Below are 57671 nucleotides of genomic sequence, written 5' to 3'. Positions count from 1 at the left end.
TGGGGGCGGAGGCGTTGCTGGGGAAGCGGTGATCGCCCCCGCCGCCCCTTCCCGTCCCGTCCCCGGGGGCTGCGCCCCCGGACCCCCCTTTCGGCCCTGGACGGGCCTCGTCCTCAAACGCCGGACGGGCTGGAGTGACCGTCGGACGGGCTGAGGGGCGTGCGGGTGCGTCAGTCCGTCACCCTCAGGAGGAGGACCGATCTCGCCGGGACCGTCACCGTCGTGCCTGCTCGGAGGGTGGGTGGGGTGGCGGGGGGTGATTCCTGGGAGGTGTCGACGATCACCTCGTAGTGGTCGGCCCAGGGGGGGCCGGGGAGGGCGAAGTCGACGGGGCGGTCGCCCGCGTGGAGGACGGCGAGGAAGCTGTCGTCGGTGATGGGGGCGCCGTGGTCGTCGCGGCCGGGGATGTCGCGGCCGGAGAGGTACATGCCGAGGGTGGCGGCGGGGGCGTACCAGTCGTGTTCGGTCATCTCGGTGCCGCGCGCGGTGAACCAGGCGAGGTCGCGCAGGCCGTCGGCGGAGTGGGGGCGGCCGGAGAAGAAGGCGCGGCGGCGCAGGACGGGGTGCTGGTGGCGGAGGTGGACGAGGCGGGCGGTGAGGTCGGTGAGGGCGCGCCAGCCGGGGTCGTCGAGGAGGCTCCAGTCGAGCCAGCTGATCTCGTTGTCCTGGCAGTAGGCGTTGTTGTTGCCGCCCTGGGTGCGGCCGAGTTCGTCGCCGGCGACGAGCATGGGCACGCCGGTGGAGAGGAGGAGGGTGGTCATGAGGTTGCGGAGCTGGCGGCGGCGCAGGGCGAGGACGCGCGGGTCGTCGGTCTCGCCCTCGGTGCCGCCGTTCCAGGCGCGGTTGTCGTCCGTGCCGTCCCGGTTGCCCTCGCCATTGGCCTCGTTGTGCTTGCGTTCGTAGGAGACGAGGTCGCGCAGGGTGAAGCCGTCGTGGGCGGTGACGAAGTTGACGGAGGCGTACGGGCGGCGGCCACCCCAGGCGTAGAGGTCGCTGGAGCCGGAGAGGCGGTAGCCCATCTCGCGGACGTCGGGCAGCGCGTGCCGCCAGAAGTCGCGGACGGTGTCGCGGTAGCGGTCGTTCCACTCGGTCCACAGGGGTGGGAAGGCGCCGACCTGGTAGCCGCCGGAGCCGACGTCCCAGGGTTCCGCGATGAGCTTGACACGGCGCAGCACCGGGTCCTGGGCGATGACCGCGAGGAACGGGGAGAGCATGTCGACGTCGTGCATCGAGCGGGCCAGGGCGGCGGCGAGGTCGAAGCGGAAGCCGTCGACGCCCATCTCGGTGACCCAGTAGCGGAGGGAGTCGGTGATGAGGCGCAGCACGTGCGGCTGGACGACGTGCAGGGTGTTGCCGCAGCCGGTGTAGTCGGCGTAGCGGCGCGGGTCGGACTGGAGGCGGTAGTAGCCGCGGTTGTCGACGCCCTTGAGGGAGAGGGTGGGGCCGTACTCGCCCGCCTCGGCGGTGTGGTTGTAGACGACGTCGAGGATGACCTCGATCCCGGCGGCGTGCAGGGCGCGCACCATGCGTTTGAACTCGCCGACCTGGCCGCCCGCGGTCCCGGCGGAGGCGTATCCGGCGTGCGGGGCGAAGTAGCCGATGGAGTTGTAGCCCCAGTAGTTCTTCAGGCCGCGGCGCAGCAGGTGGTCCTCATGGGCGAACTGGTGCACGGGGAGGAGTTCGACGGCCGTGACGCCGAGCCTCACCAGGTGGGCGACGGCGGCCGGGTGGGCGAGGCCCGCGTAGGTGCCGCGCAGCTCCGGCGGGACGTCGGGGTGGCGCATGGTGAAGCCGCGGACGTGCAGCTCGTACAGAACGGTGTCGGCCCAGGGCGTCTTGGGGCGGCGGTCGTCGGACCAGTCGTCGTCGTCATGGACGACGACGCCCTTGGGGACGTGCGGGGCGGAGTCACGGTCGTCGCGGACGGTGTCGGCGACCTGCTGCTGGGGCCAGTCGCGGACGTGCCCGTACACCTCGGGCGGCAGGGTGAAGTCGCCGTCGACGGCGCGGGCGTAGGGGTCGAGGAGGAGTTTCGCCGGGTTCCAGCGGGCGCCGGTCCACGGGTCCCAGCGGCCGTGCACCCGGTAGCCGTAGCGCTGGCCGGGCATCACGCCGGGCACGAAGCCGTGCCAGATCTCATGGGTCAGTTCGGTCAGCCGGGCCCGTGTCTCGCGGCCCCGCTCGTCGAAGAGGCACAGGTCGACGGCCTCGGCGCCGCCCGCCCACAGGGCGAAGTTGGTGCCGGCCACCCCGTCGGGGCCGACCCGGAAGCGGGCGCCGAGCGGGGTGGACGCGCCCGGCCACACGGGTACGCCCGGTGTCCTCGGCCGCACCCCGGTCACGGCGTCGGACGCGGCGGCGCGCGCGTCGGCGACCGCCTCCTGCTCGGCTGCGCTGGACACCGTTCAGCCTCCCGCGGCTCATGGCACGACGCGGTCCAGGGGCGCGCGGGGTCCCGTCCGCGGCGCACTTCGGCGTCGTCCTCCCCCCTGTTCTGCCCAGAGCGCGGCTCGCACTCACGTTTCCCCGGGGCGGGCATGGTCGTTGGGCAGCGCGTGAGGCACGTAACTGGGCGCGCGCGGCGCGCGGGGGTCGCACTGACCGCCGTACTGACATGGGCCGGACTGCTGGCGGGGGCGGTCGGCTGCTCCGGGGCAGGCGGGGGCGGGCTGGACCGGGTGCTGGGGAAACCGGCCGCCGTCGAGGACGCCATCCGGGTGAGTCCGGGGGACGGTGTCCGGGAGGTGCGGGCGGACGAGCCGCTGCTGGTGCGGGTGCCGGACGGGCGGCTGGAGTCGGTGAAGGTGGTCGCCTCGCGCGACGCGCAGGAGACCGAGGTGCCGGGCCGGATCTCCGCCGACGGCCGCAGCTGGCGCCCCGAGGGCGCGCGGCTCGCACTCGCCGCCCGCTACAGCGTGGACGCCGTCGCGGTGGACGGCGACGGCCGCCGCTCGGCGCGGCACACCACCTTCACGACGCATGTCCCCGCCGAGCGGTTCATCGGCTACGTCAGCCCGGAGAACCGGGCGACCGTCGGCACCGGGATGATCGTCTCCCTGGAGTTCAACCGGGAGATCACGAACCGGGCCGCCGTCGAGCGGGCGGTGCGGGTGAGCGCCGAACCGGCGGTGGAGATCCGCCCGCACTGGTTCGGCTCCTCCCGCCTCGACTTCCGGCCGAAGGAGTACTGGCGGCCCGGCACCCGGGTCACGGTGTCGCTGGCGCTGCGGGACGTCGAGGGGGCGCCCGGCGTGTTCGGGCTCCAGCAGAGGACGTACTCCTTCGGCATCGGGCGCCACCAGACCTCGCTGGTCGACGCCGCCGCGCACACCATGGAGGTGCGCCGCGAGGGCGAACTGCTGGCGACCGTGCCGGTGACGGCGGGGGCGCCGAAGACGACGACGTACAACGGGAAGATGGTGGTGACCGAGATGCTGGAGCTGACCCGCATGAACGGCGCCACGGTCGGCTTCAAGAAGAAGAACGGCAAGGGCGAGTACGACATCCCGGACGTGCCGCACGCCATGCGGCTGACCTCGTCCGGCACCTTCCTGCACGGCAACTACTGGGCCGACCCCGAGGCGTTCGGGCGGCTCAACCTCAGCCACGGCTGCGTCGGCCTGCGCGACGTCAAGGGCGGCGGCGCGGACACGCCCGCCGGATGGTTCTTCGACCGCAGTCTCGTGGGCGACGTCGTCGAGGTCGTGCGGAGCAAGGACAGGACGGTCGCGGCGGACAACGGGCTCGGTGGCTGGAACATGGGGTGGAAGGAGTGGACCGCGGGCAGCGCGGTGACGTGATCCCCGCGTCCTTTCGCGGTCGGCACGAGGTGATCCCCTCGTGTCCTCCCCCGGTCGGTATTGGGACGGAACGGTGACGAACCGGTGTCTCAGATGGCGCTGACCATATGGTTAATATGCGCGCAGCGTGGGGGAAGCGCCTGCGTGCGGGCCGCTGCGGCCCGGGGGAGGGGAGAACGAACGTGGACGTGCGACCGATATCGGGGGCGTCGGTTGGCGGGCGCTCACGCGGCCGGAACCAGCGGTTGGCACTCGTGACCGGAGTGCTGCTGCTGGCCGTGACGGCGTGCGGCGGAGGCGACGACTCCGGCGCGGGCAAGAACAACGACAAGAAGGCTCCGGCCTCCGCGGCGGCGGAGCGGGGCGGGCAGTCGGAGGCGGTTGTCTCGATCGCGCCGAAGGACGGCGCGAAGGCCGTCGACACCAGCGGCGCGCTGAAGGTGAGCGCCGCCAAGGGCAAGCTGACCGAGGTCGTCGTGAAGGACACCGACGGCCGCGCGATCGACGGGAAGATATCCGCCGACGGCAGCGGCTGGACGCCCGCGACCCACCTGTCGGCGGCCACCAGGTACCAGGTGCACGCGGTCGCCAAGGACTCGGCGGGGCGCACGGCGGCCGAGGACGCGAGCTTCACCACGCTGACCCCGGAGAACACCTTCGTCGGCAACTTCACGCCCGAGGACGGCAGCAAGGTCGGCGTGGGCATGCCGTTCTCGGTCCGCTTCACCCGGGGCATCACGCACCCGGCGGACGTGGAGAAGGCCATCAGAATCAAGACCGAGCCGCCGGTCGACGTGCAGGGCCACTGGTTCGGCAACGACCGCCTCGACTTCCGGCCCGAGCAGTACTGGAAGGCCGGCACCAAGGTCACCGTGAAGCTCGACCTCGACGGCGTCGAGGGCCGCGACGGCGTCTACGGCAAGCAGACCAAGACGGTCTCCTTCACCATCGGCCGCAACCAGGTCTCCGTCGTGGACGTCAAGAAGCTCACGATGAAGGTCATGCGCGAGGGCAAGGTCGTCAAGACCATCCCGGTCACCACCGGCAAGCCCGGCATGGAGACCTGGAACGGCCAGATGGTCATCAGCGAGAAGCTCACCGTCACCCGCATGAACGGCGAGACGGTCGGCTACGGCGGCGAGTACGACATCAAGGACGTCCCGCACGCCATGCGCCTGACCACCACCGGCACCTTCATCCACGGCAACTACTGGGGCGGCGGCGCCTTCGGCAACTACAACGCCAGCCACGGCTGCATCGGCCTGCGGGACGTGCGCGGCGGCTACGACAAGGGCGTGCCGGCCGCCTGGTTCTTCAACCAGTCGATGATCGGTGACGTCGTCGTCGTGAAGAACTCCAACGACCGCACGGTCTCCCCCGACAACGGCTACAACGGGTGGAACATGCCGTGGGCCGAGTGGACCAAGTGACCGTCTGAGCGTCCGGCGCGCCCGGACCTGCGTGGCCCGCGGGCCCGGTGCTGTGACCCACGGCACCGGGCCCGCGGGCGTTAGTGCCCGTTAACCTGCTGGCATGACGGTGAATCTCGAAGTCTCCGAGGGCGTCGGCGTCCTGCGCCTGGACCGCCCGCCGATGAACGCGCTGGACGTCGCCACCCAGGACCGGCTCAAGGACCTGGCCGAGGAGGCCGCCCGCCGCGACGACGTACGGGCCGTCGTCCTGTACGGCGGGGAGAAGGTGTTCGCGGCGGGCGCGGACATCAAGGAGATGCAGGACATGGACCACACCGCGATGGTCCTGCGCGCCCGCGCCCTCCAGGACTCCTTCACGGCCGTGGCCCGCATCCCCAAGCCGGTGGTGGCCGCCGTGACCGGGTACGCGCTCGGCGGCGGCTGCGAACTGGCGCTCTGCGCCGACTACCGGATCGCCGGGGAGAACGCCAAGCTGGGCCAGCCGGAGATCCTCCTCGGCGTCATCCCCGGCGCGGGCGGCACCCAGCGCCTCGCCCGGCTGATCGGCCCCTCCCGCGCCAAGGACCTCATCTTCACCGGCCGCATGGTCAGGGCCGACGAGGCGCTGACGCTGGGCCTGGTCGACCGGGTGGTCCCGGCGGCCGAGGTGTACGAGCAGGCGTACGCGTGGGCGGCGACGCTGGCCCAGGGACCGGCGATCGCGCTGCGCGCCGCGAAGGAGTCGATCGACACCGGGCTGGAGACCGACCTCGACACCGGGCTCGCCCTCGAACGGAACTGGTTCGCCGGACTGTTCGCCACCGCCGACCGCGAGACCGGCATGCGCAGCTTCGTCGAGGAGGGGCCGGGCAAGGCCACGTTCCAGTGAGAAGGGCGGCCTCCGGCCGCGTGACGCGGGTCTCCCCGAATCGCCGCGAAAACGCTTGCTATTGACGGAGAGTCTGATTCGGGTCACTCGGCGGGGTGGGCTGTGGGAGCCTGTAGGCGACCTTGAGCCCACCTTGCCGAGGAGCCTGTCGATTGCCACTGAACGAGTCGTCGTCGCAGGTGAAGAAAGGGTTACCGAGCCCTGACCTGCCCCTGGCACATGCCATCGGAACCGCGCCGGAGGCGGGCGCGCGGGAGCGGTCGGCGGAAGCGTCACGGGGGGCGCATTCGGGCGGAACGGCCCCGGCGCCCGATCCGGACGGCCATCATGGGGGCATGGCGGGGCTGGAGGGTACGCAGCAGCCGCGGGAACAGCGCCGTCCGGCCGCGGCACGCTGGTCTCCCGGGGTCGAGGACGAACGGGCGCTGAAGGCACTGGAGCTGTACGGCGACCCGGCGAAGGCCGAGGTCCTGCTGCCGTCCCTGCCCGAGTCCGCCGCCACCGCCCGCCGCCTCGCCCAGGTCGTCGTCCTGCGGCAGTGGCAGCTCACGCCGAAGGTGACCGAGGACGCGGTGCTCCTCGTCTCCGAACTCGTCGGCAACGCCGTACGCCACACCGGGGCCCGGGTCTTCGGACTGCGGATGAAGCGCCGCCGCGGCTGGCTGCGGATCGAGGTCCGTGACCCCTCGCGGGGGCTGCCCTGTCTGATGCCGGTCCAGGAACTGGACGTCAGCGGCCGGGGGCTGTTCCTCGTCGACAAGCTCGCCGACCGCTGGGGCGTGGACCTCTTACCCCGCGGCAAGACCACCTGGTTCGAGATGCGCGTCGCCGACCGGGCGTGAGGAACCCCGCCCCCGTCGAACGGCCCGCGGGACACCGGCACCTCCCGCAGAACCCCGGAATCCGCAGGTAGTAGGACTTTCGACCGAGCGCGGTCACGCCGAAACTCGGTGGGCGATGTCAGTGCCGGTCCGTAGGCTCCCCTGTGATGCCCACGAACTCCGCTCCCGCCCCTGCGACCCCCGAGGACCGTTCCGCCGTCCGGACGCTGCTGCGTCTGTGGCCGTACGTACGCCCCGTGCGGGCCCGCCTGTTCACCGCCGCCCTCGTCGCGGTCGTCGCCTCCTGTACGGGCCTGGTGATCCCCCTCGTCCTCAAGTGGATGGTGGACGGACCCGTCGCCGACCGGGACACCGGCGGGGTCTGGCTGGGCGCCCTGTACGTCCTCCTCCTCGGGCTCGCGGAGGCCCTGCTGTTCGGGCTGCGGCGCTGGCTGGTGGCCCGCCCGCTGTCCCGCGTCGAGGCCGACATGCGCGCGGACCTCTACGGGCACCTCCAGCGGCTGCCGGTCGCCTTCCACGACCGCTGGGCCTCGGGCCAGCTGCTGTCACGGGGCACCACCGATCTGATGCTGGTGCGGATGTTCCTCGCCTTCCCGCTGACCTTCCTGCTGGTCAACGGCGTCACCATCCTCGTCGGCCTGGTCATCATGCTGCTCCAGGACTGGACGCTCGGGCTGGTCATCCTCGGGCCCGCGCTGCCGGTCGTCGTCATGTGCGTCGTCTTCGAGAACCGGTACGCGCGCGTGGCCCGGCTCGCCCAGGACCAGGCCGGTGACCTGACCACGGTCGTCGAGGAGAGCGTGCTCGGCATCCGGATCATCAAGGGCTTCGGCCGCCACCGCAGCCAGGCGCGCGCGTTCCGCGAACTGTCCACCACACTGCGCGGCACCGAACTGCGCAAGGCGCGGCTGCTGGCCACCATCTGGGCCGTCATCGTGACCCTGCCCGAACTCGCCGTCGGGGCGGCGCTGGTGCTGGGCACGGTCCAGGTCGCCGACGGCGAGCTGTCCGCCGGGACCCTGGTCGCGTTCCTCTCCACCGCCCTCGCCCTGCGCTGGCCGGTGGACTCCATCGGCTTCCTGCTGGCGATGAGCCAGGAGGCGGCGACGGCCACCGAGCGGTACTTCGAGGTGATGGACGCGGAGCGGGAGGACGCGGGCGGCGGCACCGAGGACGCCCCCACAGCACCCCCCTCCCCCGGCCCAGCGCCCGCCCCCGCCGACGGTCTCCGCTTCCACGGCGTCAGCTTCCGCTACCCCGACGCCGCCCCGGAGTCCCGGCCCGTGCTCGACCGCGTCGACCTGCACATCCGGGCCGGGGAGTCGATGGCGCTGGTCGGGGCGACCGGGAGCGGCAAGACGACCCTGACCGCGCTGGTGCCCCGGCTGCACGAGGTGACCGCCGGGCGGATCACCCTCGACGGGGAGGACATCACCGCGCTGCCCCGCGAGGAGCTGCGCGCGCGGGTCGCCGTGGCCTTCGAGGAGCCCACCCTCTTCTCGGCGAGCGTCGCGGAGAACGTCCTGATGGGCGCCGGTGCCGACGCCGGCACCGAGGACCTGGACCGGGCGCTCGCCGTCGCCCAGGCCGACTTCGTGCACGCGCTGCCGCAGGGCGCGGGCACCCCGGTCGGCGAGCAGGGGCTCAGCCTGTCCGGCGGGCAGCGCCAGCGGCTGGCCCTCGCGCGGGCCGTCGTGGGCCGCCCCCGCTTCCTGGTCCTCGACGACCCGCTGTCCGCGCTCGACGTGCACACCGAGGCCGCCGTGGAGGCCGCGCTGCGCCGCGTCCTGGCGGACACCACCGCGCTGATCGTCGCCCACCGCCCGTCGACCGTGCTGCTCGCCGACCGGGTGGCCCTGCTCTCCGACGGCCGGGTCACCGCCGTCGGCACCCACCACGAACTGCTGCGCACCCACCCCGAGTACGCCCGCCTGATGTCCGGACAGCGGACCGGCGAGGCGTCCGACCCGCGCCCCGAGACCCCGGAGGCCGACCCCCGATGACCGCCCCCACGACCTCCTCCCCCACCGAGGACGACGAACGGCCCGATCCGACGACCGGCCCGGACACCGGCAGCACCGGAGCGGACACCGGCACCGGAGCGGACCGGGGCGACCCGTTCGACCGGGACGTCCTGCCCGCCCCGCCCGGCGCCACCGGCCGCCTGCTGCGCTCCCTGCTCGCCCCGATGCGGGCCCGGGTCGTCCTCACCACCGTCCTGCTGCTGCTCCAGCAGGCGGCCGTGCAGGCGGGCCCGCTGCTGGTGGCGTACGCCATCGACCGGGCCGTGCCCGCGTTCCGTGCCGACGACCCCGGCCCGCTGATCGTGGTCGCCGCGGGCTACCTGGGCTGCGCGCTGGCGGCGGGCGGCCTCCAGTACGGCTTCCTGATCGCCGCCGCGCGCGTCAACCAGGACGTGCTGCTGGACCTGCGCGGACGGATCTTCCGGCACGCGCAGGCGCTGAGCGTCGACTTCCACGACCGCTACACCTCGGGGCGGCTCATCTCCCGCTCCACCACCGACGTCGAGTCGCTGCGCGAGCTGCTGAACGAGGGCCTCCAGGAACTCGTCACCGTCATCCTGTCGTTCGTCTACATCGCGGCGATGCTGCTCTGGCTGGACCTCGGCATCGGCGCCGTCGCGGTGGCGTCGTTCGTGCCGCTGTACCTGCTGAGCCGCCTCTACCAGCGGCGCGCGGGACGGGTGTTCCGGGACCGGTCGACGGCGATCGCGTCGGTGATCGTGAAGTTCGTGGAGACCATGAACGGCATCCGCCCGGTGCGCGCGTTCCGCCGCGAGGCCGTCAACGACGCCGACTTCCAGATCCTCAACCGGCGCCACGAACGCACCAACGGCGACGCGCTGCTGGAGATGGCGCGGTACGTGGTCGGCTCCCGGCTGGTCGCCAACACGGCGGTCGCGCTGATGGTGCTGTGGGGCGCGTGGCGGGTCACCGGCGACTCACTGGAACTGGGCGTCCTGGCGGCGGCGGTGCTCTACCTGCGACGGCTGTACGACCCGATCGACCGGCTGGCGATGTTCCTCAACTCCTACCAGTCGGCGGCTGCCTCGCTGGACAAGATCGCGGGCCTGCTGGCGCAGACCCCGTCGGTGCCGGAGCCGGTGACACCGCGCGGACTGCCCGAGCGGCGCGCCGGGCTCCCCGGCCGCGAGGTCGTCTTCGACGGCGTCGGCTTCGGCTACCGCACGGGCGGCGAGGTCCTGCCCCGCTTCGACCTCACCCTGCCCGCCGGGCAGACCGTCGCCGTGGTCGGCTCCACCGGCGCGGGCAAGTCCACCCTGGCCAAGCTGCTGGCCCGCTTCTACGACCCGACGGCGGGCCGTGTCCTCCTCGACGGCGTCGACCTGCGCGACCTGGCCGGGCCCGAACTGCGGCGCGGGGTGGTCATGGTGACGCAGGAGGCGTTCCTGTTCTCCGGCACCGTCGCCGAGAACATCGCCATCGGCCGTCCGGAGGCGGACCGGGCGGAGATCGAGCGGGCCGCGAAGGCCATCGGCGCCCACGAGTTCATCGCCGCGCTGCCCGACGGCTACGACACCGACGTCCGCAAGCGCGGCGGCCGCATCTCCGCCGGTCAGCGTCAACTCGTCGCGTTCGCGCGGGCGTTGCTGGCGGACCCTGCGGTCCTCATCCTGGACGAGGCGACCAGCTCCCTCGACGTCCCCGGCGAACAGGCCGTGCAGGCCGCGATGGCGACGGTCCTCAAGGGCCGTACGGCCGTGGTGATCGCGCACCGGCTGTCCACCGTGGAGATCGCCGACCGTGTCCTCGTCATGGAGCACGGCCGGATCGTCGAGGACGGCAGCCCGGCCGGACTGATCGCGGGCACGGGCCGGTTCGCGGACCTGCACAAGGCGTGGCGGGACAGCCTCGTATGACGGGACGGCCCGGCGGGAGCGGGCCGCGGCGGGCGCGGGGCGAGGAGCTGATCGACACCCTGGACGATCCGGGGACGCCCGACCACCGGGGCGGCTGGTGGTACCTGTGGTGGCTGATCGGACGGCAGCCGGGGCGGGCGGTGGCCGGGGCGGCGCTGTCCAGCGTCTGGATGGTGCTGATGGCGGCCGCGCCGTACCTGCTGGCGAAGGCCGTCGACGACGGGCTGGCCCGCCGGGACACGGCGGCGCTGGCCGGGTGGACCGTGGCGCTGTTCCTGGTGGGCGCGGTCAACGCCTGGGTGAGCATCATGCGGCACCGGACGATGACCCGGCTGCGCATGGACGCCAACTTCCGCACCGTCAAGGTCGTCGTGGCCCACGCGGTCCGGCTGGGGGCGGCGCTGCCGCGCCGGGTCGGGGCGGGAGAGGTCGTCACGATCGGCGTGGGCGACGTGCAGACCGTGGCGCTGTCGCTGACGGCGGTCGGGCCGGGCGTCGGCGCGGTGGTGGTGTACGTCGTGGTCGCCGCCGTGCTGCTGTCGGTGTCGCCGCTGCTCGCGGTGGTGGTGCTGCTGGGGATGCCGGTGATCGCGGTGCTGGTGGGCCCGCTGATGGGGCGGTTGCAGGGCGTGGAGGGCGAGTACCGGGAGCGGCAGGGGGTGCTCACCGCGCGGATCGGCGACCTGTCGGGCGGGCTGCGCGTCCTCAACGGCTTCGGCGGCAAGGGCCTGTTCGCGGAGTCCTTCCGGCAGGACTCGCGGCGGCTGCGCGCGCAGGGCTACCGGGTGGGCGCGGTGACCAGCTGGCTCCAGGCGCTGGGCGTGGGGCTGCCGACGGTGTTCCTCGCGGTCGTGACGTGGCTGGCGGCCCGGCTCGCGGCGCGGGGCGAGCTGACGGTGGGCGAGCTGGTCGCGGTGTACGGCTATGTCGCCGTGCTGGTGGCTCCGGTGGCGTTCCTCGTCGATCTGGGCCACCAGTTGAGCCGGGGCGTGGTGTCCGCGCGCCGGATCACCGGGCTGCTGCGCCTGCAGCCCGACCCGGACTCCGGTGCGGCCGAGGCGCCCGCCGGGCCGTCGGTGCTGTACGACACCGGGTCGGGGGCGCGGATCGTGCCGGGCCGGCTGACGGCGCTGGCCGGGGCGCGGCCCGCCGCGTCGGCCGCCGTCGTGGACCGGCTGGGCCGGTACGCGCCGGGTGACGTCACCTGGGGCGCGGTCCGCCTGGACGAGGTGCCGCTGGCGGAGGTCCGGGCGCGGGTGCTGGTCGCCGACCACGAGGCGGACCTGTTCGCGGGCCCGCTGCGGGAGGTGGTGGGCGGGCGGCGGGAGCCGTCGGCGGCGGAGGTGGCACGGGCGCTGCGGGCGGCGGTCGCCGACGACGTCGTACGGGCCCTGCCGGACGGGCTGGACTCGGCGGTGTCGGCGCACGGGCGCAGCCTGTCCGGCGGGCAGCGGCAGCGGGTGCGGCTGGCGCGGGCGCTGCTCGCCGATCCGGAGGTGCTGCTAGCCGTGGAGCCGACGTCGGCGCTCGACGCGCACACGGAGGCGGCGGTCGCGGCCCGGCTGCGGGCGGCGCGGGCGGACCGTACGACGGTCGTCACCACGACCTCTCCCCTGCTGCTCGACCACGCCGACACCGTCCTGTACCTGGTGGACGGCAAGGTCGCGGCGAGCGGCCGCCACCGGGACCTGCTGGAGAGCGAGCCGGGGTACCGGGCACTGGTGGCGCGGAACGCCGGGAGCGACGGCCCCCATGAGAGCGACGAGAGCGTCCGGAGCGACGGGGAGGGCGCGCTATGACGGCCGAGGCGACGGACCCGGCGGGTGCGGGGAACGGGCTGCCGGTCGCCACGGCGGCGCAGGTGCGGCGGGCCACGGGACGGCTGGTGCGGGCCGACGGACGCGCGTTCACGGGTGTGCTGCTGCTCAACGTCCTCGCGGCCGTGGCCGGTCTGGCCGGGCCCTGGCTGCTCGGGCGGATCGTCGACGCGGTGCGGGACGGCGGCGGGGTGGACGCGGTGGACCGGCTCGCGCTGGGCCTGCTGGTGTGCGCCCCGGCCCAGTTGCTGCTGGCGCGCTGGGCGCGGTACGCGGGCCACCGGTTCGGGGAGCGGACCCTGGCCCGGGTGCGGGAGCGGTTCGTGGAGCGCGCGCTGGCGCTGCCCGCGTCGGTGGTGGAGCGGGCCGGTACCGGGGATCTGACGACGCGCGGCACGGCGGACGTGGCGGCGGTGGGCACGACCCTGCGGGACGCGGGACCGGAACTGCTGGTGTGCTCGGTGCAGACGGTGTTCCTGCTGGGCGCGGTCTTCGCGGTCGATCCGCTGCTGGGCCTGGTCGGCGCGGCGGGGCTGGCCCCGATCGGCGCGGCGCTGCGCTGGTACCTGCGGCGGGCGCGGGCCGGGTATCTCGCGGAGGGCGCGGCCACGTCCGGGGTCGCCGACGTGCTGGCGGCGACGGCGTCGGGCGCCCGCACGGTGGAGGCGTTCCGGCTCCAGGAGCGGCGTACGGCGGCGAGCCGGGCGGCGCTGACGACGGCGCGCGGTGCCCGCTTCCACACGCTGTACCTGCGGAGCGTGTTCTTCCCGGTGGTGGAGGTGTCCTACGCGCTGCCCGTGGCCGGGGTGCTGCTGCTGGGCGGGATGCTGCACGCGCGGGACGCGGTGAGCCTGGGTGCGGTGGTGGCGGCGGCGCTGTATCTGCGGCAACTGGCCGATCCGCTCGACCAGGTGCTGATGCGGGTGGAGCAACTCCAGAGCAGCGGGGCCTCGTTCGCGCGGGTGGAAGGGCTCGCTGGGGCGGAGGGGCCGGCGGGAGCGGGCGGGCCGGCGGGGGTGACGGGTGCCAGTGCGGGCGGGCCCGGTGCGGGCGGCGGCGCGGTGCCCGACGGGGACCGGATCGACGTGGTGGGCGCGCGGTACGCGTACGAGCGGGGCGGGGAGGTGCTGCGGGGGGTGGACCTGACGATCCGGCCCGGGGAGCGGCTGGCGGTGGTCGGGGCGTCGGGCGCCGGGAAGACGACGCTGAGCAGGCTGCTCGCCGGGGTGGACGCGCCGACCGCGGGGGCCGTCACGGTGGGCGGGGTGCCGGTGGCGGAGCTGTCGCCGGAGGTGCTGCGGGAACAGGTGGTGCTGGTGACGCAGGAGCACCACGTGTTCCTGGGGACGGTCCGGGACAACCTGCTGATCGCGGCGCCCGACGCGTCCGACGCGCGGCTGTGGGCGGCGCTGGAGACGGTCGGGGCGGCCGGGTGGGTGCGGGAGCTGCCGGGCGGGCTGGCGGCGCGGCTCGGTGCGGACCGGCATCGCACGGACGGGTCGCAGGCGCAGCAACTGGCGTTGGCGCGGGTGGTGCTGGCGGACCCGCACACGCTGATCCTGGACGAGGCGACGGCGCTGCTGGATCCGGCGACGGCCCGGCACGCCGAGCGGGCGCTGGCCGCGGTGCTGCGGGGGCGGACGGTGGTGGCGATCGCGCACCGGCTGCACACGGCGCACGACGCGGACCGGGTCGCCGTGATGGAGGACGGGCTGCTGACCGAACTCGGCACGCACGAGGAGCTGGTGCGGGCGGGCGGGGCCTACGCGGCGCTGTGGGCGACGTGGCACGGTGAGCCAGGCACCGGCTGAGGACGGCCGGACCCCGATCGGGCGCGGCGGCCGAACACGGGGGCGGCGCGGGCCGCCAGGCGCGGTGGTACGGGCGGGGCGGGTGGGACCGGGTGCCGGGCGGGCGGGGCCGGGGGCGGTCGGCCGACCTGCCGAAAGGCGGTCCGCGGGGCGGAGCGGGGTGTCCGGCGCGCGGGCCCGGGTCCGCGGCCGGACGACAGGACGCGTCGGCTCCGTATATCGAACATGAACTCCCGCACAACGGACCGTTTCCGGCCAACTTAGTGACGCGCTCCTGACAAGTGGCGCCACCAGGTGCCACTCTTCCCTCTGCTACAGCACAGCAACCCCACAGCATCACCCCGTTCTGCGTACGGCCCCAGTTGTGCCCGGACGGCCCACTCGCCCTCCGGTCTCCCCAGGCCGCGAGACCCGCGGCCGCGCAGAAGGAGTCAGTGTTGAGCAGCACGTTCTCTCGCAGACACCCGAACCACACCCCCCACACCCCTCGGCGCAGAGCCGCGGCCCTCGCCCTCGTGGGCGTCTCCGCGCTGATCGCCGCCGCCGTGCAGTCCGGTGCCGCGACCGCCGCGCCGGAGAAGGCACCGCGCGCCGCCGGCCAGGCGATACCGGGCTCCGAGTCGGTCAAGCTCTCGCCCGCGCAGCGGGCCGAGCTGATCCGCGCCGCGGACTCCGGCAAGGCGAGGACCGCGAAGGAGCTGGGCCTCGGCGCCGAGGAGGCGCTGGTCGTCCGTGACGTCCTGAAGGACGGCGACGGCACGGTCCACACCCGCTACGAGCGGACCTACGCCGGGCTTCCGGTCCTCGGCGGCGACCTCGTCGTGGAGTCCACCCCGGCGGGCGCGACGCAGTCGGTCGTGAAGGCGACCCGCGCGGCCATCGCCCCGGCCACCACCGCGGCGAAGGTGTCCACCGCCAAGGCGGAGGCGCAGGCGCTGTCGGCCGCGAAGGCGGAGAAGGCCAAGAGCCCGGACATCAACCGTGACGCCCGCAAGGTGATCTGGGCCGCGAACGGCACCCCGACCGTGGCCTGGGAGACCGTCGTCGGCGGCTTCCAGCACGACGGCACCCCGCAGGAGCTGCACGTCATCACGGACGCCACCACGGGCGCCAAGCTCTTCGAGTGGGAGGCGATCGAGACCGGCACCGGCAACACGGTGTACAGCGGCACGGTCCCGCTGACCACCACCCAGTCCGGCGCGACGTACAACCTGACGGACGGCGCGCGCGGCGGCCACAAGACGTACAACCTCAACCGGGGTACGTCCGGCACCGGCACCCTGTTCTCCGGGCCCGACGACGTGTGGGGCAACGGCAGCGCCTCCAACCTGGAGTCGGCCGCCGCGGACGCCCACTACGGCGCCCAGCTCACCTGGGACTACTACAAGAACGTGCACGGGCGTTCGGGCATCCGCGGTGACGGGGTCGGCGCGTACTCCCGCGTCCACTACGGCAACAACTACGTCAACGCGTTCTGGCAGGACTCCTGCTTCTGCATGACGTACGGCGACGGCTCGGGCAACGCCAACCCGCTGACGTCGATCGACGTGGCCGCGCACGAGATGACGCACGGTCTGACGTCCAACACGGCCGGCCTCAACTACAGCGGCGAGTCCGGCGGTCTGAACGAGGCCACGTCCGACATCTTCGGTTCGACGGTCGAGTTCTACGCCAACAACTCCTCCGACGTCGGTGACTACCTCATCGGCGAGGAGATCAACATCAACGGCGACGGGACGCCGCTGCGTTACATGGACAAGCCGAGCAAGGACGGCGCGTCCAAGGACAGCTGGTACTCCGGCATCGGCTCGATCGACGTGCACTACTCGTCGGGCCCGGCCAACCACTTCTTCTACCTGCTGAGCGAGGGCAGCGGCACCAAGACCATCAACGGTGTCACCTACAACTCGCCCACCTCGGACGGCCTTCCGGTCACCGGCATCGGCCGCGACAAGGCGGAGAAGATCTGGTTCCGCGCGCTGACCACGAAGTTCACCTCGACCACGAACTACGCGGGCGCCCGTACCGGCACCCTCGCGGCGACGGGTGAGCTGTACGGCACGACGAGCGCCGAGTACACGGCGGTGCAGAACGCGTGGGCGGCCATCGCGGTCGGCACGCGGCCCGGCGGTCCGGGCGGCGGCACCTCGTTCGAGAACACGGCCGACGTGTCGATTCCGGACAACGGGGCGGCGGTCACCTCCGCGATCACCGTCTCCGGCCGGACCGGCAACGCGCCGTCCAACCTCCAGGTCGCCGTGGACATCGTCCACACCTACATCGGTGACCTCCAGGTGCAGCTGCTCGCCCCCGACGGGACGGCGTACACCCTCAAGGGCTACGGCACCGGCGGCAGCGCGGACAACATCAACACCACGTACACCGTGAACGCCTCCTCCGAGGTCGCCAACGGTGTGTGGCGGCTGCGGGTGCAGGACAACGCGGCCATCGACACCGGCTACATCAACAGCTGGAAGCTGACCTTCCCGTAGGCCGCTGCCAGGAGGCCCCACCGGGGCCCACCCCCCACCGCAGGGCGCCGCTCCGAGGGTTCGATCCCTCGGGGCGGCGCCCTCTTTTTGCCAGCGGATTGCCCGCGTCCTGTTGGCCCTTTGCCGAGGTCAACTCCGTTTACACGGACGCAATGTTCACCGCGCCGGTGATTTTCGGTCAACATCTTTTGGGGGTCCTGACATGTACGCGACTGCGGTGCCACAGTTCGTCTCACCCGCCGCACAACTTCACCACCGCACCGGACGACCTCCCCACGGCGTCCGGGCTCCCCCACACCAAGGAGCTTGTGTGACTCCCCTCTACGCGCGTCACCGCCGCACCACCCTGGCCATCGCCACCGCGCTCGCGGCCGGGGCGCTCCTCACCACCGGCCTGACCGCCGGTTCGGCCGCCGCCCAGACGCCCGCCGACGCGGCCCCCGCCGCGAAGCCCCTGGCCGTGCCGACCGCGCTCGCCCCGGCGGCCCGCACCGCGCTCCTCCAGGACCAGCAGGCCGACGCCGCCGCCACCGCCCGCGGGATCGGCCTGGGCGCGCAGGAGAAGCTGGTCGTCCGGGACGTCGTCAAGGACGCCGACGGCAGCCTGCACACCCGCTACGAGCGCACCTGGGCCGGGCTGCCGGTCCTCGGCGGCGACCTCGTCGTCCACGAGTCGGCCGCGGGCGCCCGCCAGGGCGTCACCAAGGCGACCGACGCCACCATCAAGGTCGCCTCCACCAGCGCGGCCCTCGCCCCGGCCAAGGCCGAGAGCCAGGCGCTGAAGCTCGCGAAGGCGGCGGGCTCGGAGGACACCGAGGCGGCGCAGGCGCCCCGCAAGGTGATCTGGGCGGGCAACGGCAGCAAGCCGGTGCTGGCCTGGGAGACGGTCGTCGGCGGCCTCCAGGACGACGGCACCCCCAACGAGCTGCACGTCATCACGGACGCGGCGACCGGCCAGAAGCTGTACGAGTACCAGGGCATCGAGACCGGCAGCGGCAAGAGCCTCTACTCGGGCACGGTCACCCTCGGCACCACCCTGTCGGGCGGCTCCTACCAGCTCAACGACACCGGCCGCGGCGGCCACAAGACGTACAACAAGGCGCGCAGCACCAGCAGCGCGCAGGGCACGCTGTTCACGGACGCCGACGACGTCTGGGGCACGGGCGCCGCCTCCAGCTCCTCCACCGACCAGACGGCGGCGGTCGACGCGGCCTACGGCGCCCAGACCACCTGGGACTTCTACAAGAACACCTTCGGCCGCAACGGCATCAAGAACAACGGCGTGGCCGCCTACTCCCGCGTCCACTACGGCAACGCGTACGTGAACGCGTTCTGGGACGACTCCTGCTTCTGCATGACGTACGGCGACGGCTCGGGCAACACCAAGCCGCTGACCTCGCTGGACGTCGCCGGGCACGAGATGACGCACGGCGTGACCTCCAACACGGCCGGCCTCAACTACAGCGGCGAGTCCGGCGGTCTGAACGAGGCCACCTCCGACATCTTCGGCACGGCGGTGGAGTTCTACGCCAACAACTCCGCCGACCCCGGTGACTACCTCATCGGCGAGAAGATCAACATCAACGGCAACGGCACCCCGCTGCGCTACCAGGACAAGCCGAGCAAGGACGGCGCCTCGGCCGACTACTGGTCGTCGTCGCTGAAGAACCTGGACGTGCACTACTCGTCCGGTCCGGCCAACCACTTCTTCTTCCTGCTCGCCGAGGGCAGCGGCGCCCGCACGGTCAACGGGGTCAGCTACAACTCCCCGACCTACAACGGCTCCACGCTCACCGGCATCGGCCGGGCCAAGGCGGTCCAGATCTGGTACAAGGCGCTGACCTCGTACATGACCTCGACCACCAACTACAAGGGCGCCCGTACGGCGACGCTGAGCGCGGCGTCGGCGCTGTACGGCTCCACCAGCACCGAGTACAAGGCGGTCGCCGCGGCCTGGACCGCGGTCAACGTCGCCTGAACGCGGAGCAGTTGACGGCAGCGGCCGATAGTTGACCGCGGGACGGCACCCGGGAGGGACTCCTTCCGGGTGCCGTCCTAGTCTTGGGTCCCATGTCTGCCAGGGACTTCACCTACGAGGACGTGGGCGCGACCCGCGAGCCCGGATTCTGCCCGCCGGGCTTCCACCGGATGCAGGTGCGCACCCGGCTCGGTGAGGGCGAGGCGCTGTTCCGCCGGGCCGCCGAGGCGGTCCTCACCTGGGAGCTGCACCGCGCGCTCGGTGTGGGCGTCGAGACGGACGCCGACCGGGCCGCGCCCGGCGTGGACGTCACCCTCACCCTCGCCGGGATGGTGAAGGCGCCCTGCCGGGTGGTGTGGACGGTCGAGGAGTACCGCCGCGCGGGCTGGGCGTACGGCACGCTGTCCGGGCATCCGGAGTCCGGCGAGGAGTCCTTCGTGGTCGACCGCACCGGGGACGGCACGGTGTGGCTGACGGTGTCGGCGTTCAGCCGGGCCGCCAAGTGGTACACCCGCGCGGGCGGCCCGGCGACCCGCGCGCTCCAGCAGGCGTACGCCCGCCGCTGCGGGGTGATACTCCGGCGGCTGTCGGGGGGCGACGAGCAGTAGCCCGTACGCCCTTCCCGGCAGCCGCCGTCGTCACGTTCCCCGGCTCCCCTCGGCCGAGGGGGGCGGGGTCAGCGCATCAGGACGCCCGCGCCCTCCAGGAGTTCCTCCGACGGGCCCGCGACCAGGCCGAGTTCGGCTGCCGACGCGAGCAGCGGGTGCGCGGGCAGGACCCGGACCGTGTAGCCGTAGGGGCCGGTGCGGTCCAGGGAGAGCGGGCCCTCGTACACCCAGCGGCCCTCCAGGTCGGGGCCGCCCGCCGGTTTCAGCGGGACCGCGGAGGCGTCCGTGATGCGGTCCTCCTCGTCGACCCGGCCCGACACCGCCTGCACCTCGACGTCGTCGGGGCCCAGGTCGCCCAGGCGCAGCCGGACCCGCAGGGCCAGCGTGGTGCCGAGTTCGGCGGTCGGGGCGGCCGGGGTGAGCGCGGTCGCCGCGGTCTCCACGTGGTCGACGCCGACGCCGTGCCAGGCGGTCCGCACCTTCGCCTTCCAGGCCGCGAGGTCGCGGGCCGCGTCCGGACCGAGGGCGCGGTGGGCCTCGGCGGCGGGGGCGTAGAGGCGTTCCACGTACTCGCGGACCATGCGGCCAGCCAGCACCTTCGGGCCGAGCAGGGTGAGGGTCTGGCGGACCATCTCGATCCAGCGGTCGGGCAGGGCGCTCGGGCCGCGCTCGTAGAAGCGCGGGGTGACGCGCTGTTCGAGCAGGTCGTAGAGGGCCGCCGCCTCGATGGCGTCCCGGCGGTCGGGGTCGGTCCCGGCGCCGTCGGCGGTGGGGATCGCCCAGCCGAAGTCGGGCTGGAACCACTCGTCCCACCAGCCGTCCAGCACCGACAGGTTGAGGCAGCCGTTGAGGGCGGCCTTCATCCCGGAGGTGCCGCACGCCTCCAGCGGGCGCAGCGGGTTGTTCAGCCAGATGTCGCAGCCGGGGTACAGCTTCTGCGCCATGGCCATGCCGTAGTCGGGCAGGAACACGATGCGGTGGCGCACCCGCGGGTCGTCGGCGAACCGGACCAGCTCCTGCACGAGGCGTTTGCCGCCGTCGTCCGCCGGGTGCGCCTTCCCGGCGACGACGATCTGCACGGGCCGCTCCGGGTCCAGCAGCAGCCGGGTCAGCCGCTCCGGGTCCTGGAGCATCAGCGTCAGCCGCTTGTACGACGGGACGCGGCGGGCGAAGCCGATGGTGAGGACGTCGGGGTCGAGGACGCCGTCGATCCAGCCCAGCTCGGCCGTGCCCGCGCCGCGCTGCCGCCAGGAGGCGCGCAGCCGGTCGCGGACCTCCTGCACGAGCTGCTCGCGCAGGACGCGCCGCAGGTCCCACACCTCCTGGTCGGAGATGCCGGAGACCGAGTCCCAGCGCTCGGAGCCGCCGACGCTCAGCGCGTCGTCGGCGCGTTCGGTGCCGGCGGCGCGGGCGCCGAGGGCCAGCACCTCGGGCGCGACCCAGGTCGGGGCGTGCACGCCGTTGGTGACGGAGGTGATCGGCACCTCCTCGGCGTCGAAGCCCGGCCAGAGCCCGGCGAACATCTCCCGGCTGACCTGGCCGTGCAGCAGGGACACGCCGTTGGCGCGCTGGGCCAGGCGCAGGCCCATCACGGCCATGTTGAAGAGGCTGGGCTCGCCGCCGGGGTAGGTCTCGCGGCCGAGGTCGAGGACGCGGCCGACGTCCATGCGGGGCAGTTCGGCGTCGGGCCCGAAGTGGCGGGCGACGAGGTCGCGGTCGAAGCGGTCGATGCCCGCGGGGACGGGGGTGTGGGTGGTGAAGACGGTGCCCGCGCGGACCGCCTCCAGCGCGGCGTCGAAGCCGAGTCCCGCGTCGCCCAGCTCGGCGATCCGCTCCAGGCCGAGGAACCCGGCGTGCCCCTCGTTGGTGTGGAACACCTCGGGCGGGGCGTGCCCGGTGAGGCGGCAGTAGGTGCGGACCGCCCGGACACCTCCTATGCCGAGCAGCATCTCCTGGAGGAGGCGGTGCTCGCTGCCGCCGCCGTAGAGGCGGTCGGTGACGCCGCGCTCGCCGAGGTCGTTCTCCTCGACGTCGGAGTCGAGCAGCAGCAGCGGGACCCGGCCGACCTGGGCGAGCCAGATCCGGGCGTGCAGGCGGCGGCCGCCGGGGAGGGCGAGGGAGACGTGGGCGGGGGTGCCGTCCTCCTCGTTGAGCTGGGTGACCGGCAGCTCGTTGGGGTCGAGGACGGGGTAGTGCTCCTGCTGCCAGCCGTCGCGGGAGAGGGTCTGGCGGAAGTAGCCGTGCCGGTAGAGCAGGCCGACCCCGATCAGGGGGACGCCCAGGTCGCTGGCGGCCTTGAGGTGGTCACCGGCGAGGATGCCGAGACCGCCGGAGTACTGGGGCAGGGCGGCCGTGATGCCGAACTCCGGGGAGAAGTAGGCGACGGCGGCGGGCAGCCCGGCGGACTGCCGCTGGTACCAGCGGTCGCCGGTCACGTAGGCGTGCAGGTCGTCGGAGGCGGCGGCCAGCCGGCGCAGGAAGCCCTCGTCCGCGGCCAGCTCGTCCAGCCGGTCGGCGGACGCGCCGCCCAGCAGCCGTACCGGGTCGCCGCCCGCGACGGTCCAGCGGCCGGGGTCGACGGACCGGAACAGGTCACGGGTTTCCGTGTGCCACGACCAGCGCAGATTGCGCGCCAGGTCGCTGAGCGGCCGGAGGGGTTCGGGGAGAAGGGGTCGGACAGTGAATCGACGGATCGCCTTCACATTCCACCTCGGCGTACGTAAGGAGTGGCGCACAGCACTGTGCACCGACGTCTCTGACGACGGTACCGGCGGCGGCGGGGGGCTTGCTGGAGGCTCGGAGTGTTGGGTGGGGCGAGCTTCCCCACGCGGGCGGCCGGGCGGGGCGGGGGGAGAGCCGGGGGTGCGGTGGGGCGGGACGGGTGCGGGAGTGCGGGTGGGTCCGGTGGGGCGGGGCGGGTGCGGGAGTGCGGGTGGGGCGGGTGGGGCCGGGGCTCCACCGGCCGGGTCGTCGCGGGCATCGACCGGGTCACCGGCAGGCCCGGCGTCCCCGTCACCTCGGCGGCGCACCCCTCCGACACCGGGAAGTCGACAATTTCCAGGATGTCGGCGGCGGCCCCGCACGCGACGGGCGCGGCGGCCCCGCACCTGGGAGCGCATCCCCGCGCCACCCCCGCCCAGGCGGAGAAAGCACTGGTCGACGGGGCCTCGTACGGGCGATTGTCCGGCCTCGGACCCGGTTCGCCGGACAGGCTCCTGCGGGTTCCGGGGTGCCGATCGGGCGGTCACGGACCCTGTCCCGAACCTGGCGCCCGTGGCCGTGCGTGTCCGGCGACATTCGGGCGAGTAGTTAACAAGGCCCCGGATTGCTCACCCGAATAGGGTGGGAAGGCTCCTCCGGTACAGAAGCGCGTACGACCCGAAGCACGACCCCGGCACGGCCTACGGCCCGAGCGCGACGCGGCGCCCCGGCCGGTCACCCGCGGTCCGCCGGTCCCACCCCGCCGGACCCTCCGCAGGACCCACCTCCCCACAGCCATCCGCCCACCCTCGTTGATGCGGACAGGAGCGGTCATGCCCGCCACGCACCACTCGTCAGCACCCCCGACACCCCCGCGCACGACGGCACCCGCCGTGCGCTCCCCCGACGCGGGACCACCGGCCCCGGAGACCCCGGAGACCGGGCAGGCCGCGGAGTCCCCCGCGTCGCCGGAGGCCGCGGGGGCGCCCGAGCCGTCCTCCGGGGCGGACGCGACCGCCGTGGGGCGGATACCCGTCCTGGACGTCCGGCCGGTCGTGCTGCGCGGGCGGCGGCCCGCCAAGGCGGTGGCCGGTGAGACGTTCGAGGTCTCGGCCACCGTCTTCCGCGAGGGCCACGACGCGGTCGCCGCCAACGTGGTCCTGCACGGCCCCGACGGCCGTCCCGGCCCGTGGACGCCGATGCGCGAGCTGGCCCCCGGCACGGACCGCTGGGGCGCCGACGTCACCCCGGACCGGCCGGGCCGCTGGACGTACACGGTGGAGGCCTGGGGCGACCCGGTCGGCACCTGGCGGCACCACGCGAAGATCAAGATCCCGGCGGGGATGGACACCGAGCTGGTCCTGGAGGAGGGCGCCCGGCTGTACGAGCGGGCCGCCGCCGGTCTCGGCGCGGCGGACGCGGCAGCCCAGGCCGTCCTGACGGACGCGGTCGACGCGCTGCGCGACGAGACCCGCCCGGCCGCGGCGCGGCTCGCGGCGGCGCTGACGCCCGCCGTGGAGGCCGTCCTCGCCCGGCATCCGCTGCGCGACCCGGTCAGCCGCTCCGAGCCCCTGCCGCTCCAGGTGGAGCGGGAGCGGGCGTTGTTCGGTTCGTGGTACGAGTTCTTCCCCCGCTCGGAGGGCACCCCCGAGCAGCCGCACGGCACGTTCCGCACCGCGGCGCGCCGTCTGCCGGAGATCGCGGCGATGGGGTTCGACGTGGTCTACCTCCCGCCGATCCACCCGATCGGGACGACGTTCCGCAAGGGCCGCAACAACACCCTCACCCCCGGCCCCGACGACGTCGGCGTGCCCTGGGCGATCGGCTCCCCCGAAGGCGGCCACGACGCCGTCCACCCCGGCCTCGGCACCCTCGACGACTTCGCCTGGTTCGTGCGCGAGGCCGCCTCCCACGGCCTGGAGATCGCCCTCGACTTCGCCCTGCAGTGCTCCCCCGACCACCCCTGGGTCCACAAACACCCCGAGTGGTTTAACCACCGGCCCGACGGCACCATCGCCTACGCCGAGAACCCGCCCAAGAAGTACCAGGACATCTACCCCATCGCCTTCGACGCCGACATGAACGGCCTCGTCAAGGAGACCGTGCGGGTCCTGCGGCACTGGATGGGCCACGGCGTGCGGATCTTCCGCGTCGACAACCCCCACACCAAACCCGTCGTGTTCTGGGAACGCGTCATCGCCGACATCAACCGCACCGACCCCGACGTCATCTTCCTCGCCGAGGCCTTCACCCGGCCCGCGATGATGCACACCCTCGCCCAGACCGGCTTCCAGCAGTCCTACACCTACTTCACCTGGCGCACCACCAAACAGGAACTCACCGAGTACCTCACCGAGCTGACCGGGGAGGCGGCCGCCTACATGCGGCCCAACTTCTTCCCCAACACCCCCGACATCCTCCACGCCTACCTCCAGCACGGCGGGCGCCCCGCCTTCGAGGTCCGCGCCGTCCTCGCCGCCACCCTCTCCCCCTCCTGGGGCCTCTACAGCGGCTACGAACTCTGCGAGAACACCCCCGCGAAACCCGGCAGCGAGGAATACCTCGACTCCGAGAAATACCAGCTCCGCCCCCGCGACTGGGACACCGCCGCCCGCGAAGGCACCACCCTCGCCCCCCTCATCACCCGCCTCAACCACATCCGGCGGGACAACCCGGCCCTGCGGAGACTGCGCGGGCTGCACTTCCATGACGCCGACCAGGAAGCGGTGATCGTCTACTCGAAGCGAAGCGGTTCGAACACGGTTCTGGTGGTCGCCAACCTCGACCCCCACCACACCCAGGAGGCCACGGTCTCGTTGAACATGCCACAACTCGGCCTCGACTGGCACGAGTCCGTGCTGGTCCGCGACGAGCTGACCGGCGAGACCTACCACTGGGGCAGGGCCAACTACGTGCGCCTCGAACCGGGCATCCGGCCCGCGCACGTGCTCACCGTCCTGCGACCGTCCCACCCGCAGACCGGAGGGTCACCCACACGATGATCGTCAACGAGCCCGTTCAGGACACCTTCGAGGACACCCCGGCCAAGGACCGCGACCCCGAGTGGTTCAAACGAGCCGTCTTCTACGAGGTCCTCGTCCGCTCCTTCCAGGACAGCAACGGCGACGGGGTCGGCGACCTCAAGGGCCTCACAGCGAAACTCGACTACCTCCAGTGGCTCGGCGTCGACTGCCTCTGGCTCCCCCCCTTCTTCCAGTCGCCCCTCAAGGACGGCGGCTACGACGTCTCCGACTACACGGCCGTCCTCCCCGAGTTCGGGGACCTGGCCGACTTCGTGGAGTTCGTCGACGCCGCCCACCAGCGCGGCATGCGCGTCATCATCGACATCGTCATGAACCACACCAGCGACCAGCACCCGTGGTTCCAGGAGTCCCGCGCGAACCCCGACGGGCCGTACGGCGACTACTACATGTGGGCCGACGACGACAAGAAGTACCCCGACGCCCGCATCATCTTCGTCGACACCGAAGTCTCCAACTGGACCTTCGACCCGGTCCGCAAGCAGTACTTCTTCCACCGGTTCTTCTCCCACCAGCCCGACCTCAACTACGAGAACCCGGCCGTCCAGGAGGAGATGATCTCGGCCCTGCGGTTCTGGCTGGACCTGGGCATCGACGGGTTCCGTCTCGACGCCGTGCCCTATCTCTTCGCCGAGGAGGGAACGAACTGCGAAAACCTTCCTGCAACCCACGGGTTCCTCAAGCGGGTGCGGAAGGAAGTCGACACGCACTACCCGGACACGGTGGTCCTGGCCGAGGCGAACCAGTGGCCGGAGGACGTCGTCGACTACTTCGGCGACTACGCCTCGGGCGGCGACGAATGCCACATGGCGTTCCACTTCCCCGTCATGCCGCGCATCTTCATGGCCGTGCGCCGTGAGTCGCGATACCCGGTGTCGGAGATCCTCGCCAAGACCCCGGCCATCCCGTCGGGCTGCCAGTGGGGGATCTTCCTGCGCAACCACGACGAGCTGACCCTCGAAATGGTCACCGACGAAGAGCGCGACTACATGTACGCGGAGTACGCCAAGGACCCGCGGATGCGCGCCAACATCGGCATCCGGCGCCGCCTCGCCCCCCTCCTCGACAACGACCGCAACCAGATCGAACTCTTCACCGCCCTCCTGCTCTCCCTCCCCGGCTCGCCGATCCTCTACTACGGCGACGAGATCGGCATGGGCGACAACATCTGGCTCGGCGACCGCGACGCGGTCCGCACGCCGATGCAGTGGACACCGGACCGTAACGCGGGTTTTTCCTCCTGCGACCCCGGGCGGCTCTACCTGCCGACCATCATGGACCCGGTCCACGGCTACCAGGTCACCAACGTGGAGGCGTCGATGGCGTCGCCGTCCTCGCTGCTGCACTGGACCCGCCGCATGATCGAGATCCGCAAGCAGAACCCCGCCTTCGGCCTCGGCACCTACACCGAGCTGCCGTCGTCCAACCCGGCCGTCCTCGCGTTCCTGCGCGAGTACGAGGACGACCTCGTCCTGTGCGTGCACAACTTCTCCCGGTTCGCGCAACCCACCGAGCTGGACCTCAGCCGCTTCGGCGGACGGCACCCGGTGGAGCTGTTCGGCGGGGTGCGGTTCCCGGCCGTGGGCGAGCTGCCGTACCTGCTCACCCTCGCGGGCCACGGCTTCTACTGGTTCCGGCTCCGCAGGGAAGCCGCCTGAGTCCGGGGACCGGGCGGGGCGTTTCCCCCGCCCGGTCCCGGGCACGCATGAGTAACACCCCGCCCCGAACCCCCCGGGGAAAGGACGTACCGCCATGGCGGACACGGTCATACGGTCCGGAAAGACGAGCCCCGGCCTGCTCGCGTCGCTGACCCCGCTGCTGCGGGAGTGGCTGCCCCGGCAGCGCTGGTTCGCCGGGAAGGGCAGCCCCGTCACCGGCTTCTCGCTGGTCGCGGGCACCGAACTGCTCCCCGTCGGCTCCCGGCTCGGCCTCTACCACCTGCTGGTCCGCGCCCACCAGGGCGCCGACCCCGGCGACTGCTACCAGCTCCTGGTCGGTGTCCGCGAGGCGCTGCCGCCCCGGCTGGCGCCCGCGCTGATCGGCCGCGTACCGGACGGCCCCCTCGCCGGACACACCGTCTACGACGCCCTCGACGACACCCGGCCCGCCGAGGTGCTGCTGGAGGCGCTGCGCACCGAGGCCCGCATCGGCGTGCTGCGCTTCGACCGGGACCACGCCCAGGAGATCCGGCCCGGCCTGGTGCCGCGCCGGCTGACCGCCGAGCAGTCCAACTCGTCGGTCGTCTTCGGAGATACGTTCATCCTCAAGCTGCTGCGCCGGGTCGTGCCCGGGATCAACCCCGACCTCGAACTGCCGCTGGCGCTGGCCCGCGCGGGCTGCGCCCGGGTCCCGGCACCGACCGCCTGGCTCACCGCCGACCTGGACGGCGACCCCGGCGACGGCGCCGCCGCGGCGGGGGGCGAGGAGCCGTACGTGCTCGGGGTGCTCCAGCCCTTCCTGCAGGGCGCGACCGACGGCTGGGAGCTGGCGCTGCGCGAGCTGGCCAAGGGCGAGGACTTCGCCGCCGAGGCGCGCGCCCTCGGCCGGGCCACCGCCGAGGTGCACACCTCGCTGGCCCGCGCCCTGCCCACCGCGACCCTGGGGCAGGCGCAGCTCGTGCCGCTGGTGGACGGCATGGTCCAGCGGCTCGACGCGGCCGCCCAGGCGGTGCCCGCGCTGCGGCCGTACGCGCCCGCGCTGCGCACCGCCTTCACCGCGCTGGCCGACCTCGCGGCCGAGGGGCGCGTCTGGACCGCCCAGCGCGTCCATGGTGACCTGCACCTCGGGCAGGTGCTGCGGGCGCCGTCCGGTGACTGGGCGCTCATCGACTTCGAGGGCGAACCGGCCCGGCCGCTGGCCGAGCGCCGGATGCCGCAGCCGGTGGTGCGGGACGTGGCGGGCATGCTGCGCTCCTTCGACTACGCGGCCCACTCGGCCGTCCCGCCCGTACCGGGGTGGGCCGAGACCTGCCGGGCCGCCTACTGCGCGGGCTACGGTGAGGTCTCCGGCACCGACCCGCGCACCGATCCGGTGCTGCTGCGGGCCTACGAGACCGACAAGGCGGTCTACGAGGTCGTCTACGAGGCCCGGCACCGGCCCGAATGGCTCTCCGTACCGCTGTCCGCCGTCCGGCGGCTCGCCGCGTCCGACCAGATCTGAGGAGGGTCCGCCCGTGACTCCCGGTTCCCCGACCCACGGTTTTGAGCCCGAGGACCCGACGCAGGCCGGCAAGAAGGCCGCGGCGGGGAAGGCCACGGACAAGAAGGCCACGGGCCGGAAAGCCGCGGACCGGAAAGCCGCGGCGAAGAAGGCCGTGACCAAGAAGTCCTCCGCCAAGAACGCCTCGGCCAAGAACGCGACCGGGAAGAACGCGGCGGGGAGGAGCGCGGGGAAGAAGTCCGCCGGGGCCGTCGGTGAGCCGCCGCGCGCGGCGGAGCCGTCGGTGGTGGAGCCGTCGGTGGTGGAGCCGTCGGTGGTGGAGGCCGTCGTGGAGGCGGCGCCTCGGGAGCCGGGCGGCGGGCCCGCCGAGGTGGTGCTCTCGCCCGCGCTGGACGCCGGGGACCGCGAGCGGCTGCTGCACGGCACGCACCACGAACCGCACGCCGTGCTCGGCGCCCACCCGGTGTCCGGCGGCGTCGCGGTGCGCGTCTTCCGGCCGTACGCGCTGGCCGTCACCGTCGTCACGGGTGAGCTGCGGGCCGAACTCCACGCGGACGGCGACGGGTTCTTCTCCGGGCTGCTGCCCCTGCCCGAGGTCCCGGCCTACCGGCTGAGCGTGGCGTACGAGGGGACGGTCGTCGAGACCGAGGACCCGTACCGTTTCCTGCCCACACTGGGCGAGCTGGACCTGCACCTGATCGGGGAGGGGCGGCACGAGGAGCTGTGGAAGGTGCTCGGTGCCCACCCGGTCGTCCACCAGGGCGTCGCCGGGACCGGGTTCTCGGTGTGGGCGCCCAACGCGCGCGCCGTGCGGGTGGTCGGCCCCTTCAACTTCTGGGACGGCACCGGCCATCCGATGCGGTCGCTCGGCTCGTCCGGGGTGTGGGAGCTGTTCGTGCCGGGCGTCGGGGAGGGCGAGCTGTACAAGTTCGACATCACCCGGCCCGACGGATCGCGCACCCAGCGCGCCGACCCGCTGGCCCGGCGCACCGAGGTGCCCCCCGCCACCTCGTCGATCGTGACGGCCTCCCACCACGTGTGGGACGACGCGGAGTGGCTGGCGCGCCGCGCCGAACGCCCGGTGCACGAGGCGCCGTTCTCCGTGTACGAGGTCCACCTGCCGTCCTGGCGACCCGGCCTGACGTACCGTCAGCTCGCCGAGCAGTTGCCCGCCTACGTCACCGACCTCGGGTTCACCCATGTCGAGCTGATGCCGGTCGCGGAGCACCCGTTCGGCGGCTCGTGGGGCTACCAGGTCACCGGGTTCTACGCGCCGACCGCGCGGCTCGGCACCCCCGACGACTTCAAGTTCCTGGTCGACGCGCTGCACCGGGCCGGGATAGGCGTCCTCATGGACTGGGTGCCCGCGCACTTCCCGCGCGACGACTGGGCCCTCGCCGAGTTCGACGGGCGGCCCCTGTACGAGCACTCCGACCCGCTGCGGGCCGCCCACCCCGACTGGGGGACGCTGGAGTTCGACTTCGGGCGGCGCGAGGTGCGCAACTTCCTCGTCGCCAACGCGGTGTACTGGTGCGAGGAGTTCCACATCGACGGGCTGCGGGTCGACGCCGTCGCCTCGATGCTCTACCTCGACTACTCGCGCGAGGCGGGCCAGTGGACGCCCAACGAGCACGGCGGGCGGGAGAACCTGGACGCGGTCGCCTTCCTCCAGGAGATGAACGCCACCGTCTACCGGCGCTGCCCCGGCGTCGTCACCGTCGCCGAGGAGTCCACCGCCTGGGACGGGGTCACCCGCGCCACCCACCACCAGGGGCCGAGCGGGTTCGGCGGCCTCGGGTTCGGGCTGAAGTGGAACATGGGCTGGATGCACGACTCGCTCCAGTACATGAGCCACGAGTCGGTGCACCGCGCCCACCACCACGGCGAGCTGACCTTCTCCATGGTGTACGCGTACAGCGAGAACTACGTCCTGCCGATCTCCCACGACGAGGTCGTGCACGGCAAGGGGTCGCTGGTGTCGAAGATGCCCGGCGACTGGTGGCAGCAGCGCGCCAACCTGCGCGCCTACCTCGCCTTCATGTGGGCCCACCCCGGCAAGCAACTCCTCTTCATGGGCCAGGAGTTCGCCCAGGGCGCCGAATGGTCCGAGGCGCACGGCCCCGACTGGTGGCTCCTCGACCCCGCCTACGGCGCCGAGGCCGACCACCGGGGCGTGCGCGATCTCGTGCGGGACCTCAACGCCGTGTACGGGGCGACGCCCGCGCTCTGGGAGCGGGACGTCACGCCCGACGGGTTCCGGTGGGTGGTGGGGGACGCCGCCGACGACAACGTGGTGGCGTTCCTGCGGTACGACGCGGAGGGGGTGCCGCTGCTGGCGGTGTCGCACTTCTCGCCCGTCGTGCGGGAGGACTACCGGGTGGGGGTGCCGGAGGAGGTGCCCGCCTGGCAGGAGGTGCTGAACACCGACCTCGGGCGGTACGGGGGGAGTGGGGTGTCCGGGGCGGACGGGGCGGCGGTGAAGCCGGAGCCGGTGGGGTGGCACGGGCTGCCGGCCAGTGTGCGGGTCACTTTGCCGCCCTTGTCCACGGTGTGGTTGCGGCCGGCTTGATCGCCCCCGCCGCCCCTTCCCGTCCCGAACCTGGGGGCTGTGCCCCCAGACCCCCCTTTCGGCCCTGAACGGGCCTCGTCCTCAATCGCCGGACGGGCTATAGGGGTCCAGCGCGGACAGGGAAGTGGGCAGGGGTTCCGTGTGCACCACGCCCAGGCGTTGCGTCGCCCTCGTCAGGGCCACGTAGAGGTCCGCCGTCGACAGGCGGGTCGGTTCGACCACGACGACCGCGTCGAATTCCAGGCCCTTCGCCTGGCGGGCGTCGAGGAGGACGACCGGGTGGGTGAGGTCGGGGAGGTCCGTGGCCTCCACGTCGTCGAGGGACGCGGCGAGGCGGTGGTGCAGGTCGCGGGGGGCGATGACGCCGAGGCGGCCCTCGGCGGGGCGGAGAGCGGTGACGGCTTCCGCGACCGCGCGCGGGAGGTCGTCGGTGGCGTGGGCCCAGGGGCGGACGCCGGTGGCGCGGACCGAACGCGGCGGGACGAAGGCGGGGTCGGCGGCGCGGACCACGGCCGCCGCCACGTCCATGATCTCGGCGGGGGTGCGGTAGTTCACGCCGAGGCGGGTGTGCGCGTACCGGTCGCCCACGTACGGGCCGAGGATGTCCGACCAGGAGCCGACCCCGGCCGCCTCCGCGGTCTGCGCGGGGTCGCCGACCAGGGTCATGGAACGGGTGGGTGAGCGGCGCATCAGCAGGCGCCACGCCATCGGGGACAGCTCCTGCGCCTCGTCCACGACGATGTGCCCGAACGCCCAGGTGCGGTCGGCGGCGGCGCGTTCGGCGGCGCTGCGGTGGTCGTCCTCCTCCTGGCGTTCGGCGAAACGTTCCGCGTCGATGATGTCGTGCGCGGAGAGGACCTCGCTGTCCTCGTCGTCCTTGTCGTCGAACTCGTAGGTGCGGGAGGCGTAGGACACGTCGAGGACGCCCTGCGCGTAGGCGACCTGGCGGGCCCGTTCGCGGTCGGCGCGGTCGCGGGCCGCGCGGTCGTCCTCGCCGAGGAGTTCCGCGGCCTCGTCGAGGAGGGGGATGTCGGCGGGCGTCCAGGCGCGGGTCACCGGGCGGCGTACCGCGGCGGCGGCCCCGGCCGGGAGGTGCGCCTCGGGGGCGGCGAGGAAGGCGGCGACGACCTGGCGCGGGGTGAGGACCGGCCACAGCTGGTCGATGGCGGCCCACACGTCGGGGTTCTCGGCGAGTTCGTCGCGGATCTGGGTGAGGTCGCTGGGGTCGAGCAGGCTCGACCCGTCGTAGGGGTCGGTGCCGATGCGTTCGGCGTACAGCTCGGTGAGGGTGTTGAGCAGGTGGCCCTCGAAGTGCTCGCGGGCCGCGTTGTGCGGGAGGTTCGCGGCGCGGGTGCGCTCCCGCGCGACGGCGACGAGACCCTCGTCCAGCAGCAGGACCTCACGGTCGTGGCCGATCGCGAGCACCGGGTCGGGCAGTGCCTGCCGGGCCCGTACGGCGGCGGCGAGGGCGTCGGCCATGGCGGCGTCGCCCTTCACGGCGGCGGCCTCGGGGGAGTCGGCGGCCGTGGCCCGGACGCCCGGGTACAGCTCGCCGACCGTGGCGAGCAGGACGCCGGTCTCGCCCAGCGCGGGCAGCACCTCGCCGATGTAGCCGAGGAAGGCCGGGTTGGGGCCGACGATCAGGACGGCCCGCTTGGCGAGGAGTTCGCGGTGCTCGTAGAGGAGGTAGGCGGCGCGGTGCAGGGCGACGGCCGTCTTGCCGGTGCCGGGGCCGCCCTCGACGACCAGGACACCCCGGTGCGGGGCGCGGATGATCTCGTCCTGCTCGGCCTGGATGGTCTGCACGATGTCGTTCATCCGGCCCGTGCGGGCGGAGGTCAGCGCGGCGAGCAGGACCGCGTCGCCGGACGGGTCCTCGTGGCCGGTGCGGGCGGCGTCGCCGACGTCCAGGAACTCGTCGTGCAGGGCGGTGACCCGGCGGCCCTCGGTGCTGATGTGACGGCGGCGGCGCAGCCCCATCGGGGTGTGGCCGGTGGCCAGGTAGAAGGGACGGGCGACGGCGGCCCGCCAGTCGACGAGGACGGGGGTGCGCTCGGCGTCGTCGCGGCGCAGCCCGACCCGGCCGATGTGGTGGCTGGCGCCGGAGGTGAGGTCGACGCGGCCGAAACAGAGGGAGCCGTCGACGGCGTTCAGCGCGGCGAGCAGCCCGGACCGCTCGGCGACCAGGATGTCCCGCTCCAGCCGGGCCTGCATCGGGGTGTTCCCCTGGGCGAGCGCGTCGGTGACGGCGGCCTCGGTGTCCCCGCGCAGGGCGTCCACCCGCGCGTACACCCCGTCGATGAATTCCTGTTCACCGCGCATTTCACCGTCGGTGAATTCTGCGCCGGCGTCGTTGTTTGACAATTCCACTCCCGCCCGGATATACTGTGCTCGTTGCACTTCACGCGGCTCATCACTAAAGAAGTCGCGAATCAACGAATATACGCACAGAAAACCCCCGAGCGCAATTGCCGGGGGTTTTTCCGTGGGCCGGAGTCAGGGTCGCCGGGTGGGTCAGAGGACGTCGGCCAGCTCCTCCAGCAGGCGCCGCTTCGGGCGGGCCCCCACCATCGAACGCACCGGCTCACCCCCGCTGAACACCACGAACGTCGGCATCGACAGCACCCGGTAGCGCCGGGTCGTCTCCGGATTGCGGTCCACGTCCAGCTGGACCACCTTCAGCCGCTCCCCCTCCTCCGCCGCCAGCGCCGTCAGCACCGGCGCCATCTGACGGCACGGCGGACACCAGTCCGCGGTGAACTCCACCAGCACCGGCCGGTCCGCGGCCAGCACCTCCCGCGCGAAATCCCCGTCCGTCACGTCCGGCACGTGGGACATCTCCGTCTTTCCCGTCACAGGCCCTCTCCTCCCGATTCGCACAACGGTTGCGGACCCCCCGGAACCTCCGCCCCGGCGGCCAGCGCGTCCCGCGCCCGCTCCGCCCGCGCCAACTGCCCGGCGACCTTCGCCCGCGCCGCCGTCAGCTCCGCCACCAGCGCGTCCAGCTCGTCCAGCTTGCGCCGGTAGACCGCGAGCGACGCCGGACAGGTGTCCCCCTCGGGATGGCCCGCCCGCAGACACTCCACGAACGGGCGGGTCTCCTCCAGGTCGAAACCCGCCTCCCGCAGCGTCCTGATCTGCCGCAGCAGCCGCAGATCGCCCTCGTCGTAGGCGCGGTGGCCCAGGGTGTCCCGGCGCGCGGGCAGCAGCCCGCGCGCCTCGTAGTACCGCAGCGCCCGCGTCGTGGTCCCGGCCCGCGCGGCCAGCTCGCCGATTCGCATGCCACCGAACGTACGGGTTGACGTCCACGTCAGGGCAAGCCCCCGCGTCAGCACAGCCCCGCCGGCCGGTGGCGCGGGCTCAGTCGGGCGGCAGCAGCGGCTTGCCCTGCACCGGCGAGGTGAGCACGATCGACGTCGTCGTCCGCCCCAGCGCGGAAAGCCGCTCCAGGACCTCCTCCAGGTGCACCGTGTCCCGGACGGCCACCCGCAGGATCCAGCAGTCCTCCCCCACCACGTGATGCACCTCGGTGATCTCGGGCCGGTCGATCAGCTCCAGAGTGCGCGGGTTCTTCAGCGTGTGACCGCCGTGCGGACTGACCCGGACGAACGCCTGGATGCCGTACCCGAGCCGGGCCGGGGCGACCCGCGCGCCGTAACCCGTCACGACGCCCGCCGCCTCCAGCCGCCGCACCCGCTCGGTGACCGCCGCCGGACTCAGCCGCACCCGGCGGCCCAGCTCGCTCAGCTTGATCCGGCCGTCGGTCTGGAGCAGCCCCAGGATCTGCCGGTCGACGGCGTCGAAGCCCACCGAGGTTCCGTCGGCGGCAGGCCGCAGATGCCGAGGTTCTTTCGGCACGTACGCCGGATCTCCCATGTTGTCTCCTTCAGGAACGGCGGTCCCGCCAGGAGAATTATGGTCATGGAGAAGGCGCGAGAGGTACTGGTCATCGGCGGCAACCGCTACTTCGGCAAGCGGCTGATCGCCCGGCTGCTGGCGGCCGGGGACCGGGTCACGGTCCTCAACCGGGGCTCGGCGCCGCCGCCCGCGGGGGCCGGGCACCTGGTCGCCGACCGCGACGACGAGACGGCGCTGCGCGCCGCCCTCGGCACCCGCCGCTTCGACGTCGTCGTCGACCAGGTCTGCTACACCCCGCGCCAGGCGGACACCGCCGTACGCGTCTTCGGCGGCACCGACCCGACCGCGCCCGGCCCGCGCACCGGCCGCTACCTGATGACGTCCACCGTCGAGGTCTACGAGTACGAGGACTCCATCGCACCGGTGCGGGAGACCGACGTCGACCCCCGCGACATCACCGTCGACCTCGAACTCCCCTGGGACGACGAGGAGTTCCGGGAGGCGCACTACGGCGAGGGCAAGCGGCAGGCGGAGGCCGTGTTCGCGGCGGCCGGGGAGCGGGGGGCGCTGCCGTGGGCGTCGGTGCGGGTGGCCCATGTACTGGGCGGCGCCGACGACTTCACCGGACGGCTGACCCACTACGCGGACCGCGTCCGGGTGGGCGCGCCGGTCGCCGTACCCCGCGTGAACCGCCCGGCGACCTACATCCACGTCGAGGAGATCGCCGACTTCCTGTACTGGGCGGCGGGCCAGGAGTTCACCGGGCCCCTCAACGCGGCCTCCCACCAGGCGCTCACCACCGAGGACCTCTGCGAGGCGGTCGCGGCGCACCTGCCCGGCGGCGAGGTCGTCCTGCGCGAGGTGGAGGTGGGCGAGGTCTCCCCCTTCGCCTTCCGGCGGGCCTACCCGATGGACAACTCCCGCGCCGTACGCCTCGGTTTCGGCTTCGGCCACAGCAGACGCTGGCTCGCCCGCGCGGTCGCGGAGACGCTGGGGGCGGTGGAGACGACGGGCGCGTTGGGTGCCTCGGGCGCGGTGGAGGCGGCGGAGTCGGCGGGGGTGCCGTGCCGGTGACGGGGGCGGGGCGGTGACGGGGGTGTGACGGTGGGGCGGTGATCGGGTCACCGCCCCACGAGGTCCGGGTGAGGGTCAGCGGCTCCCGGCCGACGCCTCGGACGCGCGCTCGCCCTGCTCCTGGCGCTCCTGCTCCTGGTGCTGATCCCGCTGGCTCTGCCGGCCTTGCGGGTCCGCCGGTGCGGCGGCGGTGTCCGGCTCGGGGTGGGTGCCGCCGCGCGGGAGCAGCAGGGCCACCAGGACGGTGCCGGCGCCGAGGACGATCGCGCCGACGAGGCTGGTGTGGGCGACCGCGTCCGAGAACGAGGCGCCGACCGAGTCGGCCATCTGCCGTGCGCTGTCCGCGACTTCGGCGGCCTGCGCCTTGAGCTGCGCCGCCTGCTGCGGGTCCGCGGTCCGCGCGGCGTGGTCGGCGAGCTGCCGCGCCTGGTCCCCGACACCGCGGGCGACGGCGTACCCGGCGCCCACCGAGTCCTGCGCGGTGGCGAGCGCGTCGGCGGGCAGCTTCGTCCCGGCGGCGGCGTCACCGAGGTGGCCGGAGTAGGAGGTGGCCAGCAGCGAGCCCAGGACGGCGATGCCGAGGGAGCCGCCCAGCTCCAGCGAGGTGTCGTTCACCGCGCCGCCGACGCCGAGTTCGGACTCGGGGAAGGCGCCCATGATCGCGTCGGTGCAGGGCGACAGGGCGAGCCCGATCGCCAGGCCGAGGACGACGAGCGGCGCCACCAGGTCGCCGTACGAGGACCCGGCGTCGACCTGGGTGAGCAGGGCCAGCGCGGCCGTGCCGCCGACCATGCCCGCCGTGACCGTCCACTTCATGCCGAGCCGGGGGGTCAGCCAGGCGGTCAGCGCGGAGCCGACGAAGACGGCCCCGGCGAGCGGCAGCATGCGCAGCCCGGTGTCGAAGGCGTCGTGGCCGAGGACGAACTGGAGGTACTGGGTGAGGTAGTAGAAGGCGCCGAAGACGGCCAGGAAGAAGAGGGCGACCGCGAGGTTGGAGCCCGCGAAGCGGCGGTCGGTGAAGCGGCGGACGTCCAGGACCGGGTGCGGGTGGCGCAGCTCCCACAGCACGAAGGCGAGCAGCGCGGCCCCCGCGACGACGGCGGCCGTGACCGCCTTGACGCCCCAGCCGAAGCGCGGGCCCTCGATGATCATGTAGACGAGCGCGCCGATCCAGACGACCGACAGCAGACCGCCGGTGTAGTCGATGCGGTTGCGGTGACCGGCCTTCGACGGCGGGACCAGGACCAGGGCGCCGACCAGCGCGACGGCGGCGACGGGCACGTTGATCAGGAACGTGGAGGACCAGCCGTGGTGCTCCAGCAGGGCGCCCGCGACGAGGGGTCCGGCGGCGATGGCGAGTCCGGCGGTCGCCGTCCACAGGGTGATCGCGCGGACGCGCTCGGCGCGCGGGAAGGTCGCGGCGAGCAGCGAGAGCGTCGCGGGCATGATGAGCGCCGCGCCGGTGCCCATCACGGCGCGGGCGGCGATCACGGCGGTGGAGCTGTCGGCGAGGTAGCCGCTCACGGCGCCGCCGCCGAACACCAGCAGACCGAGGATCAGGGCGCCGCGACGGCTGTACTTGTCGCCGATCGCGCCGAGCAGCAGCATCAGCGCCGCGTACGGGACGGTGTAGCCGTCGATGACCCACTGGAGGTCGGCGCTGGACAGGCCGAGGTCCTCGGTCATGGCGGGCGCGGCGACGGTGAGGGCGGTGTTGGCCATCACGATGATCAGCAGGCTGAGGCAGAGGACGAGCAGCGCCCACCAGCGTCGGCGGTAGGGGCCGGTCATCCCGTCGACGGGTTCGTTCAGGACGAGGCGCATGGCGGGGTTCGCCTTTCTCGGATCGTGGGGCGTCGGACACGCGGGCCGGACCCGCCGGACCGCTCGTGACGGACGGGGGGCCTGACGTCGCCCCGTCGCACAGCGACAGGCAATTGCACAACCATGTGCAATGTACGCTCGTTGCACACGCCTGTGCAAATCAGGGGCACGGGACCGGAGGAACGGGCACGCCGATGACCGCCATGACGCACAATGACCGCCATGACCACGGGTAACAGCAGTCGCGCCGACGCCAACCGACGCCGCATCCTCGACATCGCCCTCGCCGAGCTGCTGCGGGACCCCGACGCCTCGATGGACCAGATCGCGCGCGCCGCCGGGGTCGTCCGCCGGACGGTGTACGGGCACTTCCCGAGCCGCGAGGCGCTGATCGGCACGCTCGTGGACGAGGCGGTGGCCGCGCTGGCGGAGGCGCACGCGGCCGGACGCGCGGGCGTGACGGACCCGGCGGAGGCGCTGGCCCGGTCGGTGCTGTCGGTCTGGGAGGTCGCCGACCGCTACCGGCTGCTGGTCGCGCTCGCCCAGCGGACCGTCACCGTGCAGGGCATCCGGGAGCGGCTGGCGCCGGTGCGGGAGAGCAGCGTACGGCTGCTGCGGCAGGGCCTGGACGGGGGCACGTTCGCCTCCCCGCTGCCCGCGGCGGCCCTCGCCTGCGTGCACGAGCAGATCCTGTTCGGCGTGGTCGAGGCCGTGAACGACGGACTGCTCCCGGCCGCCGAGGCGGCCCGGTCGGCCGCGGTCACCGTCCTGGCCGCGGCGGGAGTACCGGCGGCCCTGGCGACGGCCCTGGTCACGAAGGCGGCCCCGACGGGATGACGTACCGCGGCCGACAGCCTCATCCGCGTCGGCTGACCGCTCCCGCACGCACGGCGACGGTGACCCCGTCCGGAGGGGCGCGCGGGGCTGCGCTGAGTCGGGGGGAAGGCGGCGAGGCGGCGTCGAGGACGAGACCCGCTCGGCGTGGGTCTGCGGGCGGCGGCCAGGACGAAGGCCAAGGCGGCGGCCCCCGACCGGAGACCCCTCGCCGCCGGAGACGCACGGGACCGGCAGGACGGCGAGGGACCGAGGGCGCGGGGAAGCCGGTCGGGCCCGGCCGCGCCGGAGGACGGACCGCGGCCGACAGTACGGTCCCGGCGCCCGACGGCTCCCGCACGCGCGGCGGCCCCGTCCGGGGGAGGCCGGGCGGGGCCGTGGGAGGGCCGGGGAGAGCCGGGCGGCTGAGCTACGGGGGAGCGCTCAGCCGCCCGGCGTCTCGGGAGGCCGCCTCGGGAGGCGGTGGGTGGCCGGGTGGCCGGCCCCGGTTCAGGCGGGGCCGGGCACCCGGAGTCGGGACGGCAGCGGGCGGTGGTGACCGGGGCGGGCACGGCGGCTCTGCGGAGCCCGCCCCGGTGGACCCGGGTCCCGGACCGGAGCGGTCCGGGGGTGGCCCGTGGATCAGGCCTTGGCAGGGTGGCCCGTGGGTCAGGCCTTGGCAGGGTGGCCCGTGGGTCAGGCCTTGGCGAGTTCCTTGTCGCCGCCCTCGCGCTGCTCGGGCACGTCGTCCCCGTCGGCGTGGTCGGCGTCGTCTGCTCCGGCGGTGCCGTGGCCGTCGTCGAGGAGGGTCTTCTCGTCGAAGGGCAGACCACCGGCGAGGACCAGGTTCACCCGCTCCTTGTCGATCTCCTTGGTCCAGGTGCCGATGAGCACCGTGGCGACGGCGTTGCCCGCGAAGTTGGTGAGGGCGCGGGCCTCGCTCATGAAGCGGTCGATGCCGACGACCAGGCCGATGCCGTCCACCAGGGCGGGCTTGTGCGACTGGAGGCCGCCGGCCAGCGTCGCGAGACCGGCGCCGGTGACACCGGCGGCGCCCTTCGAGGCGACCAGCAGGAAGAGCAGCAGCGGGATCTGCTCGCCGACCGACATCGGCGTCCCCATCGCGTCCGCGATGTAGAGGGAGGCCATCGTCATGTAGATCATCGTGCCGTCGAGGTTGAAGGAGTAGCCGGTCGGGACGGTGATGCCGACGACGGGCTTGCTGACGCCCAGGTGCTCCATCTTCGCGATGAGGCGCGGCAGCGCCGACTCGGAGGAGGAGGTGGACAGGATCAGCAGGAACTCCCGGCCCAGGTACTTGAAGAGGCTGAAGGCGTTGAGGCCCGCGACGATCCGCAGCATCGCGCCGAGCACGACGAAGACGAAGAGGATGCAGGTCACGTAGAAGCCGAGCATCAGGACCGCGAGGCTCTTCAGGGCGTCCACACCGGCCGAGCCGGTGACCGCGGCGATGGCGCCGAAGGCACCGATCGGGGCGGCCCACATGACCATGGCGAGGATGCGGAAGACGAGGCGCTGGATGTGCTCGATGCCGCGCAGCACCGGCTGACCGGCGGAGCCCATGGCCTGGAGCGCGAAGCCCGCGAGCAGCGCGACCAGCAGGGTCTGGAGGACCTCGCCGCCGGTGAAGGCGGACACGATCGTGGTCGGGATGATCCCCAGCAGGAACTCGGTGGTGTCCTTGGCCTCCGCCGACACCTGCGCCTGACCGGTCTCCTTGACCGCGTCGGTGATGGCGAGGCCGGTGCCCGGCTCCAGGATGTTGCCGACGACCAGGCCGATGCCGAGCGCCACCAGCGACATGATCAGGAAGTAGACCAGGGCGATACCGCCGACGGCACCGACCTTGGCGGCCTTGCGGACCGAGCCGATGCCCAGCACGATCGTGCAGAAGATGATCGGCGAGATCATCATCTTGATCAGGTTGACGAACCCGGTGCCGATCGGCTTCAGCTCGATGGCGAAGTCGGGCGCGATCAACCCCACGGCGATACCGAGGGCCACCGCGATGATCACCGCGATGTAGAGATAGTGGGTGCGGTCCCGCTTCGCGGGTGCGGCAGGTGCCGTATCGGGGGTGGTGCTGGCGGCCACGGCTGCCCTCCTTGACGTCTTCGTCGGCATCACCGGCGTGCGGCTCACGTCCGGGAGTGGGGGATTGCCAGGACTATCCACCCCCGCTGTGAGCGCGGTCACCCTTCCGTTCATTGAGTTCACGCTTGACGCCGGGGGGACACTGACGCCATGCGCATCCCCGTCCCGACCCCCCGCAGCCTCGCAGGCCAGCTCTTCGCCATGCAGGCGGTCCTGATAGCGGTGCTGGTCACGGGGTACGCCCTGTTCACGTACGTCAACGACCGCAGCCAGGCCGAGGAGGCCGCGCGCCGGCAGGCCTCGGCCGTGGCCCGCTCGGTGGCCGACTCCCCGTCGGTGCGGGAGGCCATCGGCACCCCGGACCCGACGGCGCGGCTCCAGCCGTACGCGCTGCTGATCATGCACGACACGGAGGTCGACTTCGTGACGATCATGAATCCGGCGGGCATCCGGTGGACGCACCCCGACGAGAAGCAGATCGGGCTGCACTTCCGGGGCAACACCGCGCCCGCCCTGCGGGGCGAGACGTTCACCGAGACCTACACGGGCACCCTCGGGCCGTCCGTGCGGGCGGTGACGCCGGTCGAGGACGACGGGCGGATCATCGGTATGGTCAGCGCGGGGATCAAGGTCGAGGCGATCACCGCGCGCGTGCAGGACCAGGTGGCCGCGCTGTTCGGGGTGGCGGCCGGGGCGCTGGCGCTGGGCGCGATCGGCACGTACGTGATCAACGCACGGCTGCGGCGGCACACGCACGGCATGAACGCCGCCGAGCTGAGCCGGATGCACGACTACCACCAGGCGGCGCTGCACGCGGTGCGCGAGGGGCTGCTGATGCTGGACGGGCAGTTCCGGGTCGCGCTCATCAACGACGGGGGCCGGGAACTCCTCGGGGTGTCGGAGGAGGTGGTGGGCCGGTCGGTGGCCGACCTCGGGCTGCCCGCGCCGCTGACCGGCGCCCTGCTCTCCTCCGAGCCGCGGGTGGACGAGGTGCACCTGACGGCGGACCGGGTGCTGGCGGTGAACATCTCCCCCGTCTCCGGCGGGGAGCGCCGCGGCTCGGTGGCGACCCTCCGTGACGTGACGGAACTGCAGTCGCTGATGGGCGAGTTGGACTCGGAGCGCGGCTTCACGCAGGCGCTGCGCTCGCAGGCGCACGAGGCGGCGAACCGGCTGCACACGGTGGTGTCGCTGATCGAGCTGGGCCGGGCGGAGGAGGCCGTCGACTTCGCCACCGCCGAGCTGGAGCTGGCGCAGGCGCTGACCGACCAGGTGGTGGCGGCGGTGAGCGAGCCCGTCCTCGCCGCGCTGCTGCTGGGCAAGACGGCCCAGGCGAACGAACGAGGTGTGGAGCTGGTGGTGTCGGAGCAGAGCGCGCTGGACGACGGGGTGCTGCCGCAGTCGCTGCCCGCGCGGGACCTGGTGACGATCCTGGGCAACCTGATCGACAACGCGGTGGACGCGGCCCAGGGCAGCGCGCGGGCGCGGGTGACGGTGACGGCGGCCACCGAGGAGGGCGACCTCGTGCTGCGGGTCACCGACACCGGCGAGGGCGTCGACCCGGCCCACGCCGAGCAGGTCTTCGAACGCGGCTACTCGACCAAGCCCGCCGGGCCGGGCGGCCGGGGCCTCGGCCTGGCCCTGGCCCGGCAGGCCGTGCTCCGCCACGACGGGACCCTCACGGTCGAGTCGACGTCCGGCGGCGACGGCGGCGCGGAGTTCGTGGTGCGCCTGCCGCTGCGCGCGAAGGCCGGTACGACGGCCGGGGCAGCGGCCGGTACGGCGACGGCGCGTACGACGGTCGGCACCGTGTCGGCGTCGGCGGCGGGAGGCAGAGCGTGACCGCCGGGACGGGGCTGCCGGGGACGGAGCCGATCCGGGTGCTGGTGGTCGAGGACGACCCCGTCGCCGCCGACGCGCACGTCCTGTACGTGGGCCGGGTGCCGGGCTTCGTCGCCGTGGGCAAGGCGCACACCGGGGCGGAGGCGCGGCGGCTGCTGGACCGTACGCCCGTCGACCTGCTCCTGCTCGACCTGCACCTGCCCGACGGCCACGGCCTCCAGCTGGCCCGTTCGCTGCGCGCGGCGGGCTACCACGCGGACGTCATAGCGGTGACGTCCGCACGCGACCTGACCGTGGTGCGGGAAGGGGTCTCGCTGGGCGTCGTCCAGTACGTCCTGAAGCCCTTCACCTTCGCCACGCTCCGCGACCGGCTCGTGCGGTACGCCGAGTTCCGGGGCGCGGCCGGGGAGGCGAGCGGCCAGGACGAGGTGGACCGCGCCCTCGCCGCTCTGCGGGCCCCCTCCCCCGCCGCGCTCCCCAAGGGCCTCAGCGCACCCACCCTGGAGCGCGTCACGGGCGCGGTCCGCGAGGCGGCCGACCAGGGCCTCACCGCCGCCGGGGTCGCCGAGACGGTCGGCATCTCCCGCATCACGGCCCGCCGCTACCTCGAACACCTGGTGGAAGCAGGCCGAGCCGAACGCAAACCCCTCTACGGCCAGGTAGGCCGCCCGGAACTGGTGTACCGGTGGGTGCGGGCGGGGCGGTGAGGGGGTGGTGCGGTGAGGGGGGTGCGGTGAGAGCGGGCGGGCGGGGCGGCGGGGGCCGCCTCACCGTCGGTCACGCTCCCGCGACGCCGTCGGGCGGTGCCGCGGCGTCAGACGATGTCGCGGACGTGGTGCTCACTCAGGTCGGACGCGTGACGGGCGACTGTGCGGTAGTCGGCGTCGTCGTGGAGGACGGCCAGGCCGTGGTGGGCGGCGGTGGCGGCGATGAGAAGGTCCACCGCCGAGGCGCTGCGGTGCTCACCGGCTCGGGCCATCCGGTGCTGCACCGCGCTGATCCAGCGGCCCGCGTTCTTCGGCACCGGAACGTCGGGGTACAGGTCCGCGAACATCTCCACGATCTCGTCGTACTCACGGCTGTTGCGAGCGCTGTGGAGAAACTCTGTGCGCTGCGGGTAGCAGGACGCGACGGCTCCGGCGTCGATCGCGTCGTGGTAGGCCGATTGCAGAGCCGGGTCGCGGAGCAGCCGCACCAGGCCGGACCTGTCGAGCAGATAGATCAACGGTTGTTCTTCTCCGCCGTGTGGAGACGCTCGGCGTCCTCGACCGCACCCCACTCGACCGCGCGCTCGAAGTGCCGGCGGATGCGCGCGGCTCGCTCCTGCTGCTCGGCGTAGAAGTGCAGCGCCAGATTGACCGCCTCCTTCTTGGTCCTGACCTTGGACAGGGCCATGGCGCGCTCCAGGGCGTCGTCATCGATGTCGATCTGGGTCACGGACATGCGGCACCTCCCGCGCGATGTTGGTTATGTACATAGAAGAATACGTCACCAACATTGACGTCTCAACGCCTGCGCGCCACTTCCGGGCACGGCGGGCCGGATCGACGTACTCGTCGCGCCCCAGGGCGCCCCTCACCCGAACGGCACCGCGTACCGCACCACCACCACGCCCAGGGCGACGACCGCCGCCGCCTCGGTCACGGAGAGCACCAAGAGGCCCGCCGAGAGGTCTCCCGCGGCCCAGTAGACGATGAGGCCGCTCAGGGGGACGACGCAGAAGGCCAGGAGGTCGACCGCGCACTGGGCGGCCTTGCGGGAGTAGCGGCGGTGGTCGGAGCGGTGGAAGTGCTCCCAGCCGAACGCCTCGGTCTGGCCCGCCAGTACGGCGAGGCGGGGGGCCAACTCCCCGCGCACGTACCGGCCGATGGCGGAGATCTTCTCGTCGTTGACCAGGTAGGTCCAGCCGAGCACCACGCACACCGGCGGCAGCGCGAGCAGCATCTCCGGTTGGCTTGCCTGGGCCGCCGCGGCGATGACGGCGGCGACCACGGCCAGGGTCACGTACAGCAGGTTGTCGCGGAACCCGATCCGCGCCTTCTGCTCGTCCTTCACGCTCTGGTACTCGGCGAGCATCAACTGCCCTGCGGTGACGTCCTGTTCGGCCATACCCGACCCGCCCCTTCCCCCGGTGGACATGGCAGTACTTTACGGGCGTGGCGGTACCTTGAGGGGGTGCCGGAGACGAATCGCACCGTTCCCACCGTCGTGGTCCTCACCGCCCTCCCCGTGGAGTACGACGCGGTACGCGCCCATCTCGCGGTGCGGGCCGAGGACGAGCTGATCCTGGGGGACGGCACCCGACTGGAGCGGGGCGCGCTGCCCGGCACCCCGTGGACGGTGGCGCTCGCCGAACTCGGCGAGGGGGCCCTGACGACGGCCGCGCTCACCACCCGCGTCGTCACCGAACTCGCCCCCGAGGCCCTGCTGTTCGTGGGGGTCGCGGGCGGGCTGAAGGAGGACCTGGAGATCGGCGACGTCGTCGTGGGCACCAAGGTGTACGCGGTGCACGGCGGCAAGCAGACCCCGGAGGGCCTGCTGACCCGGCCGGAGAGCTGGCACGGCTCGCACCGGCTGGTGCAGGCGGCGCGCGCGGCACTGCGCGGACTGGACGGCGTACGCGGCCACCGCAAGCCCCTCGCCTGCGGTGACGTGGTGCTGGCGGACGAGCGGTCGGCGCTGCGGGAGTACATCCGGCGGACGTACAACGACGCGTACGCGATCGAGATGGAGGGGTCGGGCGCGTCCCACGCGGCCCATCTCAGCGGGCAGTTGGACGCGCTGGTGATCCGGGGGATCAGCGATCTCGCGGACGCGCGCAAGTCCGCCGGGGACGCGGCGGGCGCGCAGGAGCTGGCGGCGGGTCAGGCGGCGAAGGTCGCGGTGGCCCTGCTGCGCAAGCACCGGCCGCGCACCCCCGCCGCCCCGCCGGACCCGTCGCCCGATCCCACCCAGGACCCGTCGCCCCCGCCGCGGTCCTCGCCGCCCCCCGGCGGGGACCATGTCGACTTCCGGGGCGGCACGTTCCACGGCCCGGTGATCGGCAAGATCACCGGCTCGCCTTGAGACCACCGACTCCAAAGAGGGCACCCGGCCCCCTTCTCCTCCCCCGACGGGACTAAGGATTTCCCTAGTTACCCGCGGTTCGCCCCCCTCACGGGCCACTCTGCCCGAACGGACCGTAGTCAACGATGATCGAATTCCCTACCGTGTGCCCGTGCCCCCACTGAACCATCCCAGCTCAGAGCCCTGTACGTCCTTCGGCGCCGCGATCGCCCGCCGACTGCGCGAAGGCCTCGGCCTCACCCCCCACCACGTCGCGCACAGCCTGCGCAGCTCCTTCGGCGTGCCCTACGCCTCGCCCGAGCTGGTGGCCGCCTGGGAGAGCGGGGACCGGCTGCCGACCGAGGCCGAAGTCGCCGCGCTCGCGGGCGTGTTGTGGTGCGCGCCCGCCGATCTCACCGGACGCCGCAACGTACTGCGGGAGTTACGGCTCGCGCGCGGCCTCGCCCCCGAGGAGATCGCGCGGAGCGTCGGCATGTACTTCCTGTCGTACGTCCGCATGGAGGACGCGGGCGTGTGGGACGGCAACCGCCGCCAGTCCGCCGCGCTCGCCCGGCTCCTGGACCTGACGTTGCCCGAACTGATCGCGCTCACCGGCCGGGAGGGCGAGCTGGACGCGCTGCTGCGGGACGCGGTGGGCACCCGCTGGCAGCCCTACGTCCAGCCGATCGCCGACATCGTGCCGCTGGACCGGCGGCTGCTGTCGACCGCGCTCCAGGAACTGCACCAGGACTTCCGCGAGCAGGCGCCCGCCGACCGGGGCCGCGGGCCCGGCGGTCCCGCGGGCGAGGCCGTCACCCAGTTCCTGGACCGCATCGTCGACCGGTTCTGGAGCACGGTCGAGGTCCACGCCGCCTGACAGCCACGAGCACCTGAGACGTACGGACACGCACCGGCGGCCGGGCCACCCGGCCGCCGCTACCCGCGCCCCTGGGGCAACGCGGTCTAGAAGACCGACTCCGCCTCGTCCATCCGGTACTGCGGCACCCGCTTCAGTTCGGTGACCGCCTCCGCGAGCGGGACCATGACGACGTCGGTGCCGCGCAGGGCGGTCATCCGGCCGAAGACGCCCTGGTGGGCGGCCTCCACCGCGTGCCAGCCGAAGCGGGTGGCGAGGACCCGGTCGTAGGCGGTGGGGACGCCGCCGCGCTGGACGTGGCCGAGGATGACCGGGCGGGCCTCCTTGCCGAGCCGCCGCTCCAGCTCGTACGCGAGCGCCGTGCCGATGCCCTGGAAGCGCTCGTGGCCGAACTGGTCGATGGCGCCCTTGCCGTAGTCCATGGTGCCCTCGTGCGGGTGGGCGCCCTCGGCGACGCAGATCACGGCGAACTTCTTGCCGCGCGAGAAGCGCTCCTCGACGAGCTTGACGAGGTCCGCCGGGTCGAAGGGGCGCTCGGGCAGGCAGATGCCGTGCGCGCCGGCCGCCATGCCGGACTCCAGGGCGATCCAGCCCGCGTGCCGGCCCATGACCTCGACGACCATGACCCGCTGGTGGGACTCGGCGGTGGTCTTCAGCCGGTCCATCGCCTCGGTGGCGACGCCGACCGCGGTGTCGAAGCCGAAGGTGCGGTCGGTGGCGGAGATGTCGTTATCGATGGTCTTCGGGACGCCGACGACCGGCAGACCCGCGTCGGACAGCATCCGGGCCGCCGTCAGGGTGCCCTCGCCGCCGATCGGGATCAGCGCGTCGATGCCGAAGTCGCGGATCATGTCGGAGGCGTTCTCGCAGGCCTCGCGGAGCCGGTCGCGCTCCAGCCGGGAGGAGCCGAGGATGGTGCCGCCGCGGGCGAGGATGCCGCTGACCGCGTTCAGGTCGAGGACGCGGTAGCGGCCGTCGAGGAGTCCGGCGTAGCCGTCCTCGAAGCCGATGACCTCGTCGCCGTAGTTGTCGACCGCCCGGTGCACGACCGAGCGGATGACTGCGTTCAGCCCGGGGCAGTCGCCGCCTGCGGTGAGAACTCCGATGCGCATCGTCCTGTGTCTCCTGCTCGCTGTGGGTACCGGTGAGCCAACGCGATTGTTTCATGCCCCGGAGGTGACCCGCGTTGGGCAGGCGCCTTATCCCCGGCGAAGGGTATTGTCAAGAGGGTTCTGCTCACCTCGGTGGGCGATTTTTGTGGGCCGGACGGCGGCACCCGCCCCCGGACGGACCAGCGGGAACGAGCACGGCCGCCCGTGCGACGGCCGACCCGACGGCGGGCACGGCGGCGGGCACGGCGACCGACCCGGCGGCGGGCACGGCAGCCGGCACCAGAGCAGCACGACGACAGGCACGACAGCAGGACGGAGAGCACGCGTGACGCGCAGCGTGTACGTGACCGGGATCGACCGCGGCGACGGCCGCCAAGTGGTGGAACTGGGGGTCATGGAACTCCTCACCCGGCAGGTGGACCGGGTCGGGGTGTTCCGCCCCCTCGTCCACGACGGCCCCGACCGGCTCTTCGAGCTGCTGCGGGCCCGCTACCGGCTGGCGCAGGACCCGTCGACCGTCTACGGCCTCGACTACCACGAGGCGTCCACGCTCCAGGCCGAGCGGGGCACCGACGAACTGGTCTCCACCCTCGTCGACCGCTTCCACCGCGTCGCCCGCGCCTACGACGTCGTCCTCGTCCTCGGCACCGACTACGCCGACACCCAGTTCCCGGACGAACTGGCCCTCAACGCCCGGCTGGCGAACGAGTTCGGCGCGTCGGTGATCCCGGTGGTCGGCGGCCGGGGCCAGACCGCCGAGTCGGTGCGCGCCGAGACCCGCAACGCCTTCCGCGCCTACGACGGCCTCGGCTGCGACGTCCTCGCCATGGTCACCAACCGGGTCGCCCCCGAGGACCGCGACGCCATCGCCGCCCGGCTGGAGTCCCGCCTGCCGGTGCCCTGCTACGTCCTGCCCGACGACCCGGCGCTCGCCGCGCCGACGGTCGCGCAGGTCAGCCACGCGCTCGGCGCGAAGGTCCTGCTCGGCGACGACTCGGGCCTCGCCCGCGACGCCCTCGGTTTCGTGTTCGGCGGCGCGATGCTGCCGAACTTCCTGCACGCCCTGACCCCCGGGGCGCTCGTCGTGACGCCGGGCGACCGCGCGGACCTGGTCGTCGGCTCGCTCGCCGCGCACAGCGCGGGCACCCCGCCGATCGCGGGCGTCCTGCTCACCCTGGGCGAGGTGCCGAGCGCGGAGGTGCTCAAGCTCGCCGCCCGCCTCGCGCCGGGCACCCCGGTGCTGTCGGTCGAGGGCAACAGCTTCCCCACCGCCGAGCAGCTGTTCTCGCTGGAGGGCAAGCTCAACGCGGCCACCCCGCGCAAGGCGGAGACCGCCCTCGGCCTCTTCGAGCGGCACGTCGACACCACCGCGCTGCTGGGCCGGGTCTCCGCGCCGAGCAGCGACCGGGTCACACCGATGATGTTCGAGCACACCCTGCTGGAGACGGCCCGCTCCGACCGGCGCCGCGTCGTCCTGCCCGAGGGCACCGAGGAGCGGGTGCTGCACGCGGCGGAGGTGCTGCTGCGGCGCGGGGTGTGCGACCTGACCCTGCTCGGCCCGGTCGACGCGATCCGCAAGAAGGCCGCCGACCTCGGCATCGACCTCGGCGACGTCCAGCTGATCGACCCGGCCACCAGCGAGCTGCGGGACTCCTTCGCCGAGAAGTACGCCGCCCTGCGCGCCCACCGGGGTGTCACCGTCGAACTCGCCCACGACGTCGTCGCGGACGTCAACTACTTCGGCACGCTGATGGTCCAGGAGGGCCTGGCCGACGGCATGGTGTCGGGGTCCGTGCACTCCACGGCGGCGACGATCCGGCCCGCGTTCGAGATCATCAAGACCAAGCCGGACGCGTCGATCGTCTCCTCGGTGTTCTTCATGTGCCTCGCCGACAAGGTCCTCGTCTACGGCGACTGCGCGGTCAACCCCGACCCGGACGCGGAGCAGTTGGCGGACATCGCCATCCAGTCGGCGGCCACCGCCGCCCAGTTCGGGGTGGCGCCGCGGATCGCGATGCTGTCGTACTCCACCGGCACCTCCGGCTCGGGCGCCGACGTCGACAAGGTGCGCGAGGCGACCGAACTGGTGCGGGCCCGGCGGCCCGACCTGCGGATCGAGGGGCCGATCCAGTACGACGCGGCCGTGGAGCCGACGGTCGCGGCGACCAAGCTGCCCGGCTCCGAAGTGGCGGGCCAAGCCAGCGTGTTGATCTTCCCCGACCTCAACACCGGCAACAACACGTACAAGGCCGTGCAGCGTTCGGCGGGCGCGATCGCGGTCGGCCCGGTCCTCCAGGGCCTGCGCAAGCCGGTCAACGACCTGTCCCGCGGCGCCCTCGTCCAGGACATCGTCACCACCGTCGCCATCACCGCGATCCAGGCCCAGACCCTCGACCGGGCCCGGACCGATCCGGCCCCGGCCCCCGAACCGGCCCCGACCTCCGAGCAGAAGGCTTCCGCCCCGTGACCGGCACCCGCGTCCTCGTCCTCAACTCCGGCTCCTCGTCGCTGAAGTACCAGCTGCTCGACATGGGCGACGGCGGCAGGCTCGCGCAGGGCCTCGTCGAGCGCATCGGCGAGGAGAGCTCCCGGCTCAAGCACACGCCCCTGCGCGCGGGGGCCTCCGCCGCGTCCCGCGAGCGCACCGGCCCCATCCCCGACCACGAGGCCGCGCTGAAGGCCGTCGCCGACGAACTCGGCCGGGACGGACTCGGCCTCGACTCCCCCGAACTGGCCGCCATCGGGCACCGGGTGGTGCACGGCGGGCAGCGCTTCACCGAGCCGACGGTGATCGACGACGCCGTCCTCGCCGAGATCGAGCGGCTGATCCCGGTGGCCCCGCTGCACAACCCGGCCAACCTCACCGGCATCCGCACCGCGCGGGCGCTGCGCCCGGACCTGCCGCAGGTCGCCGTCTTCGACACCGCGTTCCACACGACGATGCCGGAGGCGGCGGCCCGCTACGCCCTGGACACCGCCGTCGCCGACGCGCACCGGGTGCGCCGCTACGGCTTCCACGGCACCTCGCACGCGTACGTCTCGCGGGCGACGGCGCGGCTGCTGGGGCGGGCGCCGGAGGAGGTGAACGTCATCGTGCTGCACCTGGGCAACGGGGCGTCGGCCTCGGCGGTGCGCGGCGGGCGGTGCGTGGACACCTCGATGGGGCTGACGCCGCTGGAGGGACTGGTCATGGGGACCCGGTCCGGAGACCTCGATCCGGCCGTCATCTTTCATTTGGCGCGCGTTGGCGGAATGTCCATCGACGAAATCGACACTCTCCTCAACAAGAGGAGCGGGCTGATCGGCCTGTGCGGCGACAACGACATGCGGGAGATCCGGCGGCGCGTCGACGAGGGCGACGAGCGGGCGAAGCTGGCCTTCGACATCTACATTCACCGCCTCAAGAAGTACATCGGCGCCTATTACGCGGTGCTCGGCCGGGTGGACGCGGTGGCGTTCACGGCCGGGGTCGGGGAGAACGCGGCACCGGTGCGCGCGGCGGCCGTCGCGGGGCTGGAGAGCCTGGGCCTCGCGGTGGACGCGGACCTGAACGCCGTACGGGGTGACGGGGCGCGGCTGATCTCGCCCGCGGGCGCGCGGGTGGCGGTGGCCGTGGTCCCGACGGACGAGGAACTGGAGATCGCCACGCAGACCTACGCATTGGTGAGAAAGACAAACTGAGCAGGAAAGCAACTGAGCGCGTTCCCGCCCATTTGTATCTTCCGCCAGACGGAATATTCCGGAGCGAAACAAACCGATAGGATCGCCCCATGCGCCGTTCGAAAATCGTCTGTACTCTCGGCCCCGCGGTCGACTCCCACGAGCAGCTCGTGTCGCTGATCGAGGCCGGCATGAACGTGGCCCGCTTCAACTTCAGCCACGGCTCGCACGCCGAACACCAGGGCCGGTACGACCGGGTCCGGGCCGCCGCCAAGGAGACCGGCAACGCCATCGGCGTGCTCGCCGACCTCCAGGGCCCCAAGATCCGGCTGGAGACCTTCGCCGAGGGCCCCGTCGAGCTGGTGCGCGGTGACGAGTTCACCATCACCGCCGAGGACGTGCCCGGCGACAAGACGATCTGCGGCACCACCTACAAGGGGCTGCCCGGCGACGTCTCGCGCGGCGACCAGATCCTCATCAACGACGGCAACGTCGAGCTGAAGGTCCTGGACGTCGAGGGCCCGCGGGTGCGGACGATCGTCATCGAGGGCGGTGTCATCTCCGACCACAAGGGCATCAACCTGCCCGGCGCCGCGGTCAACGTGCCCGCGCTGTCCGGGAAGGACGTCGAGGACCTGCGGTTCGCGCTGCGCATGGGCGCCGACCTGGTCGCGCTCTCCTTCGTCCGGGACGCCAAGGACGTGGCCGACGTCCACCGCGTGATGGACGAGGAGGGCCGCCGGGTCCCCGTCATCGCCAAGGTGGAGAAGCCGCAGGCGGTGGAGAACATGGAGGACGTCGTGATGGCGTTCGACGGCGTGATGGTCGCCCGCGGTGACCTGGCCGTCGAGTATCCGCTGGAGAAGGTCCCCATGGTGCAGAAGCGCCTGGTGGAGCTGTGCCGCCGCAACGCCAAGCCGGTGATCGTCGCGACCCAGATGATGGAGTCGATGATCACCAACTCGCGGCCGACGCGCGCCGAGGCCTCCGACGTGGCCAACGCGATCCTGGACGGCGCCGACGCGGTCATGCTGTCCGCCGAGTCGAGCGTGGGCGCGTACCCGATCGAGACCGTGAAGACGATGTCGAAGATCGTCGCCGCGGCCGAGCAGGAGCTGCTCTCCAAGGGCCTCCAGCCGCTGGTGCCGGGCAAGAAGCCGCGCACGCAGGGCGGTTCGATCGCCCGCGCCGCGTGCGAGATCGCCGACTTCCTCGGCGGCCGGGGCCTGGTGGCGTTCACGCAGTCCGGCGACACCGCGCGCCGTCTGTCCCGCTACCGCGCGGCCCAGCCGATCATCGCGTTCACCACCGACGAGAACACCCGCAACCAGCTCGCGCTGAGCTGGGGCGTCGAGTCGCACGTCGTGCCGTTCGTGAACAGCACCGACGAGATGGTCGACCTGGTCGACCAGGAGATCCTCAAGCTCAACCGCTTCACGCCGGGCGAGGTCGTCATCATCACGGCCGGTTCGCCCCCCGGCGTCCCCGGCACCACCAACATGGTCCGGGTGCACCACCTGGGCAACGGCGGCACCGACTGACCGCTGCGACACCGACGTCCCCCGGCGGCCCCGACCCCGCCGAGGGCACGTACGACACCGAGGGCGCTCCCTGTGACAGGGGGCGCCCTCGGTGGTTGTGCGGCTCCCGAACGGGTCCGACGGGGTGCGCGGTCGTCGGCTACTTGGTGTTGTAGACGCGCATCCCCGGTATGTGGAGGTCGCCGCCGAACTGCGCGGCCTGCACCACCTTCACCTTGGTGAAGTAGATCAGCGGGATGTTGAGGGGCGGCGGGTGCTCCGGGTCGAAGGTGACCGGGATCAGCCCGAACAGGTTTCCCGAGATGCTCTGGGTGTACATGATCGTGTCGCCGTTGCGGATGGTCGACGTCGTGCCCGAGCCGGCCTGGACGTGGTAGGTCACGCCCTCCTGCTTGTCGTCGACGGTCTGGTGCAGGTCGCCGATGTCGGTGCCGTCGGAGATGACGTACTTGAGCACCTTCTTCTTGGTGCCGTTGGCCGTCTTCACCTCGACGACGCCCTGGTAGTCGGCGCCCTTGAGCAGCAGCGAGCTGGCGTTGAGGTACCACGGGTCGTCCGCGAGCGGCAGCTTGTTGTCGACGCCGCTCTCGTCCTCGGTGGCGACCGGGCAGTCGTTCACGTCGGTGGAGGCGCTCGCCGACGGGCTCGGGCTCGGGGAGGCGGAGGCGGAGGGGTCGTCCTCGGCGCCTTCGTCGGCCGTGTCGTCGCCGTCGGCCGCGGCCTTGTCGTCCTCGGCGGACGTCCCGGCCTGGTCGGTGGAGTCGGCCTTCTCGTCCTCGGCGGCGGTCCCCTTGCCCGACGTCTCCTTGCCGGAGGCCGCCTTGTCCGGGGTGTCCTTGTCCGACGTCTCCTTCCCGGCGTCGTCCTTGCCGGAACCGGCGTCGGCGGACGCGGACGGGGAGGGCGACGCGGACGGCTGTCCGGCCGGTGCGCCGGTGCCGGTGTCCTTGTCGGCGTCGTCCTTGCCGTCGAACAGATCGGTGATCGCGTCGCCGATCGTCTCCAGCAGGTTCTTGTCCTCGGCGGACGGCGCGGGCGCGGGGGCCGGGTCACCGGCGGAGGGCTCCTGCGCGGACGGCGCGGGGGCGGTGTCGTCGGAACCTGAATCCGACGAACCCGAACCCGACGTGCCCGTGGAACCCGATCCGGCCGACGCGTCGCCACCGGAGGAACCGGAACCGCCGCCGGAGGAGCCCGTCGCCCCGCCCGCGCCGTCGCCGCCGTCGGAGGCGCCGTCGCCGGAGTCGTCGTCCGGGTCCGAGGAGTTGGACGGCGACGGCGAGGCGGAGGGCTCGGCGCTCTCGTCCTTGTCGTCCTTCTTGTCGTCCTCGGTGGCCTTGTCGTCGGCCTTGTCGGTCTGCTCGGCGTCCTTGAGGGCGTCCAGGCAGTCCTTGTACTCGTCGATCGTGAGGCTCTTCGACTTCGGCTGGTCCTCGGCGTTGGCGAGGGTAGGCGTGAATCCCATGCCCATGAGGACGGCGGTGGGCATGGCCGCCAGGGCTATCGCCTTGCCGGCCGGCATGTGGAGCCTGGTGAACAGCGGCTTCTTCGGTGCCGCGTGGCGGGGCCCGGTTCTCACGCGGGCAGCGTCCACACCGCTCCCGGTGGTCACCTCGTCAGCCGGCACTGTGCCTCCCGTTCGCCCCGTTGGCCGGGCTCGTTCCTGACAGATCGTTCGGCTCGGCGGCGCCGTCGGCGTCCTTGGTGAGGGCCGGGCCCGTGCGGTACGGGTTCTCGGTGGGCGCGGCCTCGGGGGCGTCGCCCTGCGGGTAGGGCGCCGCCGTGGGCGTGTCCCCCGTGTCGAGGCGGGGACCCGGCACCGTCCCGGACGCGGGCGGCTCGCCCGGGGCCCAGGAGATCGCCATCGCTCCGCCGATCAGGGCGAAGAAGAAGCCGATGAGGAAGCCGCCGAGGTTCGACACCGGGATGGAGACCAGACCGAGCAGGATCGCCGCGACACCCGCGAAGACGCGGATGTGCCGCTGGAACCAGAGGCTGATCCCGAGCACGCCCAGCAGCACCCCGATGATGAGGGAGCCGGCGCCGGCGGTCGTCGCCATCGCCAGCGTCAGGTGGCCGATCTGGAGGTTCGCGTAGGGGAAGTACGCGATGGGAAAACCGCTGATGAGGACGAACAGGCCTGCCCAGAACGGCCTTGTGCCCCGCCAGGCGCGGAACTGCTGCCTGCGGCGTTCGAACTGGCCGGGGGCGGCAGAGGTCTCGGCGCTCATGGAAAACAGCTCCCTGGTGCGGCGTTGCTGTGGTGGTGAGTGGTACTCCGGGCAGGGGCCCGGCGCTTCGGCGAAGCGGGCGGACTGGACGGGCGGGGGCGCCACCGGCTCCCCCGCCCGTCAGAGGGTGCTTAGTAGCACTCCTTGACGCCCGTCGACAGCGACATCTTCAGACCGCTGAGCTTGAAGGTTCCGGCGGTGGTGGCCCACGCCGTCTGCTTCACGTCGGTCAGCGTGGCCGACTCGGCCTGCTGGGCGAACCCGAACGGGTTCGCGGTGTCGCCGCTCTTGACGCCGGGACCCTTGTTGAGGTCCTTGGCGGCCACACCGATGTCGATGTTCTTGAACGTGGCATCGGCGCCGAGTTCCTCGACGTCGATGAACAGGTTCTCGGCCTCGACCGGGGTACCGCCGCCGCCCGCCTTCAGCGTGAGGCTGACCGAGCCGAGCAGCGGGATGTTCGGGGTGACCACGGACTGGCACATGTTCGTGATCGAGGCGTTCTTGAACGCCGAGACCGCGACCGGGTGCGCCGTCTTCTTGCCGTCGAGCGTGTAGCCCGAGTCGATCGCGCCGTACTGCGAGAAGCCCGTACCGACGAGCTTGTCCGCGGTGACCTTGAACGACTGGCCCGACACGCTGAACGACGCGGCGAGCGCACCCTGTGCGAGGGCGACGCCTATGCACGCCGTGGCGGCGACGCTGGGCACCATGACCACAGCGAACCGCTTCCATCTGGTCCCGCCACGCACCTGGGACTCCATATTTCCTCCTTCTCGGACGTACATCTCCTGGCCCTGACTCGCCTCCGGTACGGCGGCTCAGCCGGGCAGGGATGGGAGAAGTGCTACGTCCTCGGGAAGGAGAGCGCCCGTTGCGTCCAGGCGCGTACCCGCGTCCGGATCACCGGCGATCACCCCCGAGCGACAACCACTGGTCGCGCCTGACACGCATCACGCACAACCTTGCTGGACAGGCTTCGTCGTGACGAAGACCCCCCTGTCCAAGGGATGGCGCCACGGGCGCCGGCCCTGCTCGGTGGGGACCCAGGAAAACCCGTTGACCCAACCGGCTGCCGGGGTACGGGAATGGACCGAGCGTGGCCGATCGTGGTGCATTCTCGCCGCCCGCACAAGGGGGTTCGTTACTCGCTAGTAACGGCCGGATAACCGCGCGACGACCGGGCGGTCTCGACCGGCGACGCTGGGTGGCAATCATGCCCAGAACAAAACTATGGATCGACGGACAGAACCCGACAGAAACCCGGCCTCGACTTACTTCAAGTAACAGCGGCCGCGATTACCAAGATTTGGTAAAGCGCGGCCGCAGGGGAACCAAGGAGACAGACCAGCCACCCCGGTTTCAGGGGCACTGAGCCCCCGTCAGGGTCAGAACAGCGCGCGTGCCAGGGCCCGCCGCGCGGCGCTCACGCGGGGGTCGTCCGGGCCGACCACCTCGAACAGCTCCAGCAGCCGCAGCCGTACGGCGTCCCGGTCGTCCCCGGCCGTGCGGCGTACGGTGTCGACGAGCCGCCCGAAGGCGTCCTCCACGTGTCCGCCGACCAGGTCGAGGTCGGCGGCGGCGATCTGCGCCTGCGCGTCGGCCGGGTTGTCCGCGGCTGCCTTGCGCACCTGCTGCGGGTCCATGTCGCCCACCCGGTGCAGCAGTTCGGCCTGCGCGAGACCGAGCGCGGCCTCGGTGTTGCCCGGATCGTCGGCCAGCACGTTCTGGTAGGCGCGGACGGCACCGCCGAAGTCCCCGGCGTCCAGGGCCTGTACGGCGGCCTCCAGCAGGGCGTCGTGCGGACCGGCCGGCTCGGGCTCGGCCTCCACACGCTCGCCCGGGTCGGCGTCCGGGTCGACGGTCAGACCGGTCAGGCCGAAGCGCTGCTCGGCGACCTGCACCAGCTGGTCGAGGGTCTGGCGGATCTGGGCCTCGCCCGCGGCCCCCTGGAAGAGCGGCAGGGCCTGCCCGGCGACGACGGCGAACACGGCCGGGATGCCCTGCACACCGAACTGCTGCATCAGCATCTGGTTGGCGTCGACGTCGATCTTGGCGAGCAGGAAGCGGCCCGCGTACTCGACGGCGAGCCGCTCCAGGACCGGGCTGAGCTGCTTGCAGGGCTGGCACCACTCGGCCCAGAAGTCGATGACGACGGGCACCTCGGCGGAGCGCTGGAGGACGTCCCGCTCGAAGCCCGCCTCGTCGACGTCGATGACGAGGTCGGCGGGCGACACGGCCCCCGTCCCGCCCGTCCGGGCGGATTCGGCGCGCGCCTGCTCCGCCTTCGCCTTGGCCTCCTGGGCCGCCTTCACCGCGGCGAGGTCGACGACCCCGCTCATGGACATGTTCCGTGGCTGCATGCGTCTATCCTCCCCCGTCCGCACGCGTGCGTGAAAAGCGTTCCGAAATGAGCACCCGAAGGTGCCGGTGGACGCCCGGGTCCCCACCCCGCGTCCGTCGCGCACCACCCGTGTACGTCCGTCACGGGCTTTCGCTACGAGTCGTAGCGTAATGGCACCGAGTGCCGTGCCGGGGGCGGCCCCGGGTGATCTGCCTCACGGCGACAGGGCGGGCGGCACTCCGCGGGAGCGCGGTTATGGTCGGGGCATGCAGAGCCGCAGCCCCCTTTGCCGGAAAGGTCGCCCCCGGAGCGCCGC

42 protein-coding genes (2 of these 42 cut by a window edge) are annotated in these 57671 nt (G+C 72.8%); 26 read left to right on the top strand and 16 right to left on the bottom strand.

Annotated elements, in window-relative coordinates; translation table 11 throughout:
• Nucleotides 1-32, top strand: the 3' end of a protein-coding gene (locus ACIQPQ_RS08200) for a GNAT family N-acetyltransferase (protein WP_401301180.1). Its footprint begins 604 nt before the window's first position; only the last 32 of its 636 coding nucleotides appear in the window; the start codon falls outside the window, past its left edge; it ends in the stop codon at nt 30-32.
• A gap of 138 nt (nt 33-170) precedes the next feature.
• On the opposite strand, the gene glgX is transcribed toward ACIQPQ_RS08200, so the two are convergent.
• The gene (gene glgX / locus ACIQPQ_RS08195; protein WP_401301177.1) at nt 171-2402 is read right to left on the bottom strand and encodes a glycogen debranching protein GlgX; all 2232 of its coding nucleotides are present in this window, start codon (nt 2400-2402) and stop codon (nt 171-173) included.
• A 153-nt stretch (nt 2403-2555) separates the two neighbouring features.
• Between glgX and ACIQPQ_RS08190 the strand changes: the two genes are divergently transcribed.
• From ACIQPQ_RS08190 to ACIQPQ_RS08140, 11 genes are all read left to right on the top strand, one after another.
• A complete protein-coding gene (locus tag ACIQPQ_RS08190) occupies nt 2556-3800 on the top strand; it encodes an Ig-like domain-containing protein (protein WP_401301174.1) in 1245 nt (414 codons plus the stop codon).
• Between the two features lie 182 nt (nt 3801-3982).
• Nucleotides 3983-5230 (top strand): Ig-like domain-containing protein, encoded by a 1248-nt coding sequence (locus ACIQPQ_RS08185; RefSeq protein ID WP_401301171.1) that lies wholly within the window; start codon nt 3983-3985, stop codon nt 5228-5230.
• 103 nt (nt 5231-5333) lie between these two features.
• The gene (locus ACIQPQ_RS08180) at nt 5334-6101 is read left to right on the top strand and encodes an enoyl-CoA hydratase/isomerase family protein (protein WP_401301169.1); all 768 of its coding nucleotides are present in this window, start codon (nt 5334-5336) and stop codon (nt 6099-6101) included.
• A 206-nt stretch (nt 6102-6307) separates the two neighbouring features.
• Complete coding sequence (locus tag ACIQPQ_RS08175) at nt 6308-6943, top strand: ATP-binding protein (protein WP_401301577.1); 636 nt, start codon at nt 6308-6310, stop codon at nt 6941-6943.
• 146 nt (nt 6944-7089) lie between these two features.
• Complete coding sequence (locus ACIQPQ_RS08170) at nt 7090-8946, top strand: ABC transporter ATP-binding protein (protein ID WP_401301166.1); 1857 nt, start codon at nt 7090-7092, stop codon at nt 8944-8946.
• Nucleotides 8943-10844: an ABC transporter ATP-binding protein gene (locus tag ACIQPQ_RS08165; protein ID WP_401301163.1), complete on the top strand. Its 1902-nt coding sequence runs from the start codon at nt 8943-8945 to the stop codon at nt 10842-10844. Before ACIQPQ_RS08170 ends, ACIQPQ_RS08165 begins: the two co-directional genes overlap by 4 nt.
• Nucleotides 10845-10891: 47 nt before the next feature.
• Nucleotides 10892-12643, top strand: a complete 1752-nt coding sequence (locus ACIQPQ_RS08160; protein ID WP_401301574.1) for an ABC transporter transmembrane domain-containing protein — start codon at nt 10892-10894, stop codon at nt 12641-12643.
• A complete protein-coding gene (locus ACIQPQ_RS08155) occupies nt 12640-14472 on the top strand; it encodes an ABC transporter ATP-binding protein (protein WP_401301160.1) in 1833 nt (610 codons plus the stop codon). The genes ACIQPQ_RS08160 and ACIQPQ_RS08155 overlap by 4 nt, the downstream gene beginning before the upstream one ends.
• Before the next feature lie 437 nt (nt 14473-14909).
• On the top strand, nt 14910-16964 hold the full coding sequence (locus tag ACIQPQ_RS08150) for a M4 family metallopeptidase (protein ID WP_401301157.1): 2055 nt from the start codon (nt 14910-14912) through the stop codon (nt 16962-16964).
• Nucleotides 16965-17274: 310 nt separating this feature from the next.
• Entirely contained in the window at nt 17275-18942 is a 1668-nt protein-coding gene (locus ACIQPQ_RS08145) for a M4 family metallopeptidase (RefSeq protein WP_401301154.1), read from the top strand.
• Between the two features lie 92 nt (nt 18943-19034).
• On the top strand, nt 19035-19550 hold the full coding sequence (locus ACIQPQ_RS08140) for a DUF1990 domain-containing protein (RefSeq protein WP_401301151.1): 516 nt from the start codon (nt 19035-19037) through the stop codon (nt 19548-19550).
• Between the two features lie 68 nt (nt 19551-19618).
• Here ACIQPQ_RS08140 and glgP read toward each other — a convergent pair whose 3' ends face one another.
• A complete protein-coding gene (glgP, locus tag ACIQPQ_RS08135) occupies nt 19619-22252 on the bottom strand; it encodes an alpha-glucan family phosphorylase (RefSeq protein WP_401301148.1) in 2634 nt (877 codons plus the stop codon).
• Between the two features lie 831 nt (nt 22253-23083).
• On the opposite strand from glgP, the gene ACIQPQ_RS08130 reads away from it, so the two are divergent.
• The 4 genes from ACIQPQ_RS08130 (at nt 23084) to glgB (ending at nt 31019) form a co-directional block, all read left to right on the top strand.
• Nucleotides 23084-25252, top strand: a complete 2169-nt coding sequence (locus ACIQPQ_RS08130; protein WP_401301145.1) for a maltotransferase domain-containing protein — start codon at nt 23084-23086, stop codon at nt 25250-25252.
• Complete coding sequence (gene treS, locus ACIQPQ_RS08125; protein WP_401301142.1) at nt 25249-26949, top strand: maltose alpha-D-glucosyltransferase; 1701 nt, start codon at nt 25249-25251, stop codon at nt 26947-26949. Before ACIQPQ_RS08130 ends, treS begins: the two co-directional genes overlap by 4 nt.
• A 94-nt stretch (nt 26950-27043) precedes the next feature.
• Entirely contained in the window at nt 27044-28450 is a 1407-nt protein-coding gene (locus ACIQPQ_RS08120; protein ID WP_401301139.1) for a phosphotransferase, read from the top strand.
• A gap of 13 nt (nt 28451-28463) precedes the next feature.
• Complete coding sequence (gene glgB / locus ACIQPQ_RS08115) at nt 28464-31019, top strand: 1,4-alpha-glucan branching enzyme (protein WP_401301137.1); 2556 nt, start codon at nt 28464-28466, stop codon at nt 31017-31019.
• An 81-nt stretch (nt 31020-31100) separates the two neighbouring features.
• Here the strand turns inward: glgB and ACIQPQ_RS08110 are convergent, their stop codons facing one another.
• The 4 genes from ACIQPQ_RS08110 to ACIQPQ_RS08095 form a co-directional block, all read right to left on the bottom strand.
• Nucleotides 31101-33341, bottom strand: coding sequence for a HelD family protein (locus tag ACIQPQ_RS08110; protein WP_401301134.1), 2241 nt, complete (start codon nt 33339-33341; stop codon nt 31101-31103).
• Nucleotides 33342-33533: 192 nt separating this feature from the next.
• Nucleotides 33534-33857 carry a thioredoxin family protein gene (locus ACIQPQ_RS08105; protein WP_401301571.1) on the bottom strand — a complete coding sequence of 108 codons (324 nt, stop codon included), beginning with the start codon at nt 33855-33857 and terminating at the stop codon, nt 33534-33536.
• Between the two features lie 14 nt (nt 33858-33871).
• Entirely contained in the window at nt 33872-34300 is a 429-nt protein-coding gene (locus tag ACIQPQ_RS08100) for a MerR family transcriptional regulator (protein WP_401301132.1), read from the bottom strand.
• 79 nt (nt 34301-34379) lie between these two features.
• A complete protein-coding gene (locus tag ACIQPQ_RS08095) occupies nt 34380-34895 on the bottom strand; it encodes an Lrp/AsnC family transcriptional regulator (protein ID WP_401301129.1) in 516 nt (171 codons plus the stop codon).
• Nucleotides 34896-34940: 45 nt separating this feature from the next.
• On the opposite strand from ACIQPQ_RS08095, the gene ACIQPQ_RS08090 reads away from it, so the two are divergent.
• Nucleotides 34941-35951, top strand: coding sequence for an NAD-dependent epimerase/dehydratase family protein (locus ACIQPQ_RS08090; RefSeq protein ID WP_401301126.1), 1011 nt, complete (start codon nt 34941-34943; stop codon nt 35949-35951).
• A 75-nt stretch (nt 35952-36026) separates the two neighbouring features.
• Here the strand turns inward: ACIQPQ_RS08090 and ACIQPQ_RS08085 are convergent, their stop codons facing one another.
• Nucleotides 36027-37775 carry an MFS transporter gene (locus tag ACIQPQ_RS08085; protein WP_401301124.1) on the bottom strand — a complete coding sequence of 583 codons (1749 nt, stop codon included), beginning with the start codon at nt 37773-37775 and terminating at the stop codon, nt 36027-36029.
• Nucleotides 37776-37988: 213 nt separating this feature from the next.
• Between ACIQPQ_RS08085 and ACIQPQ_RS08080 the strand changes: the two genes are divergently transcribed.
• The gene (locus tag ACIQPQ_RS08080; protein WP_401301121.1) at nt 37989-38612 is read left to right on the top strand and encodes a TetR/AcrR family transcriptional regulator; all 624 of its coding nucleotides are present in this window, start codon (nt 37989-37991) and stop codon (nt 38610-38612) included.
• A gap of 672 nt (nt 38613-39284) precedes the next feature.
• On the opposite strand, the gene ACIQPQ_RS08075 is transcribed toward ACIQPQ_RS08080, so the two are convergent.
• Complete coding sequence (locus ACIQPQ_RS08075; protein ID WP_383779333.1) at nt 39285-40733, bottom strand: cation:dicarboxylate symporter family transporter; 1449 nt, start codon at nt 40731-40733, stop codon at nt 39285-39287.
• A gap of 120 nt (nt 40734-40853) precedes the next feature.
• On the opposite strand from ACIQPQ_RS08075, the gene ACIQPQ_RS08070 reads away from it, so the two are divergent.
• A complete protein-coding gene (locus ACIQPQ_RS08070) occupies nt 40854-42545 on the top strand; it encodes an ATP-binding protein (protein ID WP_401301118.1) in 1692 nt (563 codons plus the stop codon).
• The gene (locus ACIQPQ_RS08065) at nt 42542-43252 is read left to right on the top strand and encodes a response regulator (RefSeq protein WP_383779328.1); all 711 of its coding nucleotides are present in this window, start codon (nt 42542-42544) and stop codon (nt 43250-43252) included. The genes ACIQPQ_RS08070 and ACIQPQ_RS08065 overlap by 4 nt, the downstream gene beginning before the upstream one ends.
• A 107-nt stretch (nt 43253-43359) precedes the next feature.
• Here ACIQPQ_RS08065 and ACIQPQ_RS08060 read toward each other — a convergent pair whose 3' ends face one another.
• From ACIQPQ_RS08060 to ACIQPQ_RS08050, 3 genes are all read right to left on the bottom strand, one after another.
• Complete coding sequence (locus tag ACIQPQ_RS08060; RefSeq protein WP_401301114.1) at nt 43360-43770, bottom strand: PIN domain-containing protein; 411 nt, start codon at nt 43768-43770, stop codon at nt 43360-43362.
• Nucleotides 43767-43988 (bottom strand): type II toxin-antitoxin system VapB family antitoxin, encoded by a 222-nt coding sequence (locus ACIQPQ_RS08055; protein WP_401301111.1) that lies wholly within the window; start codon nt 43986-43988, stop codon nt 43767-43769. The genes ACIQPQ_RS08060 and ACIQPQ_RS08055 overlap by 4 nt, the downstream gene beginning before the upstream one ends.
• Nucleotides 43989-44120: 132 nt before the next feature.
• Entirely contained in the window at nt 44121-44654 is a 534-nt protein-coding gene (locus ACIQPQ_RS08050; protein WP_401301108.1) for a hypothetical protein, read from the bottom strand.
• Nucleotides 44655-44720: 66 nt separating this feature from the next.
• On the opposite strand from ACIQPQ_RS08050, the gene ACIQPQ_RS08045 reads away from it, so the two are divergent.
• Together ACIQPQ_RS08045 and ACIQPQ_RS08040 are read left to right on the top strand one after the other, a co-directional pair.
• Nucleotides 44721-45611: a nucleosidase gene (locus ACIQPQ_RS08045; RefSeq protein WP_401301105.1), complete on the top strand. Its 891-nt coding sequence runs from the start codon at nt 44721-44723 to the stop codon at nt 45609-45611.
• 151 nt (nt 45612-45762) lie between these two features.
• Nucleotides 45763-46467, top strand: coding sequence for an XRE family transcriptional regulator (locus ACIQPQ_RS08040; RefSeq protein ID WP_383779321.1), 705 nt, complete (start codon nt 45763-45765; stop codon nt 46465-46467).
• 86 nt (nt 46468-46553) lie between these two features.
• Here ACIQPQ_RS08040 and ACIQPQ_RS08035 read toward each other — a convergent pair whose 3' ends face one another.
• The gene (locus ACIQPQ_RS08035) at nt 46554-47579 is read right to left on the bottom strand and encodes an ATP-dependent 6-phosphofructokinase (RefSeq protein WP_383779320.1); all 1026 of its coding nucleotides are present in this window, start codon (nt 47577-47579) and stop codon (nt 46554-46556) included.
• A gap of 325 nt (nt 47580-47904) precedes the next feature.
• Here ACIQPQ_RS08035 and pta point away from each other — a divergent pair, with 325 nt between their 5' ends.
• The 3 genes from pta (at nt 47905) to pyk (ending at nt 52780) form a co-directional block, all read left to right on the top strand.
• A complete protein-coding gene (gene pta, locus ACIQPQ_RS08030) occupies nt 47905-50046 on the top strand; it encodes a phosphate acetyltransferase (RefSeq protein ID WP_401301101.1) in 2142 nt (713 codons plus the stop codon).
• Nucleotides 50043-51260: an acetate kinase gene (locus tag ACIQPQ_RS08025; protein ID WP_401301098.1), complete on the top strand. Its 1218-nt coding sequence runs from the start codon at nt 50043-50045 to the stop codon at nt 51258-51260. Before pta ends, ACIQPQ_RS08025 begins: the two co-directional genes overlap by 4 nt.
• An 89-nt stretch (nt 51261-51349) precedes the next feature.
• Entirely contained in the window at nt 51350-52780 is a 1431-nt protein-coding gene (pyk, locus tag ACIQPQ_RS08020) for a pyruvate kinase (RefSeq protein ID WP_401301095.1), read from the top strand.
• 139 nt (nt 52781-52919) lie between these two features.
• Here pyk and ACIQPQ_RS08015 read toward each other — a convergent pair whose 3' ends face one another.
• The 4 genes from ACIQPQ_RS08015 to ACIQPQ_RS08000 all read right to left on the bottom strand — a co-directional run bounded on the left by ACIQPQ_RS08015 (nt 52920) and on the right by ACIQPQ_RS08000 (nt 57374).
• Entirely contained in the window at nt 52920-54407 is a 1488-nt protein-coding gene (locus tag ACIQPQ_RS08015) for a hypothetical protein (protein ID WP_401301092.1), read from the bottom strand.
• On the bottom strand, nt 54397-55011 hold the full coding sequence (locus tag ACIQPQ_RS08010; RefSeq protein ID WP_383779312.1) for a DUF6114 domain-containing protein: 615 nt from the start codon (nt 55009-55011) through the stop codon (nt 54397-54399). Before ACIQPQ_RS08010 ends, ACIQPQ_RS08015 begins: the two co-directional genes overlap by 11 nt.
• 131 nt (nt 55012-55142) lie before the next feature.
• The gene (locus ACIQPQ_RS08005; protein WP_383779311.1) at nt 55143-55775 is read right to left on the bottom strand and encodes a DUF6230 family protein; all 633 of its coding nucleotides are present in this window, start codon (nt 55773-55775) and stop codon (nt 55143-55145) included.
• Between the two features lie 624 nt (nt 55776-56399).
• Complete coding sequence (locus ACIQPQ_RS08000; RefSeq protein ID WP_383779309.1) at nt 56400-57374, bottom strand: tetratricopeptide repeat protein; 975 nt, start codon at nt 57372-57374, stop codon at nt 56400-56402.
• Nucleotides 57375-57621: 247 nt separating this feature from the next.
• Between ACIQPQ_RS08000 and ACIQPQ_RS07995 the strand changes: the two genes are divergently transcribed.
• Nucleotides 57622-57671, top strand: partial view of a TetR/AcrR family transcriptional regulator gene (locus tag ACIQPQ_RS07995; protein ID WP_401301087.1) — the start only. 565 nt of this gene lie beyond the right edge of the window; 50 of the gene's 615 nt are visible here — the first part of the coding sequence; it begins with the start codon at nt 57622-57624; the stop codon falls past the right edge of the window.

Origin of the sequence: Streptomyces sp. NPDC091281 (assembly GCF_044757425.1) — a bacterium.
GTDB lineage: Bacteria > Actinomycetota > Actinomycetes > Streptomycetales > Streptomycetaceae > Streptomyces.
This window is presented reverse-complemented; position numbering and strand designations above follow the sequence as displayed.

What these genes read in the sequence shown, in the direction of transcription:
- ACIQPQ_RS08165 (WP_401301163.1), top strand. Translation starts at nt 8,943, where the DNA reads ATGACCGCCCCCACGACCTCCTCCCCCACCGAGGACGACGAACGGCCC.
- ACIQPQ_RS08010 (WP_383779312.1), bottom strand. Translation starts at nt 55,011, where the DNA reads ATGAGCGCCGAGACCTCTGCCGCCCCCGGCCAGTTCGAACGCCGCAGG.
- ACIQPQ_RS08095 (WP_401301129.1), bottom strand. Translation starts at nt 34,895, where the DNA reads ATGGGAGATCCGGCGTACGTGCCGAAAGAACCTCGGCATCTGCGGCCT.
- ACIQPQ_RS08100 (WP_401301132.1), bottom strand. Translation starts at nt 34,300, where the DNA reads ATGCGAATCGGCGAGCTGGCCGCGCGGGCCGGGACCACGACGCGGGCG.
- ACIQPQ_RS08070 (WP_401301118.1), top strand. Translation starts at nt 40,854, where the DNA reads ATGCGCATCCCCGTCCCGACCCCCCGCAGCCTCGCAGGCCAGCTCTTC.
- ACIQPQ_RS08075 (WP_383779333.1), bottom strand. Translation starts at nt 40,733, where the DNA reads ATGCCGACGAAGACGTCAAGGAGGGCAGCCGTGGCCGCCAGCACCACC.
- ACIQPQ_RS08120 (WP_401301139.1), top strand. Translation starts at nt 27,044, where the DNA reads ATGGCGGACACGGTCATACGGTCCGGAAAGACGAGCCCCGGCCTGCTC.
- pyk (WP_401301095.1), top strand. Translation starts at nt 51,350, where the DNA reads ATGCGCCGTTCGAAAATCGTCTGTACTCTCGGCCCCGCGGTCGACTCC.
- ACIQPQ_RS08005 (WP_383779311.1), bottom strand. Translation starts at nt 55,775, where the DNA reads ATGGAGTCCCAGGTGCGTGGCGGGACCAGATGGAAGCGGTTCGCTGTG.
- ACIQPQ_RS08155 (WP_401301160.1), top strand. Translation starts at nt 12,640, where the DNA reads ATGACGGCCGAGGCGACGGACCCGGCGGGTGCGGGGAACGGGCTGCCG.
- ACIQPQ_RS08090 (WP_401301126.1), top strand. Translation starts at nt 34,941, where the DNA reads ATGGAGAAGGCGCGAGAGGTACTGGTCATCGGCGGCAACCGCTACTTC.
- ACIQPQ_RS08170 (WP_401301166.1), top strand. Translation starts at nt 7,090, where the DNA reads ATGCCCACGAACTCCGCTCCCGCCCCTGCGACCCCCGAGGACCGTTCC.
- ACIQPQ_RS08000 (WP_383779309.1), bottom strand. Translation starts at nt 57,374, where the DNA reads ATGCAGCCACGGAACATGTCCATGAGCGGGGTCGTCGACCTCGCCGCG.
- ACIQPQ_RS08055 (WP_401301111.1), bottom strand. Translation starts at nt 43,988, where the DNA reads ATGTCCGTGACCCAGATCGACATCGATGACGACGCCCTGGAGCGCGCC.
- ACIQPQ_RS08110 (WP_401301134.1), bottom strand. Translation starts at nt 33,341, where the DNA reads ATGCGCGGTGAACAGGAATTCATCGACGGGGTGTACGCGCGGGTGGAC.
- ACIQPQ_RS08035 (WP_383779320.1), bottom strand. Translation starts at nt 47,579, where the DNA reads ATGCGCATCGGAGTTCTCACCGCAGGCGGCGACTGCCCCGGGCTGAAC.
- treS (WP_401301142.1), top strand. Translation starts at nt 25,249, where the DNA reads ATGATCGTCAACGAGCCCGTTCAGGACACCTTCGAGGACACCCCGGCC.
- ACIQPQ_RS08180 (WP_401301169.1), top strand. Translation starts at nt 5,334, where the DNA reads ATGACGGTGAATCTCGAAGTCTCCGAGGGCGTCGGCGTCCTGCGCCTG.
- ACIQPQ_RS08050 (WP_401301108.1), bottom strand. Translation starts at nt 44,654, where the DNA reads ATGGCCGAACAGGACGTCACCGCAGGGCAGTTGATGCTCGCCGAGTAC.
- ACIQPQ_RS08085 (WP_401301124.1), bottom strand. Translation starts at nt 37,775, where the DNA reads ATGCGCCTCGTCCTGAACGAACCCGTCGACGGGATGACCGGCCCCTAC.
- ACIQPQ_RS08080 (WP_401301121.1), top strand. Translation starts at nt 37,989, where the DNA reads ATGACCGCCATGACCACGGGTAACAGCAGTCGCGCCGACGCCAACCGA.
- ACIQPQ_RS08140 (WP_401301151.1), top strand. Translation starts at nt 19,035, where the DNA reads ATGTCTGCCAGGGACTTCACCTACGAGGACGTGGGCGCGACCCGCGAG.
- ACIQPQ_RS08130 (WP_401301145.1), top strand. Translation starts at nt 23,084, where the DNA reads ATGCCCGCCACGCACCACTCGTCAGCACCCCCGACACCCCCGCGCACG.
- ACIQPQ_RS08105 (WP_401301571.1), bottom strand. Translation starts at nt 33,857, where the DNA reads ATGTCCCACGTGCCGGACGTGACGGACGGGGATTTCGCGCGGGAGGTG.